At 70.4% G+C, this 55,922-nt stretch carries 40 protein-coding genes, 1 tRNA gene and 1 riboswitch; of the genes, 24 read left to right on the forward strand and 17 right to left on the reverse strand.

From position 1 onward, the window contains the following. Positions 1-47: 47 nt before the first annotated feature. Positions 48-1,406 (forward strand): radical SAM/SPASM domain-containing protein, encoded by a 1,359-nt coding sequence (locus A33M_RS00480; RefSeq protein WP_008382405.1) that lies wholly within the window; start codon positions 48-50, stop codon positions 1,404-1,406. Here the strand turns inward: A33M_RS00480 and A33M_RS00485 are convergent. Next, positions 1,400-2,125: an SDR family NAD(P)-dependent oxidoreductase gene (locus tag A33M_RS00485; RefSeq protein ID WP_008382408.1), complete on the reverse strand. Its 726-nt coding sequence runs from the start codon at positions 2,123-2,125 to the stop codon at positions 1,400-1,402. The two genes, A33M_RS00480 and A33M_RS00485, sit on opposite strands and share 7 nt — an antisense overlap. A gap of 203 nt (positions 2,126-2,328) precedes the next feature. On the opposite strand from A33M_RS00485, the gene A33M_RS00490 reads away from it, so the two are divergent. Beyond that, positions 2,329-2,757 carry a secondary thiamine-phosphate synthase enzyme YjbQ gene (locus A33M_RS00490; protein WP_008382409.1) on the forward strand — a complete coding sequence of 143 codons (429 nt, stop codon included), beginning with the start codon at positions 2,329-2,331 and terminating at the stop codon, positions 2,755-2,757. A 4-nt stretch (positions 2,758-2,761) separates the two neighbouring features. Beyond that, positions 2,762-4,060: a RuBisCO large subunit C-terminal-like domain-containing protein gene (locus A33M_RS00495; RefSeq protein WP_008382410.1), complete on the forward strand. Its 1,299-nt coding sequence runs from the start codon at positions 2,762-2,764 to the stop codon at positions 4,058-4,060. A gap of 149 nt (positions 4,061-4,209) precedes the next feature. Here the strand turns inward: A33M_RS00495 and A33M_RS00500 are convergent, their stop codons facing one another. Beyond that, positions 4,210-4,812 carry a hypothetical protein gene (locus tag A33M_RS00500; protein WP_008382411.1) on the reverse strand — a complete coding sequence of 201 codons (603 nt, stop codon included), beginning with the start codon at positions 4,810-4,812 and terminating at the stop codon, positions 4,210-4,212. 277 nt (positions 4,813-5,089) lie between these two features. On the opposite strand from A33M_RS00500, the gene A33M_RS21975 reads away from it, so the two are divergent. The 5 genes from A33M_RS21975 to A33M_RS00525 all read left to right on the forward strand — a co-directional run bounded on the left by A33M_RS21975 (position 5,090) and on the right by A33M_RS00525 (position 13,016). Further along, complete coding sequence (locus A33M_RS21975) at positions 5,090-5,644, forward strand: EF-hand domain-containing protein (protein WP_008382413.1); 555 nt, start codon at positions 5,090-5,092, stop codon at positions 5,642-5,644. 121 nt (positions 5,645-5,765) lie between these two features. Continuing rightward, positions 5,766-6,872, forward strand: coding sequence for an NADH:flavin oxidoreductase/NADH oxidase (locus A33M_RS00510; protein WP_008382414.1), 1,107 nt, complete (start codon positions 5,766-5,768; stop codon positions 6,870-6,872). 31 nt (positions 6,873-6,903) lie between these two features. Further along, positions 6,904-8,349 carry a TIGR03808 family TAT-translocated repetitive protein gene (locus A33M_RS00515; protein WP_008382416.1) on the forward strand — a complete coding sequence of 482 codons (1,446 nt, stop codon included), beginning with the start codon at positions 6,904-6,906 and terminating at the stop codon, positions 8,347-8,349. 373 nt (positions 8,350-8,722) lie between these two features. Continuing rightward, entirely contained in the window at positions 8,723-8,962 is a 240-nt protein-coding gene (locus A33M_RS00520) for a hypothetical protein (protein WP_040618725.1), read from the forward strand. Positions 8,963-9,614: 652 nt separating this feature from the next. Next, positions 9,615-13,016, forward strand: coding sequence for an acyl-[ACP]--phospholipid O-acyltransferase (locus A33M_RS00525; protein WP_040618726.1), 3,402 nt, complete (start codon positions 9,615-9,617; stop codon positions 13,014-13,016). Between the two features lie 175 nt (positions 13,017-13,191). Here the strand turns inward: A33M_RS00525 and A33M_RS00530 are convergent, their stop codons facing one another. Together A33M_RS00530 and cutA are read right to left on the reverse strand one after the other, a co-directional pair. Beyond that, complete coding sequence (locus tag A33M_RS00530) at positions 13,192-15,411, reverse strand: TonB-dependent receptor (protein ID WP_008382423.1); 2,220 nt, start codon at positions 15,409-15,411, stop codon at positions 13,192-13,194. A 220-nt stretch (positions 15,412-15,631) separates the two neighbouring features. Next, a riboswitch (cobalamin riboswitch) is annotated at positions 15,632-15,851 on the reverse strand. A 100-nt stretch (positions 15,852-15,951) separates the two neighbouring features. After that, positions 15,952-16,284, reverse strand: a complete 333-nt coding sequence (cutA, locus tag A33M_RS00535) for a divalent-cation tolerance protein CutA (protein WP_008382424.1) — start codon at positions 16,282-16,284, stop codon at positions 15,952-15,954. Between the two features lie 54 nt (positions 16,285-16,338). Here cutA and A33M_RS00540 point away from each other — a divergent pair, with 54 nt between their 5' ends. Continuing rightward, a complete protein-coding gene (locus A33M_RS00540; RefSeq protein WP_008382425.1) occupies positions 16,339-17,118 on the forward strand; it encodes an NAD kinase in 780 nt (259 codons plus the stop codon). A gap of 226 nt (positions 17,119-17,344) precedes the next feature. Here the strand turns inward: A33M_RS00540 and A33M_RS00545 are convergent, their stop codons facing one another. Continuing rightward, on the reverse strand, positions 17,345-17,830 hold the full coding sequence (locus A33M_RS00545; protein ID WP_008382426.1) for a DUF411 domain-containing protein: 486 nt from the start codon (positions 17,828-17,830) through the stop codon (positions 17,345-17,347). 167 nt (positions 17,831-17,997) lie between these two features. Between A33M_RS00545 and A33M_RS00550 the strand changes: the two genes are divergently transcribed. The 3 genes from A33M_RS00550 to A33M_RS00560 all read left to right on the forward strand — a co-directional run bounded on the left by A33M_RS00550 (position 17,998) and on the right by A33M_RS00560 (position 19,710). Further along, on the forward strand, positions 17,998-18,546 hold the full coding sequence (locus A33M_RS00550) for a response regulator (protein WP_008382427.1): 549 nt from the start codon (positions 17,998-18,000) through the stop codon (positions 18,544-18,546). Further along, positions 18,543-19,130: an Hpt domain-containing protein gene (locus A33M_RS00555; protein ID WP_157223272.1), complete on the forward strand. Its 588-nt coding sequence runs from the start codon at positions 18,543-18,545 to the stop codon at positions 19,128-19,130. The genes A33M_RS00550 and A33M_RS00555 overlap by 4 nt, the downstream gene beginning before the upstream one ends. Before the next feature lie 364 nt (positions 19,131-19,494). Further along, entirely contained in the window at positions 19,495-19,710 is a 216-nt protein-coding gene (locus A33M_RS00560; protein WP_008382429.1) for a GIY-YIG nuclease family protein, read from the forward strand. Positions 19,711-20,046: 336 nt separating this feature from the next. On the opposite strand, the gene A33M_RS00565 is transcribed toward A33M_RS00560, so the two are convergent. Beyond that, positions 20,047-21,222, reverse strand: coding sequence for a vWA domain-containing protein (locus A33M_RS00565; RefSeq protein ID WP_008382431.1), 1,176 nt, complete (start codon positions 21,220-21,222; stop codon positions 20,047-20,049). Between the two features lie 163 nt (positions 21,223-21,385). On the opposite strand from A33M_RS00565, the gene A33M_RS00570 reads away from it, so the two are divergent. The 6 genes from A33M_RS00570 to A33M_RS00595 all read left to right on the forward strand — a co-directional run bounded on the left by A33M_RS00570 (position 21,386) and on the right by A33M_RS00595 (position 29,944). Beyond that, entirely contained in the window at positions 21,386-22,480 is a 1,095-nt protein-coding gene (locus tag A33M_RS00570; RefSeq protein ID WP_008382433.1) for a YihY/virulence factor BrkB family protein, read from the forward strand. A gap of 197 nt (positions 22,481-22,677) precedes the next feature. Continuing rightward, positions 22,678-24,927 carry a hypothetical protein gene (locus A33M_RS00575; protein WP_008382434.1) on the forward strand — a complete coding sequence of 750 codons (2,250 nt, stop codon included), beginning with the start codon at positions 22,678-22,680 and terminating at the stop codon, positions 24,925-24,927. A 466-nt stretch (positions 24,928-25,393) separates the two neighbouring features. Continuing rightward, positions 25,394-27,391, forward strand: coding sequence for an FAD-dependent oxidoreductase (locus A33M_RS00580; RefSeq protein ID WP_008382436.1), 1,998 nt, complete (start codon positions 25,394-25,396; stop codon positions 27,389-27,391). 2 nt (positions 27,392-27,393) lie between these two features. After that, complete coding sequence (locus A33M_RS00585; protein ID WP_008382437.1) at positions 27,394-29,265, forward strand: [FeFe] hydrogenase, group A; 1,872 nt, start codon at positions 27,394-27,396, stop codon at positions 29,263-29,265. Positions 29,266-29,358: 93 nt separating this feature from the next. Further along, the gene (locus A33M_RS00590; protein ID WP_008382438.1) at positions 29,359-29,631 is read left to right on the forward strand and encodes a FitA-like ribbon-helix-helix domain-containing protein; all 273 of its coding nucleotides are present in this window, start codon (positions 29,359-29,361) and stop codon (positions 29,629-29,631) included. A 1-nt stretch (position 29,632) separates the two neighbouring features. After that, a complete protein-coding gene (locus A33M_RS00595) occupies positions 29,633-29,944 on the forward strand; it encodes a type II toxin-antitoxin system RelE/ParE family toxin (RefSeq protein ID WP_008382439.1) in 312 nt (103 codons plus the stop codon). Positions 29,945-30,002: 58 nt separating this feature from the next. Here A33M_RS00595 and A33M_RS00600 read toward each other — a convergent pair whose 3' ends face one another. The 3 genes from A33M_RS00600 to A33M_RS00610 form a co-directional block, all read right to left on the reverse strand. Further along, positions 30,003-30,323, reverse strand: a complete 321-nt coding sequence (locus A33M_RS00600; RefSeq protein ID WP_040618730.1) for a 2Fe-2S iron-sulfur cluster-binding protein — start codon at positions 30,321-30,323, stop codon at positions 30,003-30,005. A gap of 538 nt (positions 30,324-30,861) precedes the next feature. Beyond that, positions 30,862-31,158 (reverse strand): Hpt domain-containing protein, encoded by a 297-nt coding sequence (locus tag A33M_RS00605; protein ID WP_052026787.1) that lies wholly within the window; start codon positions 31,156-31,158, stop codon positions 30,862-30,864. A gap of 420 nt (positions 31,159-31,578) precedes the next feature. Next, positions 31,579-31,884, reverse strand: coding sequence for a hypothetical protein (locus tag A33M_RS00610; protein WP_008382443.1), 306 nt, complete (start codon positions 31,882-31,884; stop codon positions 31,579-31,581). 228 nt (positions 31,885-32,112) lie between these two features. Here A33M_RS00610 and A33M_RS00615 point away from each other — a divergent pair, with 228 nt between their 5' ends. From A33M_RS00615 to A33M_RS00630, 4 genes are all read left to right on the forward strand, one after another. Further along, positions 32,113-40,056 carry a hypothetical protein gene (locus A33M_RS00615; RefSeq protein WP_008382444.1) on the forward strand — a complete coding sequence of 2,648 codons (7,944 nt, stop codon included), beginning with the start codon at positions 32,113-32,115 and terminating at the stop codon, positions 40,054-40,056. Between the two features lie 254 nt (positions 40,057-40,310). After that, on the forward strand, positions 40,311-40,922 hold the full coding sequence (locus A33M_RS00620) for a D-sedoheptulose 7-phosphate isomerase (protein WP_008382445.1): 612 nt from the start codon (positions 40,311-40,313) through the stop codon (positions 40,920-40,922). After that, positions 40,919-42,283: an HAD-IIIA family hydrolase gene (locus A33M_RS00625; RefSeq protein WP_008382446.1), complete on the forward strand. Its 1,365-nt coding sequence runs from the start codon at positions 40,919-40,921 to the stop codon at positions 42,281-42,283. Before A33M_RS00620 ends, A33M_RS00625 begins: the two co-directional genes overlap by 4 nt. A 3-nt stretch (positions 42,284-42,286) precedes the next feature. Then, positions 42,287-42,904 carry a flavin reductase family protein gene (locus A33M_RS00630; protein ID WP_008382447.1) on the forward strand — a complete coding sequence of 206 codons (618 nt, stop codon included), beginning with the start codon at positions 42,287-42,289 and terminating at the stop codon, positions 42,902-42,904. A 4-nt stretch (positions 42,905-42,908) separates the two neighbouring features. Here the strand turns inward: A33M_RS00630 and A33M_RS00635 are convergent, their stop codons facing one another. From A33M_RS00635 to A33M_RS00645, 3 genes are read right to left on the reverse strand one after another with little or no spacing between them, the layout of a single operon-like run. Continuing rightward, positions 42,909-44,303, reverse strand: coding sequence for an ATP-binding protein (locus A33M_RS00635; RefSeq protein ID WP_008382449.1), 1,395 nt, complete (start codon positions 44,301-44,303; stop codon positions 42,909-42,911). After that, the gene (locus tag A33M_RS00640) at positions 44,300-45,043 is read right to left on the reverse strand and encodes a response regulator (protein ID WP_008382451.1); all 744 of its coding nucleotides are present in this window, start codon (positions 45,041-45,043) and stop codon (positions 44,300-44,302) included. The genes A33M_RS00635 and A33M_RS00640 overlap by 4 nt, the downstream gene beginning before the upstream one ends. A 14-nt stretch (positions 45,044-45,057) precedes the next feature. Beyond that, the gene (locus tag A33M_RS00645) at positions 45,058-45,792 is read right to left on the reverse strand and encodes a MarR family winged helix-turn-helix transcriptional regulator (RefSeq protein WP_008382452.1); all 735 of its coding nucleotides are present in this window, start codon (positions 45,790-45,792) and stop codon (positions 45,058-45,060) included. 246 nt (positions 45,793-46,038) lie between these two features. Between A33M_RS00645 and A33M_RS00650 the strand changes: the two genes are divergently transcribed. Both A33M_RS00650 and A33M_RS00655 read left to right on the forward strand, forming a co-directional pair. Then, positions 46,039-46,929, forward strand: a complete 891-nt coding sequence (locus A33M_RS00650) for a branched-chain amino acid aminotransferase (protein ID WP_008382453.1) — start codon at positions 46,039-46,041, stop codon at positions 46,927-46,929. 252 nt (positions 46,930-47,181) lie between these two features. Further along, positions 47,182-47,268 (forward strand) — tRNA-Leu (locus A33M_RS00655). Positions 47,269-47,398: 130 nt separating this feature from the next. Here the strand turns inward: A33M_RS00655 and A33M_RS00660 are convergent. From A33M_RS00660 to murJ, 5 genes are all read right to left on the reverse strand, one after another. Beyond that, positions 47,399-48,337, reverse strand: a complete 939-nt coding sequence (locus A33M_RS00660) for a c-type cytochrome (RefSeq protein WP_008382454.1) — start codon at positions 48,335-48,337, stop codon at positions 47,399-47,401. 180 nt (positions 48,338-48,517) lie between these two features. Continuing rightward, a complete protein-coding gene (locus tag A33M_RS00665) occupies positions 48,518-48,985 on the reverse strand; it encodes a c-type cytochrome (RefSeq protein ID WP_008382455.1) in 468 nt (155 codons plus the stop codon). A 376-nt stretch (positions 48,986-49,361) separates the two neighbouring features. After that, a complete protein-coding gene (locus tag A33M_RS00670; protein WP_008382458.1) occupies positions 49,362-52,547 on the reverse strand; it encodes an efflux RND transporter permease subunit in 3,186 nt (1,061 codons plus the stop codon). A 10-nt stretch (positions 52,548-52,557) separates the two neighbouring features. Further along, positions 52,558-53,778 carry an efflux RND transporter periplasmic adaptor subunit gene (locus tag A33M_RS00675; protein WP_008382460.1) on the reverse strand — a complete coding sequence of 407 codons (1,221 nt, stop codon included), beginning with the start codon at positions 53,776-53,778 and terminating at the stop codon, positions 52,558-52,560. A 396-nt stretch (positions 53,779-54,174) separates the two neighbouring features. Next, on the reverse strand, positions 54,175-55,800 hold the full coding sequence (gene murJ / locus A33M_RS00680) for a murein biosynthesis integral membrane protein MurJ (RefSeq protein WP_008382461.1): 1,626 nt from the start codon (positions 55,798-55,800) through the stop codon (positions 54,175-54,177). Between the last annotated feature and the right edge of the window lie 122 nt (positions 55,801-55,922).

A 55,922-nucleotide genomic window follows, 5' to 3' on the forward strand; every position in this document is an offset into this window, starting at 1 on the left:
ACTGGTGGCCAAAATCCATCACTCGGAACTGATCACCCGAATCCGGTATGATCAGCGCCGAGGCGTACGCCACCCTGCGCGACACCGCCGAAGGCCGGGCGCCGCTCGATGCCGCCGCCGCGACCCTGGTGGCGCTCACCGCCGGCGGCTTTCTGGTCGAAGACGGAGAGGACGAGCGGGAGGCGGTCGCCGAGACCCACCGTGCCGCCCGCGAAAACTGCGAGACGCTGCATCTCGTCCTGGTGCCGACGCTGTCGTGCAATCTCGCCTGCCCCTACTGCTTCGAGCCCGGCGTCACCCCGGTTGCGGGCCGCACGGCGATGACCGAGTTCGTGCGGGACGATCTGTGCAGCCTGGTTCGCGCTGCCGTCGCCGAGGGCACCCGCACGCTGCGCGTCACCTGGTACGGCGGTGAGCCTCTGGTCGGCTGGCAGAACCTGGTCGACACCAGCGAGCGGCTGATCGCCACCTGCGAGGCGGCCGGCTGCGGCTATTCGGCCGAGATCGTCACAAACGGCACGCTGCTGACCGCCGACCGCGCGCGCAAGCTCGCTGCGCTGAAGGTGACGCAGGCGCAGATCTCGCTCGACGGCCCGCCCGACATCCACGACCTCCGGCGGATCGGCCGCAACCGAAAGCCGACCTTTGCGGCGGTGGTGGAGGCGATCGCCGCGGCCGCGCCGTGCCTGCGGGTGGCGGTGCGGATCAATGTCTGCCGGCGGGTCGCCCCGCGGGTCGAGGAGGTGCTGGCCATCCTCGCCGCCCGCGGGCTGAACCGAAGCGTGAGCGTGCATCTCGCACCGCTGCGCCCGGCGCCCGGCGCGGCCGGCAGCGCGCCCCCCGCAGCAGCGGCCGGCACCGCGATCGACTGGCTCGACGACCGCGAGGTGGCGGCGCTGCGCGTCGCCTTCGACGACCTGTTGCGCCGCCACGGCTTTCCGGTCCATCCGACCGGGCTGCCGCAGCCGCGCGGCACCGCCTGCATCGCCGACCAGGACGCGAGTTTCGTGATCGAGCCGGACGGCACCGTGCAAAAATGCGACTGGACGGTCGGCATCGCCGGCGCCGCGGTCGGCCGGCTCGGCCCCGGCGGGATCGAGTTCGACGAGGACATCGCGCGGTGGCGTGACCTCGACGTGCCGGACGATCCCGAGTGCGCCGCCTGCCGTTTCCTGCCGCTGTGCCGCGGCGTCTGTCCGCTGCGCCGGCTCGCCGGGGAAAAGCCGTGCCTGCCGTTCCGCCACGTGTGGGCGCGGGTGCTCGCCCGCTCGGCCGGCTTTTCGCCGGACGAGGCGGAGGCGGTGGAGCCGGCGCTCGACGGGCCGGGCCTGCGCGGGGTCGGCCTCGCCGACATCGCCGCCCTCGCCGACCGGGCGGAGCGGGAGCCGCCGTGTGACCTTCAGTAGCTCGCCTGCCCGCCGGACAGGTCGAACACCGCCCCGGCGTTGAAGCTGCAGGCGTCCGACGCCAGCCAGGCGATCAGATCGGCCGCCTCGGCGGTGGTGCCGAGCCGCTTCATCGGGCTCCGGTCGATCATCGCCTCGATCACGGCGGGCTCCATCGCCCGCACCACCTCGGTGTCGATCGCCGCCGGCGCGACGCAGTTGACGCGGATGTCGGTCGCCGCCAGCTCCTTGCCGAGCGACTTGGTCAGCGCCACCACGCCGGCGCTCGCCGCCGAATAGGCCGCGAGCCCGCGCCGTCCCTCCTTCGCCGCCAGCGAGGCGACGGTGACGATACGGCCGCGGCCGATCCGCCGCATCTGCGGCAGCACCGCGCGCACCACCTGATAGACGCCGGTGAGGTTGACCGCGAGGACGGTGTTCCACTCCTCCTCCTCGAGCCGGTCGAGCGGACCACGCGGGCCGCCGAGGCCGACGCTGGTCACCAGAATGTCGATCCGGCCGGTGCCGGCGATCACCTCCTTCACCGCGGCGGCGACGTCGGCGGTGCGAGTGACGTCGACCGCGATCGAGCCGACGCCCTCGTGCGGCACCGGGTCGAGGTCCCAGGCGAAGACGTTCGCCCCACCCGCGCGAAACCGCTCGGCGGCGGCCCGGCCGATCCCCCTCGCCCCGCCGGTGACGACGGCGGTCTTTCCGGAAAAGTCGTAGCGCACGGTCATGAAGGCCTCTCCCCGCATCGGGCACGGAAGCGACCATCCTACACGCATTGCGTGACGATCCACCGCCCGCCCGCGACGGGTCGCGACCGGGCGGCACCGTTTGCGCCGACGACCGCCGCGCGCTACCGTCCGTCGGGTCGTTTCGCACCGTCGCCGGCTCCGCCGGCATCCATTTCCGCTTCCTCCCGTTGCCCCGTGCTCCCATGAAGATCTTTCGACACCGCCTCGATCTCGCCACCACCGCCCCGATCGAGATCGTCGACCTCACCGAGCGGGTGCGCGAATGGGTCGCCTCGACCGGCGTGACGGACGGGCTCGTCACGGTGATCACGCTGCACACCACGGCGCGCATCAACGTCAACGAGCGCGAGCCGCGGCTGCAGCAGGACATGGTCACGCATCTGAAGCGCGCGATCCCGAAGGACGGCGACTGGCTGCACAATCTCGACACCGTCGACGGGCGCGACAACGCCCATTCGCACCTGCTCGGCCTGTTCATGACGGCCTCCGAGACGATTCCGGTGAGCGGCGGCGCGCTGGTGCTCGGCGAGTGGCAGAGCATCTTCTTCATCGAGCTGGACGGCCCGCGCGAGCGCCGTGCGGTCGAGCTTCAGCTTCTCGGAACAGACTGATTCCATGACACCGGACGACATCGGCGGCTTTTTCGCAAAGCGAACGAGCCTGAACCTCGACGACTATCTCGAGCTCGACTTCACCTTCGAATGCGTCGGCGACCCGCGGGAAGCGGCCGCGCATCTGTGCAGCGAGCAATCGACCGCGCAGTGGCACCGTGTCGGGATCGACGAAGATTTTAGGCCGCGCTTCGCCGCCAAAGTGCTCGAGCTGGACGCGCAGCCGAGGCCCGGCTTCTCGATTCCGGTCGAGGGATTTGCCGCCGGAAAGCCGGTCCATGCCTGCCGGGTGACGATCGCCCATCCGCACGGCAATTTCGGCCCGAAAATCCCGAACCTCCTGTCGGCCGTGTGCGGCGAAGGCGTCTTCTTCGTGCCCGGCATTCCGCTGATCCGGCTCGAGGACATCCGCTTTCCGGCAAAATTTTTGGAGGCGTTCGAGGGGCCGCGGTTCGGCCTCGCCGGCCTGCGCGAGCGGCTGAAGGCGTACGATCGGCCGATCTTCTTCGGCGTCATCAAGCCGAACATCGGCCTGCCGCCCGAGCCGTTCGCAGAGCTCGCGCACCAGGCGTGGTGCGGCGGGCTCGACATCGCCAAGGACGACGAGATGCTGGCCGACGTGCCGTGGTGCCCGCTGGAAGCGCGCGCCCGGCTGCTCGGCGAGGCCCGGCACAAGGCCGAGCAGGAGACCGGCGTCCCGAAGATCTATCTCGCCAACATCACCGACGAGGTCGACCGCCTGGTGACGCTGCACGACCTCGCTGTGAAGAACGGCGCCAACGCGCTGCTCGTCAATGCGATGCCGGTCGGGCTGTCGGGCGTGCGGATGCTGCGCAGGCATGCGAGCGTGCCGCTGATCGCCCACTTTCCCTTCATCGCCTCGTTCGCGCGGCTTCCCGCCTACGGCATCCATTCGCGGGTGCTGACGCGGCTGCAACGGCTCGCCGGCTTCGACGCGGTGATCATGCCGGGCTTCGGCCCGCGGATGATGACGCCGGAGCACGAGGTGCTGGACTGCGTGCGGGCCTGCCTCGAGCCGATGGGATCGATAAAACCGTGCCTGCCGGTGCCGGGCGGCAGCGATTCCGCCGCCACCCTCGAGGGCGTGTACCGAAAGGTCGGCAGCAAAAATTTCGGGTTCGTGCCGGGCCGCGGCGTTTTTGGGCACCCGATGGGTCCGGCCGGCGGCGCCGCCAGCATCCGTCAGGCGTGGGACGCCATCGCCGCGGGGGTATCGGTCGCCGAGCACGCGAAGGCGCATCCGGCACTGGCGGCAGCCTTGGACGTTTTCGGGCGACGCTGACCGGCCCGCCACCGCTGGTCGGTAGGGTGCGCAAAGCGAAGCGTGCGCACCTCGGGAGTGCGCACCTTCGGGCACCTGCGTCGACGCCACGTGGGCACGGCGCGCAACCGCGCGCCTTCCGCCCACCCTAATCGGTCTGCTCCGTGCCGCTACGCCTTCTCGGCGGCGGCCGGGGCGTCGGCTGCAGGTGCCGGCCGGGGCGGCGGGCGGTCGGCGTCGATCTGGTCGGCCACCTCGTGCAGCAGGCGGGCGACCTGGCGCGCGCCCATTGTCTTGGTCATGCCGGTGGTCGCGGCGTCGAGCAGCACCAGCGCGCCGTCGCCGACGCCCTCGCGTTCCGCCTCGGCGGCCAGCCCGGCGAGGCCCTCACGCCAAAAAGTCTCGGTGCGCACCCGCTCGGCGTCGAGGATGCGGTCGATCGGCGCCAGCCGCTCCGACGACGAGCGGGCGGAGGTCGCAGACACCCGCGCCGCCGCCGCGCGGTCGGCCGCCGGCTCGGTGTAGCGGCGCTCGGCCGCCCGTGACGCGGTGGTCCCCGCGCCGGCCGCCTTCAGCGCCGCGGACCGGGTGCGCATCCGCCGCTTGTCGCTCCAGATCGACCAGCCGCCGAAGGCGAGCGCACAGGCGCCGGCGATCAGCAGCACCCAGTTCGGCGCGCCGTCGCGCAGGGCGTTCACGCCCTGGATCGCCACCAGGGCCGCACCGGCGGCCGCCAGGCCGACGGTCAAAAAGAACGAGACCAATCGTATCATCACGAAATCTTCCGAGCGGGATTTTTGCGTCCGAGCGTCGAAAAGCCGCCCGGCGTATCGGCCGGGGCGGCGAGCGGGATACCGATCCTCGCGCCCGTGGCGCCCGGTCTGTCAAGTCCGGGGGCTCCCGCATCCGCGCCCTCGCCCGCCCTCGCCCGCCCGTCGGTCCGCCGTACCCGTCGCGCCGCCCCCGGCTGCCGGCCGGCGGCGCGCGGACCGATGCCGCATTGGTGCCTTGTTGGCGGCGCTGATCGAGCGGCGAGGAAGGGGAGAACCGATGACCGCAGCACCTCGCAAACCCGCGCGATCGACCACCGTTCTCGGCACCCTGATGCTCGCCGCCGGCCTCGCCTGGAGCGGCGCCGCCGGCGCCCAGGAGGCCAACGGCCTGCCCGGCGTGCGCAGCTACGGCGGCCCGATGTTCGGCAGCTCCAAGCCGATCGGCGGCGGCGATCCGGTGCGCCAGGGCGCGCCCGCCTGGGACCTGAACCACGACGGCGTCTACACCTGCGAGGAATGGCAGATCTATGCCGGGCGGCTGTTCGACAAGGCCGACGCCAACCACGACGGCAAGCTGGACCGCAAGGAGTTCGCGACGCTCGGCAAGTACGATCCGCTGTTTCGCGACGCCGACATGGGCTATTTCGACGACGACCGCGACGGCCGGGTGTCGCGCGCCGAGTTCGTCGGCAAGAAGAGCATCCTGTTCGGCCGCTACGACCGCAACGGCGACTGCCGGGTGACGCCGGAAGAGCTGAGCGGCGGAGGCGAGCGAAAAACCTTTGCGCCGACACTTTCCCCGGGCGGGATCGGCGGAAAGATCCCGTTCTGACCGACGACCCCCCGCCCGACGGCGGCGCCGACGAGCCCATCGTTCGCGACGGACGCCCGCCACGCCCCGCCATCGCCGACGAATCCCCCCACCCCCGCAGAAAAATCCCCCGAGTGCCCTCATGCCCAGTGCCCTGTTCACGCCGGTCGAGATCGCCGGAAAGACCTTCGAGAACCGCATCGTGGTCGCGCCGATGTGCCAGTATGCCGCCAATGACGGCGTGGCGAGCGACTGGCACACGACCCATCTCGGCATGCTGGCGAACTCCGGCGCCGGCCTGGTGATCGTCGAGGCGACGCATGTCGAGCGGCGCGGCCGGATCACCCATGGCTGCCTCGGCCTCTACTCGGACGCGAACGAGGCGGCGCTCGCCCGCGTCGTCGCCCACTGCCACGCCATCGGCGCGGCAAAAATCGGCGTCCAGCTCGCCCATGCCGGCCGCAAGGCCTCCTCGCAGCGCCCGTGGGACGGCGGCAAGGCGCTCCGCCCCGACGAGGACCCGTGGCCGACCATCGCCCCCTCGGCGATCCCGTTCGGCGACAACTGGCACGTGCCGGCCGAGATGGACGAGGCCGAGATGGAGCGGGTGATCGCCGCCTTCGCGCAGGCCGCGGCGCGCGCGGTGCGGATCGGCTTCGACACCATCGAGCTGCACGCCGCGCACGGCTACCTGATCCACTCCTTCCTGTCGGCGGTCTCCAACCAGCGCGGCGATTCCTACGGCGGCTCGCGCGAAAACCGCATGCGCTTCCCGGTGGCGGTCGCCCAGGCGGTGCGCGCGGCGGTGCCGGCCGGGCTGCCGCTCGGCGCCCGCATCACCGGCGACGACTGGCTCGACGGCGGCATCGCGGTCGAGGAGGCGATCGTTTTTGCCCGCGCGCTGAAGGATCTCGGCTACGATTATGTCGACGTCTCCTCGGGCGGGCTGACGGCGGCCGCCCGCAACCCGACCGGGCTCGGCTACAACGTGCCGCTGGCCGAGGCGGTGCGGCAGGCGACCGGGCTCGTCACCCGCGCGGTCGGGCTGATCGTCGACCCGCATCAGGCCGAGAGCATCGTCGCCGAGGGCAAGGCCGATCAGGTTGCGCTCGCCCGCGCGATGCTCGACGATCCGCACTGGCCGTGGCACGCCGCCCGCGAGCTCGGCGGCGAGGTCTCCCGCCCGCCGCAATATCTGCGGGCCGGCCCGCATTTCTGGGCCGGGGCGGTGACGAAGCACGGCACCTGAGAGTTTTTTGTACGCTCGAGGAGGCGGCGCGATGATCCGGGACGGCGACGACGACGGCGGTCCCGACCACGACCGCCGGGCGATGCTCCTCGCCGCCGGGATCGGTGCCGGGCTCGGTGCCGGCCTCACGGCCACCGCCTTCGCGAGCCCGGCCGGGGCAGCGCCGCGCAAGACCAACGCGGCCGCCGGCCCGATCTCGGCCTACGGGATCGACGGCGGCACGCTCGGCCTCACCCCCGGCAGCCCGCTCGACCAGACGCAGCTCTTCCAGCGCGCGCTCGACCGCGCGGCGGCGGCCGGCAGCCCGCTGGCGCTGCCGCCCGGCGTCTACCGGGTCGGCGGCCTGCGGCTGCCCGACGGCACCCGGCTGGTCGCGGCGCCGGGCTCGGTCCGGCTCGAGCTCACCGAGGGCGCCTCGCTGCTCTCGGCCGCGAATTCCGCCCGGATCGCCCTCGACGGCCTCGTGCTCGACGGCCAGGGCAAGCCCTTGCCCGACGACCGCGGGCTGCTTCACTGCGAGAACGTCGAGCGGCTCGCCGTCACCGACTGCGATGTGGTCGGCGCCGGCGCCACCGGCATTCACGCGCTCGCCTGCGGCGGCGAGATTCTCGCCTGCCGCTTCACCGACACCGCCGACGTCGCGATCGTCACCCGCAACGCGCGCCACATGGTGATCGCCCGCAACACCATCGCCGGCGCCGGCAATGCCGGCATCCAGGTGCTGCGCTGGGAGGCCGGCGAGGACGGCACCCTGGTCGCCGACAACCACCTCACCCGGATCCGCAACCGGGACGGCGGCACCGGCCAGTTCGGCAACGCGATCAACATTTTTCGGGCGAACGGCGTAATCGTGCGCGGCAACCGGGTGCACGACTGCGCGTTTTCCGGCGTGCGCGGCAACTCGGCCTCGAACCTGCAGATCGTCGGCAACACCGTCACCAAGGTGGGCGAGACCGCGCTCTATTCGGAGTTCTCGTTCGAGGCGTCGATCGTCTCCGGCAACATCGTCGACGGCGCCCAGACCGGCGTCGCCATCGCCAATTTCGCCGACGGTGGCCGGATCGCCGTGGTCCAGGGCAACATCCTGCGCAATCTCGCGCCGGGCACGGTGAACCCCGACCCGGAGTTTCCGCTCGGCGTCGGGATCGGCATCGAGGCCGACTCGACCGCGGTCGGCAACGTGATCGAGCGGGCGACGGCGATCGGCATCGGCGTCGGCTGGGGGCGCTACGTGCGCGACGTCGCGCTGACCGGCAACGTGGTGCGCGACAGCGGCATCGGCATCGGCGTCACGGTGGCCGACGGCGCCGGGCCGGTGCTGATCTCGGGCAACCTGATCTCCGGCAGCCGGATCGGCGCGATCGTCGGGCTCGACCACAAGGTCCCCGTGACGGGCGACCTGTCGGCCGACAATACCGCCCGTTTTTCGCACCTGGCGATAATCGGCAACAAGACGGATCGTCGGGCACCACCGTAATATTGGACTATTCTGCACCGCACTACGGACGTTGCAGTGCGATTAATTCCTTTTTAACTGGAGTTCCTCGTCCAGCCGGCAAATTCGGCCCGCGACCCGAAATTAATACTGGCGAGCGGGGCACGTCCTGGTTTATACTAAAGTCGAAATCGGGAGGCGAGGTCGCCCCGGCCTGCAGTCCATCGACGAGGCTCGTTCGGGGGGTCGGGCCGGCTGCGCCAGCGGCCGCACGGCTCCGTCCGTGTTTGCACCGGGATCGGCCCTCGCCGGTTGCCGCGTCGCCCGTGCGAGCTTCGCGTCCCGACGACCGAGCACGACCGACCCGCACGCCCGGCGACGGCGAAGCGGGGGAGCGAGACGAGGGAGGAAGGCCATGGAGTGTGCCCCGGAGACCACCGCAGCACGCGGCATCCGCGTCCCGGTTGCCGGCCTGTTCGACCGGCAACTCTGCCCGTGCTGCCATGCCGAGTTGATCGCGCCCGACCAGTCGCGCCACGTCAGCGACGCCCTCATCCACCACGTGTGGACCTGCGACGAATGCGGCACCGCCTTCTCGACGCTGGTCCGTTTCGACCGATGGGCGACGCCGCCCTGCCGGGCCCAAGCGGCGTGAAGAGCGGCGTGACGAGCGGCGTGAAGAGCGGCTCGAGCGCCGCGTGGAGGGCCGCGTAGCCGGGTGCTTCTCCGACGGCGCGCCTTTCGGTGAACGGCCGCGACGAGGATCTCGGTGAACGGCCGCGACGAAGATCGAGGCCTGGAAGATCGAGGCCCGGACGACCGAGGCCCGGACGATCGGAACCCGGACGATCGGAACCCGGACGATCGGAGCCCGCCGGCGCGCGCCCGACCAAAACACCCCGACCCCGGCCGCACCCGTGCGGCCGGTTCCGTCTTCTCCCCTCCCTCGAGTCACACGACACCGGCACCTCACGCCCCCCGCGTCACACGACCGTCATCTCGACCGCTCCGCCACTCGGATCGCACCGCCACTCGGGTCGCACCGTCACATGCGTCGCATATCCGAGTACGCCGCAGCGCCCCGTGCGTCGCCCGGCCGGGTGGTCGCACCGCCGTGTGGGTCGCATGGCCGCACCGAGCGACGCGGCCCCCGCGAAACGCGCGAGGCGACGACGATGCTGCACCGCGAACCGCCCGTCCCGCTATTGCCCAAGCCCCGAAAACACGGCTAACTCCGGCCGGTCGTCGCCGACCACGGGGGCCGCCGTCCTCCTTCTCTGGACGCGCAACAGCAGGATCGCGAGCCGATGTTCTCCCACCTGATGATCACGCGGCGCTTCGCGCCGCTGTTCTGGTGCCAGTTCTTCAGTGCCTTCAACGACAACTTTCTGAAGAACGCGCTCGTCTTCCTGATTCTGTATCATCTTTCGGGATCGAGCTCGGAGGCGCTGATCACGCTCGCCGGCGCGACGCTGATCTTCCCGTTCTTCATCCTGTCCGCGCTCGGCGGCGAGATCGCCGACCGCTGGGACAAGGCGCTGGTGGCGCAGCGCCTGAAGCTCGCCGAGATTCCGGTGGCGCTGGTGGCGGTCGCCGGCTTCTGGTTCCATTCGATCGCGCTTCTGTTCGTCGCGCTGTTCATGGTCGGCGTGATCGCCGCGCTGTTCGGCCCGATCAAGTACGGCATTTTGCCCGATCATCTGAAGCGCTCCGAGCTGCCGGCCGGCAACGCGTTGGTGGAGGGCGCGACCTTCCTCGCCATCCTGCTCGGCACCGTGGTCGGCGGCCTCGCGGCAAAAGACGGCGGCGACCCGGCCGCCTTCGCCTGGCTGATGATCGTCGTCGCGCTCGCCTGCTGGGGCTCCTCGCTCCTGATCCCGCGCACCGGCGAGGGCGCGCCGCATCTGACGATCGACAAGAACATCTGGCGCTCGACCACCGGCCTTCTCGGCTATCTGCGACGCGAGCCGCGGCTGTGGTGGACCGCGCTGGTGGTGAGCTGGTTCTGGCTCACCGGCGTGATCGCCTTGTCGCTGATGCCGCCGCTGATCAAGTCCGCGCTGGGCGCCGCCGAGGAGGTGATCACCGCCTATATCGCGATCTTCTCGATCGGCATCGCCGCCGGCTCCGCGCTCGCCGCCTGGCTCGCCAGCGGGCGCATCGTGCTGCTGCCGACCGTGTTCGGCGCCGTGCTGCTCGGCCTGTTCTGCATCGATCTCGGCTTTTGGCTGTCGGGTGTCGCTTCGCCCGCGGTCGGGCGCGGCTTTTCGGAGGTGCTCGGCTCCGCCCGCGGCCTGCACGTCGCGATCGACCTGTTCGGCATGGCGGTCGCCGGCGGCCTGTTCATCGTGCCGGCCTTCTCCGCGCTGCAGGCGTGGTCGGCACCGGAGCACCGCGCCCGCGTGATCGCCGCCAACAACGTGCTCAACGCCGCCTTCATGGTGGCCGGCACGCTGTTCGTCGCGCTGCTGCAGCTCGCCGGCCTGTCGCCGCCCGCGCTCTTTCTGCTGCTCGGCGCCGCCAATCTCGCGATCGCCTGGGTGATCTTTCGGACGCTGCCGACCAACCCGGTGCGCGACTTCCTCGTCTCGATCTTTCGCGCCCTGTTTCGGGTCGAGGTGCACGGCCTCGAGAACGTGGAGAAGGCCGGCCCCAACGCCATCATCGCGCTCAACCATCTGAGCTTCCTCGATGCGCCGCTGGCCCTCTCGATCCTGCCGAAGGACCCGGTGTTCGCGATCGACGTCCACATCTCCCGGCGCTGGTGGGTGAAGCCCTTTCTGCGCTTCACCCGGGCGATGCCGATCGACCCGACCAATCCGTGGGGCACCCGCGAGCTGATCCGCGCGGTGCAGGGCGGCGAGAGCCTGATCATCTTCCCCGAGGGGCGGATCACCGTCACCGGCAGCCTGATGAAGATTTACGACGGCGCCGGGCTGATCGCCGAGAAGTCGGGCGCGATGGTGCTGCCGGTGCGCATCAAGGGGCTCGAGCAGACGCCGTTCTCCAGGCTCGAGCGCCACCAGGTGCGCCGCCGGCTGTTTCCGAAGGTCACCGTCGACATTCTCGAGCCGATCCGCCTGCACGTGCCGGACGAGCTGCGCGGCAAGAAGCGCCGCGTCGCCGCCGGCGCCGCGCTCTACCGGGTGATGTCGGACCTGATCTTCCGCACCACCTCGATGGACCGTACCATCCCGCAGGCGATGATCGAGGCCGCGCACGTGCACGGCATGAAGCGCATCGCCATCGAGGACCCGGTGACCGGCCCCCTCACCTACAAGAAGATGCTGATCGGCGCCGCCGTGCTCGGCCGCAAGCTGATGCCGCTCGCGGGCGAGGGCGAGATCGTCGGCGTGATGCTGCCGAACGCCAACGGCGCGGTCGTCACCCTGCTCGGGCTGATGTCGGCGGGGCGCGTGCCGGCGCTCCTCAACTTCTCCGCGGGACCGGCGAACGTGCGGGCCGCCTGCAAGGCCGCCGCGCTGAAGACGATCGTGACCTCGCGCGCCTTCGTGGAGAAGGGCCGGCTCGGCGCGCTGATCGAGGCGCTCGAAGGCGACCATCGCATCGTCTATCTCGAGGACGTACGCACGACCATCACCACTGCCGACAAGCTGCGCGGGCTCTACGAGTTCGGCAAGCCCTTGGTCGAGCGCAAGCCCGACGATCCGGCGGCGGTGCTGTTCACGTCCGGATCCGAGGGCGTGCCGAAGGGCGTGGTGCTGGCCCACCGAAACATCCTCGCCAATGCCGCCCAGGCCAAGGCGATCGTCGACTTCGGCTACGGCGACAAGGTGTTCAACGTCATGCCGGTGTTTCACGCCTTCGGCCTGACGGTGGCGTTCATCCTGCCGCTGGTGCACGGCGTGACGGTCTACATGTACCCCTCGCCGCTGCACTACCGGCTGGTGCCGGAGCTCGTCTACGCCACCAACTCGACCGTGCTGTTCGGCACCGACACCTTCCTCGCCGGCTATGCCCGCACCGCCAACGCCTACGATTTCCGCTCGCTGCGCTTCGTGATGGCGGGCGGCGAGCCGGTGCGCGAATCGACCCGGCGGGCCTGGATGGAGAAATTCGGGCACCGCATCCTGGAAGGCTACGGCGTCACCGAGGCCGCGCCGGTGATCTCGCTGAACACGCCGATGTTCAACAAGTTCGGCACGGTCGGCCGGCTGTTTCCGGGGCTCGAGGCGCGGCTCGAGCCGGTCGAGGGCGTCGACGAGGGCGGCCGGTTCTTCATCCGCGGCCCCAACATCATGATCGGCTATCTCCGGGTGGAGAAGCCCGGCGTGGTCGAGCGCCCGCCGGGGGGCTGGCACGACACCGGCGACATCGTCGACATCGACGCCGAGGGCTTCATCACCATCAAGGGCCGCGCCAAACGGTTCGCGAAGGTCGGCGGCGAGATGATCTCGCTGGCCGCGGTGGAGACGCTCGCCTTCGATCTGTGGCCGGACGGCCTGCACGCGGTCGCCACCATCCCCGACCCGCGCAAGGGCGAGAAGCTGATCATGATGACCACCTGGCCGAATGCGAACCGCGCCGAGTTCGCCCGCTTCGCCCGCTCGCGCGGCGCCTCGGAGATCTTCGTGCCGGGCGAGTTCGTGGTGGTCGAGGCGCTGCCGATGCTCGGCGGCGGCAAGATCGACAACCTCGCCGTCACGCGCCTGGTGCGCGAGCGCTACAATCTCGAGGGAGCGGCCTGACGCCGCTCTCCTTGTGGTGAGGAGCAGCCAAGGGCCGTATCTCGAACCACGAGGCCAGATCCGTCGCGGGCGACCGATAGGCCGAACGCCCCCTCACCCGGAGCACTCGCGTTTGCGCGGGCTCCAACCTCTCCCCGCATGCGGGGAGAGGTGAAGACGAGCAAGCAATCCATCCTCAGAACGTCGCGCCGGCGCGCACCAGAAACGTCCGGCCCGCCTGCGGATAGGCGTTGTAGGTGCCGAGCGACGAGGTGCTGGCGACCGCGTAGTCGAAATAGTCCTCGTCGAACAGATTCTGCACCGAGACCGACCAGAAATAGCGGTCGAGCTTGCCGGCCAGCTTCACGTCGACCAGCCCGACGGCCGGGATCAGCGGCTGCTGGTTGGCGGAATCGTTGTCCATCCGGCGCGAGCCGACGTAACGCACGTCGCCCGAGAACACGAGACGGGTGTCGATCACGTTCCACACCACACCGACGCGGGCGGTGTTGCGGGCGACCAGCGGCACGTCGTTGCCGGCGAAATCGCCCTCGCGAAACACCGCGCGGGTGTAGGCGACACTGCCCTCGAGCTCGACGTCGTCGGTCAGGCGGAAGCTCGCGCTCGCCTCGGTGCCGTAGCGCCGGGTCGGGTCGAGATTGACGTTGGTGAAGGTCGCCGGGCTGTAGAAAATCTCGTCGTCGAGATACATGTCGTAAATGCTCCACTGCAGCCACAGCGGACCGGAGACGACCCGGAACCCGCCCTCGTAATCGTGCGAGGTCTGGGTCTTCAGCGAAAAGTTCGACGGCGTGCCGTAGGGCGAGCTGCCGACCCGCTCGTCGAGATTGGGCACGCGGAAGCTCTGGGCGGTGCGGCCGAACAGCGTCACCACCGAGTTCAGCCGATGCTCGAGCCCGAGGTGGTAGGCGGTGTTGGTCTTGCCCTCGTCGAGCGGGTTCGCCTGGGTGTCGCCCGGGAAGCAGCCGTAGCCCGGATAGCAGGTCGGCCCCGAATAGCCCGGCGCATTGGGGTCGAGCGAATCGGTCGCGGTGATGTCGGTGCGCTGCACCCGCCCGCCGAACGACAGGTCGGTGGTCGAGAACAGCGTCACGGTGTTCATCGCGTAGGCGGCGAGCGAGGTCTGGTCGAGATCGTAGGAGTGGATCGCGGTGGCGCCGTCGAACAGGCTGCGCGGCGAGTCGTAGTCGGTGTGATAGAGGTCGACGCCGGCGGTCGCCTTCCACGGCACGCCGAACACGTTGGTGTCGACCCGCACGCGCGGCGTCACCGAGGAGGTGACCAGCGTCGAGTCGAAATAGCTCAGCGGCGACTGCGCGCAGCCTCCGACCGACGTGTTGGTGGCGAAGTCGAAGCACGACTGGAAGAAGCCGGCCTGCTGGGTGCGCGCCCGCACGCCGCCGTCGACGATCAGCTCGAGCCCCGGCATCAGATCGACCGTCACGCCGCCGGTTCCGCTCGCCTGCTGCTGGTTGCCGTAGTCGTAGGGCGTGTCGGTGCCGCGCGGGTCGGTCGCGACCTGATTCACCCGGTTCCACGGATCGACCCGGCGGCCGGCCGGATAGCCGAGATGCTGATCGCTCGCGGTGGCGTTGAGATAGACGCTGCCCCACTCCTGCGTATAGCGATAGTCGGCCACCGCGTTGGTCTGGTGATACTCGTTGTTGTCGCGATAGCCGTCGGCGCGCACCGCATTGGCGAACAGCGCCAGCGCGTGCGGCCCGCTGGTCACCGTCGCCGAGCCGCGGCCCTCCACCTGCCCATAGGAGCCGGCCGCGATCTCCGCCTTGGCGCCGGTCGGGGCGTTCACCGCGTTTTTCGTCACGATGTTGATCACGCCGCCGACCGCGCCGTCGCCGTAGAGCACCGCACCCGAGTTGCCGCGGGTGATCTCGACGCGCTCGATGCTCTCCAGCGGGATCGCCGCCCAGTCGATATTCTGCTGGTCCGGCACGTCGATGCGGCGGCCGTTGACCAGCACCAGCGTGTTGGACATCGCGGTGGCGCCGAAGCCGCGCAGATCGACCGTCGCCCGCGCCCCGTTGACGCCGCCATACATGTTGCTGACCTGCACGCCGGGCGCGCGTGCCAAGATGTCCGGCAGCGTCTGCGCGGGCGCGCGGGCGATCTCCTCGGACGTGATCACGGTGGTGGAGGCGCCGGTGACGCCGGCGTCGGTGCGGCTCGCGGTGACGAGAAGCTCGGGCAGCGTCACGCCGTCCTGCGCGTGTGCCTGCGGCACGGACACGAGGCCCGCGAGCACGGCGGTCGCGAGCGCGGTGGTGACGAGCGCGGTGGTCGTGCGCAGCAGGGCGGCGGACGAGGGCCGCGCCCGCGCGAAACACGGTGCGGAACCGGACGGCGCGCCGTCGGTGTGGATGGGTGCCGGTGTCATCTGGGACAAATCCTTCGCGTGTCCTGACGGAGCAGGAGAGACGTCCCGACGCGAAGACGCGCGCGTGGGCCGCGTGCCGCGATGCGGCGACGCGCCCCGCCGGGCGCATTCCGGCAATGGCGTGATCGAGGAAGCGAATCGAAAAACGGACATGGCGATCCCCGCGTCGGTGGTGATGTCACCGCTGCGAAGACCGCTCCGTATGGACGCCCCGCCCACCGGTTGGGTGACCGTGTCGGCAGGTCTCCTGGCTCGCGGGTCGTCGCTGCATCCGGCCTTCCCGGTTTCCCAGTGGCCCGTGGTGGATGCGGCTCGCCGCTCACAGTTGCGGGGGCAGCCACGGCTCCGGCTCCCGAGATCGCTCTCGTGGAAGACCGTCCCGTGTTCCCTCTTTCCTCCCCGCGGACGTCCCGCGGGGAACCGACACGGGCGGCACGATCCGAAACCGGCGGGGATGCGTCAAGCGCGTGTCACGACTGCGTGGCGGATCGGCCGGACGTGTTGCCCGCCGTCCACACTCCTCGCGCCGATCCGCGTAAATCAGGCCGGCGGCCGCTCGGCGGTCTCGTCGAGCAGCCAGCCGAGATAGGCCTGGTCGACGCTCTCGAGCGGCATCACCAGAATGGCCGGGGTGTCGTAGGGGTGGGTCTCGTGCACCACGGCCCGCACCGCCTCGGCGAGCGAGGCGCGGGTCTTGACGATCATCACCGCCTCCTCCGCCCGCTCGACCGTACCCCGCCACCGGTAGACGGAAATCATCCGCGGCAGGATGTTCACGCAGGCCGCCAGCCGGCGCTCGACCAGCTCGCGCCCGGCCGCCTCCGCCTCGACAAGCCCGGGCCAGGTCGTATAGACGAACACCGCACGCTCCATCGTCGGTCCCCTTCCGGCGCCCGGTGGCGCTGCCACCGACCGAGCCGCCTCGCCATGATGCTGCCTGCCGAGATCGAGCGGATCGCCTTCGTCGCCAGTCCGACGCCGGAGGCGAGCCAGGCCCTCGACACGCTGGTCCGCCGCTACGGCAGCGTCGCCCCCGAGGACGCCGACGTCATCGTCGCGCTCGGCGGTGACGGCCTGATGCTCAAGACCCTGCACAACTTCATGAGCACCGGCAAGCCGATCTACGGCATGCATCGCGGCACGGTCGGCTTTCTCATGAACGACTATCGCGAGGACGGCCTCAAGGAGCGGCTGCACAGCGCCGAGGCGACGGTGATCCACCCTCTGGTGATGCGCACGCTCGACGCCGACGGCAACGGCCACGAGCACCGCGCGATCAACGAGGTGTCGATCTTTCGGCAGACCTATCAGGCGGCCCGCCTGACGGTGATGATCGACGGCAAGACGCGGATGCGCGAGCTCACCGCCGATGGCATCATCGTCGCGACGCCGGCCGGCTCGACCGCCTACAACCTGTCGACCGGCGGCCCGATCATCCCGATCGGCTCGCCGCTGTTGGCGATGACGCCGATCAGCCCGTTCCGCCCGCGCCGCTGGCGCGGCGCGCTTTTGCCGGACACCGCGGTGGTGACGGTCGGGGTGATGGAGCCGATCAAGCGGCCGGTCGCCGCGGTCGCCGACCACGACGAGGTGCGTTCGGTGCACCATGTCGACATCCGCATGGACCACTCGATCGCCATGCTGATGCTGTTCGACCCCGGCCACAATCTCGACGAGCGAATTTTGCGCGAGCAGTTCAGCCACTGAACGGGGTGGCGGGCGCGTTCGGCCGACCTGGCCCGACACGCCGTCGGCGGCGGCTGGCCGATCGGGGTTCGGACGATGCCCCGAATGCGGCGCGCCTCCTTCTCCCCGCTTGCGGGGAGAGGTGAAACCAGCGCCGGACCGAGCGGCGAAAACCGAACGGAAAAATCGAAGGGGACTCGTCCCCGGGGACGAGTCCCCGGGACTAGTCCCCCCGGGACGAGTCCCGTCAGATCGCGGTGGTGCCCCGATAGCGCGCAAACGTGCGGCGGCCGGTCGGGCCGAACAGCACCACCTCGTACTCTTCCGGCTCGCCGCCTTCCATGCCGGGCGAGCCGCCGGGCATGCCGGCGACCGCGAGGCCGGTCGCCTGCGGCGCCTCGGCGAGCAGCCGGCGCACGCTGATGGCCGGCACGTGGCCCTCGACCACATAGCCGCCGATCTCCGCCGTGTGGCACGACTGCAGGTCGTCCGGCACGCCGAGCCTCGCCTTCACCCGCATCATGTCGTCCTGCTGGACCAGCGTGACCGAGAAGCCGTCCTGCTCGAGATGGCGGGCCCAGGCGGTGCAGCACCCGCACGAGGGGTCCTTGTGCACGGTGACGTGCGGCAGCGGCTTGGCGCCGAGCGCGCGGACCTGGAGGAGACTGGCGACGACGGCGGTCACGGCTCCGCCGATCAGGGCGGAGATCGCGCGGCGGGAGAGAATCGGCATGCAGGATCCTTCGCTTCCGGGCCGGTCGAATCGGACCGCCGGCCGCACGCTTGGACACGAGCAGCGCGGTTTTTTCTGGGCGCCATGTTCAACGTTTCGTTAAAATTTCTCGATCACTCTCGGCGGTGAGCCCACGGCGCGTCGGCGCCCTCCCGCGCAGGGAAACCATGGTCCGCATCGACTTCAACCGGCTGCGGTTTCTGTTGATCGACGACAACATGCACATGCGGCGGATCATCCGCACGCTGCTGCACGGGTTCGGCTCGCGCGAGGTGTACGAGGCGGAGGACGGCGCGGCCGGCCTGGAAGCCTTCACCCACAACATCCCCGACATCGTGATCACCGACTGGGCGATGCCGATCTTCGACGGGCTCGAGCTCACCCAGATGATCCGTCAGCCGGGCGCCAACGCCAATCCTTACGTGCCGATCATCATGCTGACCGGCCACTCCGAGAAGAAGCGGGTGATGGCCGCGCGCGACTGCGGCGTGACCGAGTTCCTGGCCAAGCCGATCTCGGCCAACGCGCTCTATCAGCGCATCATCACGGTGGTGGTGAACCCGCGGCCGTTCATCAAGACGAAGACCTATTTCGGGCCGGACCGCCGGCGGCTGGTGAACCCGAACTATGTCGGCGTCGAGCGCCGCAAGGGGTCCGGCAAGGCCGAGGTGATCCCGCAGCAGGCGCTGTTCGAGCGCGTGAAGGTGACCGAGTGAGCACGGGACGCCAGGGCGCCGGGGCGGGCGGAAAACCGCCGGCGTCGGTGGAGAAATTCGCCGACCACGAGGTGATCGTGCCGCGCAACGTGCTGCGCAAGGCATGGGCGCAGGGGCCGGCGAAGGCGGGCGCCGAGGACCCGGTCGCCGCCGCCGAGAAGGCGCTCGCGGCGCTGTCGGGCGAGTTCGCCGACTGGATGGCGAGCGAGAGCGAGCGGCTCGACACCGCCCGCCGGGCGATCGCCGCGCAGGGCTTCGATGCGGCGCGCCGGACCGAGCTGTTTCACGCCGCCCACGACATCAAGGGCCAGGCCGCGACTTTCGGCTTTCCGCTGGCGGCGGAGGCGGCCGCCGGCCTGTGCCGGCTGATCGAGCGGACGCCCGAGGGCAGCCGCATCCCGCTGGTGCTGGTCGACCAGCACGTCGACGCGGTGCGGGCGATCGTGCGCGAGCACGACGCGCCGGCCGCCGATGCCACCGCCCGCGCTCTGGTGACCCGGTTGCGCGAGGTCTCCGACGCCTTCTTGCGCGACATCGGCGCCCCCCTCGATGATGACGACGCCCCGCCCACCGCGCCGCGGTGAGACTTCTTGCAGGGTCTATTCGAGTAGCGTGCGCAAAGCGCAGCGTGCGCACGCCTCGTCAGGCACGGTGGGGCGTGCCCGCGGCGCAATGCGCCTTCGCGCACCCGACGCGCTCGGCACGCGAGCCAGCCGATCGGCCGTCATGGCCGGGCCAGCGAAAAGCCGTGACTCCACCACCCGTTCCACCGCCGTCATGGCCGGGCCGGCGCGCAGCGCCGTGACCCGGCCATCCATCCGGCAAAAAGTCTTTCTCGCGAAAACGATGGATGCGCGGGTCTTCGCCCGCGCATGACGGAAGAAATTGAGCTATTGTATTCAGGTACCATTGTTCTCGTGAGAATCGAAGAACACGGGTGGCCGCCCGATGGCCAGATCTTTCTGGGTCTACATCCTCGCAAGCCGGCCGGGCGGCACGCTCTATGTCGGCGTCACGAGCGATCTGATCCGGCGCGTTTACGAGCACCGCGAAGGGACGGTCGCCGGCTTCACCAGGCGGTACGCCGTGAAGTCGTTGGTCTATTTCGAGCGGTACGACACCGCGCCACCAGCGCTCCAGCGGGAGAAGAACATCAAGCACTAGCCGCGGGAGTGTAAGGTCGATTTGATCGTGTCGGCGAACCCCGATTGGCGCGACCTTTACGACGAGATTTGCGGTTGAGCGTCGTGGCGCCCGCCCCGACAGTTCACGCTGTCATGGCCGGGCCAGCGGAAAGCCGTGACCCCACCACCCGTTCCACCGCCGTCATGGCCGGGCCGGCGCGCAGCGCCGTGACCCGGCCATCCATCCGGCAAAAGTCTTTCTCTCGAAAACGATGGATGCGCGGGTCTTCGCCCGCGCATGACGGAGGAGATTCGGCAGATCGGGCAACGTCGATGGATTCACAAGCGTCCGATCACCGTATCTTCCCTCCCCCCATCACCTCACCAGCTCGCGCATCGCCCGGTCGAGGCCGTCGAGCGTGAGCGGATACATCCGGCCGCCCATCAGCTGGCGCACCATTTTGATCGACTGCGTGTACTCCCACTGGTCCTCGGGCGTCGGGTTGAGCCACACGCAGGCCGGATAGGTGCGCGTCAAGCGCTCGAGCCACACCTGCCCCGGCTCCTCGTTCATGTGCTCGACCGATCCGCCAGCCAGCAGGATCTCGTACGGGCTCATGGCCGCGTCGCCGACCACGATCACCTTGTAGTCGCTCGGAAACGTGTGCAGCACGTCGAAGGTGGGGGTGGCCTGCTCCCAGCGCCGGGCGTTCTCCTTCCACACCCGCTCGTAGAGGCAGTTGTGGAAGTAGAAATATTCGAGGTGCTTGAACTCGAGCCGCGCGGCGGAAAAAAGCTCCTCGGTCTGCGCGATGTGCCAGTCCATCGAGCCGCCGACGTCGAAGAAGGCCAACACCTTCACCGCGTTGTGGCGCTCGGGGCGCATGTGGATGTCGAGATAGCCCTTGTGCGCGGTGCCCTTGATGGTGCCGTCGAGATCGAGCTCCTCCGGCGCGCCGGTGCGGGCGAACTTGCGCAGGCGGCGCAGTGCCACCTTGATGTTGCGGGTGCCGAGCTCGACGGTGTCGTCGAGGTCCTTGAACTCGCGCTTGTCCCACACCTTCACCGCGCGAAAATTGCGGTTGCCCTCCTGGCCGATCCGCACGCCTTCCGGATTGTAGCCATAGGCGCCGAACGGCGAGGTGCCGCCGGTGCCGATCCATTTGTTGCCGCCGTGATGCGCCTCCTTCTGCTCGGCGAGCCGCTGCTTCAGCATCTCCATCAGCTTGTCGAAGCCGCCGAGCGCCGCGATCTCGGCCTTCTCTTCTTCGGTCAGGTATTTTTCCGCGAGCTTTCTCAGCCATTCGGCCGGGATCGCCGCCTCGAGCGCCTCGCCTGCCGTCTCCAACCCATTGAACACGCTCGCAAAAACACGGTCGAACTTGTCGAGATTGCGCTCGTCCTTCACCAGCACGGCGCGCGCGAGATAGTAGAAGCTCTCGATCCGCCGCTCGGCGAGGTCGGCGTCCATCGCCTCCATCAGCGACAGATACTCGCGCAGCGTCACCGGCACGCCGGCGCGCTTGAGGGCATGGAAGAAGCCGACGAACATGGTTTCGTCCTCTCCGAACGGGGCGCGCGGCGAGCGCATCGGTATCCGGCGCGAGTTTAGGGGGGCCGCGCGCGGCGGTCGAGCGGCCCGCGACGCACGATCCCGGAGGGAACCGGCGCGCCTCGGGCCCCGTTGAGCCGGTGCCGCGAGACGAACACGGATCATGCACGAGCCCGCCCCCGCCCACTCCCCCGCCCCGCTTTCTGGCCGCCGCGTCGGCCTGTCGCTGGTGATGCTGGCGGCCTCCGCCGCGCTGGTCGCCTTCGCCGCCCGCACCGACGCGCCGCCGCAAAAGCCGCCGGCCGAGGGCGACGGCATCGGCAACCGCGCCCGCGACGAGGGGGCCGAGCGGCTCGACCGCCCGGAATTCGCCGGCAAGACCGCGAAGGACGCGCCGGTGCGCGGCTGGTTCGAGGTCCTGAAGGGCGTGTTCGGCCGGATGAGCGAGGACCGGGTGACCTCGATCGCCGGCGGCGTGACCTTCTTCGCGCTTCTGGCGATCTTTCCGGCGATCGCCGCGCTGGTGTCGATCTACGGTCTGTTCACCGACCCGACCTCCCTCGCCGACCAGCTCGACGCCCTCTCGAACGTGCTGCCGGGCGGCGCCATGGAGGTGGTCGGCAGCCAGCTCCACCGGATCGCCGAGCACGGCCGCACCAGCCTCGGCGTCACCTTCCTGATCGGCATCGGCACCGCCCTGTGGAGCGCCAATGCCGGCATGAAGGCGCTGTTCGACGCCCTCAACATCGTCTACGGCGAGAAGGAGACGCGCGGCTTCTTCAAGCTCAATCTCGTCTCGCTCGGCTTCACGCTCGCCGCCATCCTGCTGATCCTCTGCGCGCTCGGCGCGGTGGTCGTGCTGCCGGTGGTGTTCGGCTATGTCGGGCTCGACGGTCAGGTCGAGCTGGCGCTGAAGCTCGGCCGTTGGCCGGCTCTCCTGGTGGTGCTCTCGCTCGCGCTCGCGGCGATCTACCGGTTCGGGCCGAGCCGCACCGTCGCCCGCTGGCGCTGGATCACCTGGGGCAGTGCCACCGCTTCGCTGCTGTGGCTCGCGGCGTCCGTGCTCTTTTCCTGGTACGCGGCGAATTTCGGCAGCTACGACAAGACCTACGGCACGCTCGGCGCGGCCGTCGGCTTCATGACGTGGATCTGGATCTCGGTGATCGTGGTGCTGCTCGGAGCAGAGGTCGACGACGAGCTGGAGTATCAGGACCCCTCGGTGCCGCGTCAAAAGCTCGGCGAACGGCTCGCCGCCTGAGCGAGCGTCGCGCCGCCGTCCCTCCGCCGTCTGCGAGGCCGCCTGTGAAAACGGATCGTCGGGAGACCATCGTTCTGCCCTGATCCTGCCTTCCCGACGTATAGAAGAGGCGCACCCGGCCGAACGCCGGCGGCGGCCGGGCGGCGCACGGGGCGTCGCGACGGGCCGGGATTGTTCCCGCCGACGGAGTGGCGACGATGGTGATGCGGAGATGGCGGCAGGCAGCCGGGCCGGTTCCGGTGCTTCTCGCGGGGCTCGCGCTCGTCGTCGCCTTGCCGGCAGCCGCCCAGATCGCCCCCGCTCCGCCTGCCGCGGTTTCGCCGGGCGACCAGTCCTATTCGCCGGCCCCCGACGCGCCGCGGCCGCCCGCCTCCGACCCCGCGGCGGCGCCCGCCCAGGGCGGCCCGCTGCCGCTCGAGCCGGCGGTCGGTGTGGCGATCGACTGGCAGGTGAAGAACCGCTTCCGCCTCTTCCGCGACGAGAAGGATTTCTTGCGCCACGTGTCCGCCGAGCGCGGCCGCACCGTGCTCGCCGCCGAACAAACGCTCGCCGCCGAGACCGGCGGACGCGGCTGGGCCCGCGACACCGTGGTGCGGCTGTGCACCGACACCGCCGGCCGGGTGACCGAGACCTGCGTGCGCGACGGCGTGCGCGAAAACTATCTCGACCCGGCCGATCACCGGATCGAGGCGCGGCTGATCGGCACGGTCGACCCCGCGGCGACCTGCAGCTGGACCTTCGAGGACGGCGACAGCCTGCCGCGCTCGGTCGCCGTGTCGTGCCGCGAGCCGGTCAATCTCCGGGTCGCCTATGGCCGCCCGACCGTCGCCACCGTCGACGTCACCGGAGCGGACGGCGTGCCGCGCCGCGCCACCACCGAAATCCTCGTTCACGACTACCTCGTCGCCGGGCTCGGCGACTCGATCGCCGCCGGCGAGGGCAATCCCGACCGGCCGGTGGTCCTCTCGGACGACGGCTTCTGCTTCCGCCGCTTCATCGGCACCGGCCGCTCGGAGTATTTCCGGCCCGGCCGCGCCGGCTACAAGGGCGACAAGGCGTGCGACAGCGGCCGCTCCGCCGCCGCGACCGACCGCTCGGCCTGGTCGAAGCTCGCCGCCCGCTGGATGAGCGCGCCGTGCCACCGCTCGCTCTACGGCTACCAGCTGCGCGCCGCGCTGGCGCTCGCGGTGGAGAACCCGCGCATCGCCGTCACCTTCCTGCCGCTCGCCTGCAGCGGCGCCACCATCGAGGCGGGCCTGTTCGGCAGCCAGGAGGCGCGCGAGCTGAATTGCGGCACCTCCGGCTCGCAGTCCTGCCCGTCGAGTGTGCCCGGCCAGCTCGGCCAGCTGCGCGAGCTCCTGAAGCGGGCGCGAAAAACCCATGCCGACCGCGACCTCGACCTCCTGTTCCTCACCGTCGGCGCCAACGACATCGACTTCTCCGGCCTGGTCGCCGACGTGATGATCCAGGCGCCGGCCGAGCGCACCCTGCTCGGGCGCGCCGGCATCATCGGCAGCGTCGAGGAGGCGCAGAACGGCATCGACGTCACCCTGCCGACCTCGTTCTACAAGCTGCGCGGCGCGCTGAAGCACTTGGTCGGCGGCGACTTGCGCCGCGTCGTCTACGTGTCCTACGGGCACCCGGCGCTCGACCCGAACGGCGGGGCGTGCCGCACCAGCCGCGACGGCTTCGACGTGCACCCCGCCTTCGGCCTCGACGGCGATCGCCTGGGGCCGATCTCGCGCTTCGTGCAGAACGGCTTCTTTCCGCGGCTCAAGGCGCTCGCCACCTGCTCCGGCGGCGTCGTCTGCAAGGACCCGGCGCACGAGCGCATGACCTTCGTCGACGCCCACCAGCCGGCCTTTGCCAGCCACGGCGTGTGCGCCCGCTCGATCGACGACCCGCCGTTCGACCGCAACTGCTTCTCGGAGACCGGCGACAGCTTCGAGACGAGCCCCGTGGAAGGCGCCACCGCCCCGCTGGTGTGCGGCGCCCGGCCGAGCGATTTTCGCCCCTACGCCTCGCGGGCGCGCTGGATCCGCACCGCCAACGACAGCTACTTCGCCGCGATGACCTTTCCCGAGGGCGTGTCGGCGACCCTGCAGCCGAGCGACCTGCACGACGCCACCTGGGGCATCCTGTCGGCCGTCTATGGCGGCGCGATCCACCCGACCGCCGAGGGCCACGCCGCGATGGCCGACGCCGCCGTCGCCGGTGCCCGCGCGGTGCTGAACATCCCGCAGCCGGACTACGACGCGGTGCTGGCCGCGCCGCTGCCCGCCCCCTTGCCCGCCCCCTTGCCGGCCCCCCTGCCCGCCCCCTCGTCCGCGCCGCTGCCGCCCGGCGCCGGCGGTGCCCTGCCGCCCGCAACGATGCCGTCCGGCCCGACCCCGCCCGGCGTGGTGCAGCCGGCGGTGCCGCCCCAAACCCTGCCGCCGCTGCGCTGACGGACTCGTCCGCGGGGACTCGTCCCGGCGGGACTAGTCCCGGAGGGACTCGCCCCGGCGGGGACTCGTCCCCGAGGCGACGCGTCGCCCCTCCCTCGTCCCTCTCCGGCCCGGCCACGCCTTCGCGCGAAAAGGCGCGAAACGAAACGTCCGGCGCGACCGCGGGAAAACGGTCTTCGGAATGCGGAGCCGCCTTGCGGAAATTCCGTATTGTCAGGTTCCGGGTTTCGGCGTCACAGCTCGTAACGCTGCTACGTCCGACGGACCGGCCACGCCGGTTCACCCAGCGAGAGCCGGAGCCCGCGATGCCGCTCTGCCACCGCTCATCGGTCGTCGAGACGGCCGTGTCGACGGCGGCCGGGCGTTTCGGATTCTGCACGTTCGTCCACGGGATCGGTCCGGCATTCGCCGGCCGCCCCGGCGACCGCGACCCCCGCCGGCGCCCTCCCCACACAGTGGACCCATCATGACCGAGGTCAGCTACGGCGCCTGGGACGGCGTCGTCTTCGACTATCGCGACGATACCTCGAGGAGCGCGCACAACGCCTTCCCGGTGCTGAAGAACTTCGACGAGTTCGACGACGGCAACCGGATCCGCGCGTTCTTCGGCGACCGCGGCTTCTTCATCTTCGACCCGACCGTCAGCCTGATCGACGCGCTGTGGCGGCAGATGGTGGAGGCGGCCGACCAGTCGTGCGGCAAGTGCACGCCGTGCCGGATGGGCACCGTGCTGGTGCGCGACGCGCTCGACGCGCTGCGCCGCGGCGAGACGCCCCCGCTCGGGCTCGACGGCATCGAGACGATCGCCGACCAGATGACCGCCACCTCGATGTGCGGCCTCGGCCAGACCTGCGCCAAGTCGCTGCTCACCGCGCTGCGCGATTTTCGCGACGTGATCGAGGCGGAGATCGAGCGCGGGCCCCAGCCCGAGCAGCACGGCCTCGCCTACATGACGGCGCCCTGCATCGAGGCCTGCCCCTCGCGCATCAACGTGCCGCGCTACATCGACTACATCCGCGACGGCAAGCCCGAGCACTCGCTCGGCGTCATCCTGCAGAAATACCCGATGGCCGCCACCTGCGGGCGCGTCTGCGTGCGGTTCTGCGAGATGGCGTGCCGGCGCAAGATGGTCGACGAGGCGGTCGGCATCAAGACGCTGAAGCGCTACGTCGCCGAGCAGCAGACCGGCGACAACGCCCTGCGGTTCGGCCGCGAGCTGATCGCCCAGCCGCTCGGCGCCGACATGCGCGTCGCGGTGGTGGGCGCCGGCCCCGCCGGCATCTCGTGCGCCTACCACCTGCTGCTGCACGGCTATCACGTCGACATCCTGGAGGCGATGCAGGAGCCCGGCGGCATGGCGGCGATGGGCATTCCGAGCTACCGCCTGCCCAAGAAGGTGCTGCACGCCGAGACCGACATCATCACCGAGCTCGGCGGCCGCTTCGTCTTCAACAAGGCGCTCGGCCGCGACTACGGCATCGACGACCTGTTTTCCCGCGGATACCGTGCCGTGTTCCTCGCGATCGGCTGCCAGCAGGGCACCCGGCTCGGCGTCGAGGGCGAGGACCCGCTGACCGCCGGCTACAAGTCCGGCATCGCCTTCCTGCTCGACGTGCACGACCACGTCGCCGGCACCCGCAAGGTGACGCTCTACGGCGACGTCGTGGTGGTCGGCGGCGGCAATGTCGCGATGGACTGCGCCCGCTCGGCGCTGCGGATGGGCGCCGCCAAGGTGCACCTCGTCTATCGCCGTACCCGCGAGGACATGCCGGCCGACCGCGAGGAGGTCGAGGCCGCCGAGAAGGAAGGCGTGATCTTCCACTTCCTCACCAACCCGGTGAAGATCGTCACCGACGACGACCGCATCACCGGCGTCGCGATCGGCGCGATGCGCCAAACCATCGCCGACGGCCGCGGCCGGCGCGGCGTCGAGCCGGTGCCGGACACCGAGCGCGTGCTCGCCTGCACCACGCTGATCGCCGCGATCGGCCAGCAGGTGCGCGCCGAGACGCTCAGGGCCGACGACCGGGTCGCGCTCGACCAGTGGAACTGCGTCAAGGTCGACCCGACCGACCTCGCTACCTCGCGCCCCGGCGTCTTTGCCGGCGGCGACTGCGCCTCCGGCCCCTCGACGCTCATTCACGCGATGGCCAACGGGCTGAAGGCGGCGCGCTCGATCGACGATTGGATCCGCAAGGGCCATGTCTGCTTCCAGCCGCGCTCGCGCATGCGCGACCTGCTCAACGACAACCAGATGCTCGCCGACGACGCCGTCGAGGTGCCCGTGAAGCCGCAATACCGCGTCCACCACCCCGAGCTCGATCCGGAAGTGCGCAAGCTGATGTTCGAGGAGGTGGAGCAGACCATCACGCCCGAGCAGGCCTACCGCGAGGCCAAGCGCTGCATGCGCTGCTACCGCACCTATTCGGTGATCACCGAGAACCCGATCGCGAACGGAGCCTGACGATGACCTCCTCCGACGTTTCGGCCGCCCCGGCCGGCGCCACCGCGACCGACACCACCGCGCGCGAGCTCTCGGCCACCATCAACGGCCAGCCGGTGACCGGCCGGGCGGGCGAGAGCATTCTCGAATGCGCCCGCCGCCACGGCGTCTACATCCCCACCCTGTGCGAGCTCGCCGACATCGACCACACGCCCGGCACCTGCCGCGTCTGCCTGGTCGAGATCAGGACCAAGGGCTCGAGCAAGACCCATCTCGTCACCTCCTGCACCACGCCGATGGAGGACGGGATCGAGATCAGGACCCGCACCGCGGCGCTGCGGGCGATGCAGCGGCTGCAGGTCGAGCTTCTGCTCGCCGACCACGACCAGGATTGCGCCACCTGCATCCGCCACGGAAAATGCGACCTGCAGGACGTCGCCCAGTTCGTCGGGCTGACGCAGAACCGCTTCTTCGATCCCGCCCGCGTCGCCGCCCGCCCGGTCGACGATTCCTCGCCGGCGCTGATCCGCAACATGCAGCGTTGCATCCGCTGCCAGCGCTGCATCGCCATCTGCCGCGACGGCCAGGGCGTCGACGCGCTGATCCAGACCGGCAGCGGGCTCGAGACCGCGGTCGGGCTGCGCTACGGGCTCACGCAGAAAAACTCCGCATGCGTCACCTGCGGCCAGTGCGTGCTGGTCTGCCCGACCGGCGCGCTCGGCGAGCGCGACGAGACCGACCGCGCGCTGGAGATGATGTACGACCCCGAGCTGATCACGGTGGTGCAGTTCGCCCCCGCCGTCCGGGTCGGGTTCGGCGAGGAGTTCGGGCTGCCGCCCGGCACCAATGTCGAGGGCCAGATCATCACCGCGCTGCGCATGCTCGGCGCCGACATCGTGCTCGACACCAATTGGGGCGCCGACCTCGTGATCATGGAGGAAGGCACCGAGCTCTTGCACCGGCTGAAGAAGAAGCAGCGGCCGACCTTCTCCTCGTGCTGCCCGGCCTGGATCAATTTCGTCGAGCGGCACTATCCCGACATCATCCCGATGCTGTCGTCGACCAAGTCGCCGCAGCAGTGCGTCGGCACGCTCGCCAAGACCTATCTGCCGGAGAAAATGGGGATCGACCCGAAAAAGATCCGGGTGATCTCGGTGATGCCGTGCATCGCCAAGAAGGACGAGATCGCCCGCCGCCAGCTGTCGCACGACGGCGTGCCGGAGGTCGACGTGGTGCTCTCCACGCGCGAGTTCGCCCGCCTCTTGCAGCGCGAGCACATCGACCTGAAGTCGCTCGAGCCGTCCGGCTTCGACAACCCGTACATGAGCGAGTATTCCGGCGCCGGCGCGATCTTCGGCACCACCGGCGGCGTGATGGAGGCGGCGATCCGCACAATGTATTTCGTCGTCAACGGGAAGGAGCTGGAGCACGTCGAGATCGAGGAGCTGCGCGGCTTCGAGGGCGTGCGCACGGCGACCGTCGCGCTCGGCGGCGAGATCGGCGACGTGAAGATCGCCATGTGCCACGGGCTGAAGCCGACCCGGCAGATCGTCGAGCTGGTGCGCTCCGGAAAGTCCGACCTCGACTTCATCGAGATCATGGCGTGTCCCGGCGGCTGCGTCGACGGCGGCGGCACGCTGCGCTCGAAGAAGGCGTATCTGCCACACGCACTCAAGCGCCGCGAAACCCTGTTCGGCATCGACCGCAAGAAGGCGGTGCGCCAGTCGCACAGGAACGAGCAGGTGCAGGCGCTCTATCGCGACTATCTCGGCGAGCCGGACTCCGAGAAGGCGCACCACCTGCTGCACACCTGGTACACCGACCGCAAGATCGAGATGACCCAGACGGTCCGCGAGGTGTGGGCCGACATCAAGATGGGCGGCAAGGTGTATTGAGGTGGCCTGCCACGACGCGTCCGCGCAGCATTGCCGCGCGGGGCGCGTGTGGTAGCGTTGGGGTCGATCCTCGCACAGGAGGGAGGTCGGCCCATGAAAGCGCTCACCGTCACCGATCTTCCGGACGCCGTGGTCGCCGTCATCGAGCGGCGGGCGGCCGATCGCGGCCTCACGGTCGAGGAGGAGGTGCGCCGGCTGCTGGAGACCGCCTATTCGGCCGACGCCGCCGCGCTGCACGACGCGCAACTCGCCCGGCTGCGGGCGACGCTCCAGGCATCGATCGAGCACGGCGGCACCGTCTCCGACGCGCAGCTCGACGCTGCGCTCGCGGCCAAGGCGGACGAGCTGGCAAAGCAAGGGTATTGACGTGCGCCGCGCGCGGTTCCTCGCCTCGGTCGAGCGGGACCTCGTCAATCTCCTCGAGCATCTTGCACGCGAGACCGGCAGCCTCCCCACGGCGCTCCGCTTCGTCACCGAGCTGCGCGCGAAATGTCACCATCTCGCCGGCCTTCCCGGGACGCTCGGGCGGTCACGGCCCGAGCTCGGCTATGCCATCCGCAGCTTCCCGTTCAAGGGCTACGTGATCTTCTTTCGCTATGTCGACGACGCGTTCGAGGTGATCGACATTCTGGAGGGTCATCGCGACCCGACCACGTGGTTCGGCACGGAACGGCACTGATCGTCGGGTGCCGGCGGCCCGGTCACGGCAGGGCCGTGCGGACGAAACCGAGAAGAGGTCAGGCCTGCCGCTCGGGGGTCTGCACCACCAGGCCGTCGAGCGCCTCGGTCACCTTGATCTGGCAGGACAGGCGCGAGCTCTGCCGCACCTCGTGGGCGAAGTCGAGCATGTCCTCCTCCATCGCCCCCGGCGCGCCGACCTTGTCGCGCCAAACCTCGTCGACATAGACGTGGCAGGTCGCGCAGGCGCAGGCGCCGCCGCACTCGGCGTCGATGCCGGGGATGCCGTTCTTCACCGCGGCTTCCATCACGGTGGCGCCGGGCTGGGCCTCGACCGTGCGGGCGGTTCCGGAAGAGTCGACGAAGGTGATCTTGGCCATGGCGTTCGAGATCATCGGGGAAGGACGGACGGGCGGGCGCCGGCGCGGCCGGCGGTGCCTTTTCTAATCGCTCCCCCGCCTCGATCAAGCCGCGTCCTGGTCCCGCGTCCCGGTCCCGCGTCCCGGTCCAAGGCCTCGGCTCGGCCGATCAGGCTCGCCGGGCACCACGGTCGGCCGGCCGCATCGGACGGTCGGCGACATCGTACCGCCGGCGACATCGTGGCGACATCGGACAGTCGGCGACGCCGGACCCGCCGACAGCGCTCCACGCCATGTCGGCTCGACATGGCGACGTCCGGCCATCGTGACGATCCCCAAAACGCCGAGACGGCCCGTGAATCAGATGGCCCCGGCTTTTGACCGGGGCCACTGTCCGCCGGACGATGTGAGGGGGGAGGGGGGGCTCGTCCAGCTTCACTTCGAAAGATAGGCCATCGGCGCCGAACCACAAGGTGCGCGCTCCGCTCGCTTCACTCTGCCGCATCGTGATGCCGCGCGCGGTTTTACGCCACCGCGGCGGCGGCATCGCCGACCGAGATCAGGACGCGGCGGCGCGCCGGAGAGTGGCGATCGCCGCCCGCACCGCATGCCCCGCGAGGGCCAGCCGGTGCAGCGGCTCGGCGGGGTCATCCCCTTGCGCCACCGCGCTTTCCACCGCCTCGGCAGCGCTCACCAGGGCCCACGCGCCGATCCCGCGGGCGGAGCCTTTGAGCGTGTGCGCGAGCGTCGCGACGGCGGCCGGCGGCGCGGTGTGCATGCGGTCGGTCAGAAGCACGATCTGCCGGTCGAACAGCTCCAAGACCTCGCGCTGGAGCGCGGCGTCGCCGAGCGTCATCCGGAACAAGTGTGCGTGATCGATGATCGCGGCCCGCGAAACGCTCTCGTCGGGTGCCGCTCCCCCTGCTCCCGCCCCTGCCCCTGCCCCTGCCCCTGCCCCTACCCCGGCCGCCGAGACCGAGGGCCGTGGCGCGGGCGGAGCCGCCGGGCGGCGGCCCTCCCGATATCGTTCCTGCATCTAACGCCCCTGCACGCTTTTCTTTGCCGGCGAGGATGCCACGGAGACTCTGTTCTTACGGTAAATGCCGGGGGATTTTTCTTCGTGGTAAAGGGATTCTCTGCCCGCGACGCGACCTCGCGCCGCCGGCTCGCCGGGCCGTCCCGCCTGTGGAAAAAAGGCGCCGCGGACCAAAAAGCAGGGGACGACTCGAACCGGCCGGCGCGGCCGGTCACGGCCCGTCGAGCCCCTGCCCCACCCTCACGCGCCGGGCGGAATCCGCCCGAGAATCCGGTACCCTGCGGGGGTGAGGCGGCACACCAGCCAGTCCGGCTTGAGCGGGTTGTCGAACCACGGCGTGGCCCAGCCGTGCGCCACGCAGGACTCCACCGTCTTGCGCGGCACCGAGCGGCCCTCGCCGTCGAACAGCGGCAGCTTGCCGCCGGGCTCTGTCAGGCCGCGCTCGAGGTAGCGGCGCTGCGGCTCGGACGGCCGCACCGGCGCCACATTGTCGCCCTCGGGATGGTGAGGTACCAGGGGAACGTCCTTGGCGAGCGGCTTCGGCATTGACACACCTTCCGCGTGACGCGCCGTTAACGATGATTAAAAAAGGGTTACCAACTCGGTTTCCCGGATGCTGCGCGCTGGGTAGGATAGCGTGACCACAGGGGGGAATCCCAGCGGCATATCGTTCCCACCTGGGGCCGGGTCGTGTCTGCGCGCGGTGGCGCGGCGGTCCGGGTCGTCCACAGGGCCTCAGTCCTGTTCAGCGTATTGTACGAGGCATCGATCGACATGGCGAACAATCCGAAGAAGGCTCAGGATCCGACCGAGGTCGCTCTGTCGGCGATCCAGGAGGCGTTGAACATGGGCGGCGAGCGCAAGGCCGCCCAGGACCCCGACGCCACCGGCCCGACCTCGGAGGAGCCGGCCGGTCCGCCGCCGGAGCCGCGCCGCGATCGCCTCGCCCTGCCCGACACCGCCGACGCCGATTTCGCCCCCCCGCCCCGCGCGGAGTACGACCGCCGGGCGGAGTACGACGACGCCGCCGACTTCGACCCGCGCCCCTTTCCCGAGCCGCCGCGCCGGGTCGCCGATGCCCTGACGCCCGCCGCCAACGACGACCGCGAGACGATCGGCCAGGTGCTGCAGACGCTGCAGCGGCGCCCCGCCCGCACGCCCTACATGGTGGCCGGCCTGTTCGCCGCCGCCTGGGCGATCGCCGCGATCGGCATCGTGCTCGGCTACTGGAGCGAGATCGGCGCCATGATCGCCGGCTCCGCCGCGGTGCCGCTCGCCTTCGGCATCGCCACCGCGCTCGGCGCGCCGATCGTGTTCTTCTTCGTGCTCGCCCACATGGTCGCCCGCTCGCAGGAGCTGCGCATCGTCGCCCAGGCGATGACGCGCGCCGCGATGCGCTTCGCCGAGCCGGAGACCGTCGCCTACGACTCCGTGGTGAGCGTCGGCCAGGCGATCCGCCGCGAGGTCGCCGCGATGGGCGACGGCGTCGAGCGCGCGATCGCCCGCGCAGTCGAGTTGGAAGCGCTCGTCAACAACGAGGTCGCCGCCCTCGAGCGCGCCTACAACGACAACGAGCTGCGCATCCGCACCCTGCTCGACGGCATCGCCCAGCAGCGCGAGACCCTGGTCGGCGAGGCCGAGCAGGTGCGCGACGCGCTCTCCAACGTCCATCTCGATCTGTCGAACGACATCTTCAACGTCTCGGAGATGGTCGGCGAGCGCTTCGACGAGGTCTCGCAGCGCATCACCAAGGCCTTGACCGACAAGGGCGACACCATCACCGCGGCGCTCGGCACCGCCGGCGAACGGATGATCACGACGCTCGGCGAGCGCGGCGGCGACCTCCTGGAGCGGCTCGAGCGCACCAGCGAGGAGGCGACCCGCGCCATCGAGACGGTCAGCGACCGCCTGACCGACGGCATCAACCTGAAGACCGGCCACCTCAACGACGCCATCGTCGAGATCGCCGACAACATGCAGGAGATGGTCGGCGGCCGGCTCGACCGGGTGGCCGACGACTTCGCCCAGAAGACCATCTCGCTGGTCGAGCTGATGGAGTCGCGCTCGCGCGAGATCACCGGCATGGTGATGGAGCAGTCCGACGCGATCGCCGGCACGCTGGTCGAGACCTCGACCCAGATCGCCGACACCATCGCCGAGCGGGTCGACGAGGTGAACGACACCCTCAAGGCGACCGGCGACTCGATCGTGCTCGACCTCAGCCTGCGCGGCAGCGACATCGTCTCCAAGCTCGAGGAGACCGGCGCGCGCGTCAGCGAAAGCCTCGACGAGCGCGGCGAGACCTTCACCCGCACCCTCACCGAGAGCGCCCAGGCGCTGGCCGACACCATCGGCGTGCGCGGCGACGAGGTGCGCGACCTGCTCGCCGAGCGGGTCGGCGCCTTCGAGGAGATCCTCTCGACCGGCACCGGCCGGCTGGCCGACCAGCTCGGCTCGCGCGGCGACGAGGTGCGCGACATGCTCGCCGAGCGGCTCGCCGCCTTCGAGGAGATGTTCAACACCGGCGGCCACGAGCTGGCCGAGCGGATCGGCCGCGACAGCGCGACGCTCGCCAGCCTGATCACCCGCCACCTCGCCGAGTTCGACCGCACCGTGAAGACCTATGGCGGCGAGATCGTCGAGCGGATCGGCGAGCGCACCCGCGACGTCGACGACAGCCTGAAGACCTATGTCGAGACCTTCGACGCGCGGGTGGCCACCCGCTCCACCGAGATCGCCGACGTCCTCGAGAGCCGCCTGGTCCGCTTCGAGGAGGCGCTCGACCAGCGCACCGTCTCGATCGGCGAGACCCTGACCGCGCGGGTCGCCGAGATCGGCAAGTCGATGGGCGACGGCAGCCGCGAGGTGGTCGCCGCGCTCGAGCGGCGGATCGACGAGATCACCGACACCATCGCCTCCGGCGGCGACCGGCTGGTCGAGGCGGTGGCGACCAAGATGACCGAGATCGACACCAATCTCGGCAGCCGCGCCGACGGCGTGACGGTCGCCCTCGACGACCGCATCGTCCGCCTCGAGGCGCTCCTGATCGGCCGCGCCGAGGCGCTGACCGGCGACATCGAGACGCGTAGCAAGGCCGCCGCCGACCTCCTGCTGGGCCGGGCGGAAACCCTCGCTGCCGACGTCGAGAGCCGCACCACCAGCGCCGCTGAGACGCTGCTCGGCCGCGCCGAGGCGCTCACCGCCGACATCGACGGCCGCACCCGCGCCGCCGCCGAAACCCTGCTCGACCGCACCGCCGCGGTCACCGCCGACGTCGAGACCCGCACCACCGCCGCCGCCGAGGCGATGCTCGGCCGCGCCGAGCAGGTCGCCGCCGACATCGAGAGCCGCAGCCGCAGCGCCGCCGACCTGTTCGCCGGCCGGCTCGGCGAGGCGACCACCGACGTCGAGACCCGCAGCCGCACCGCCGTCGAGGAGATGGTCGGCCGGATCGGCGGGATGGCGTCGGACATCGAGTTCCGCAGCCAGTCGGCGACCGACCGCCTGGTCGAGCGCGCCGGCACCATCGCCGGCGACATCGAGGGCCGCGTCCAGGCGGTCACCGACCGCCTGCTCGGCCGCGCCGAGACCGTGAGCGCCGACCTCGAGAGCCGCAGCGCCGCCGCCACCGACCGCGTGGTCGGCCGGATCGGCGAGGTCTCCGCCGAGATCGAGACGCGCACCCGCGCCGCCGCCGAGCTTCTGCGCGACAGCGCCGAGGGCGTCACCACCGAGGTGGAGGTGCGCGCCCGCAGCGCCGCCGACCAGCTCGTGCAGACGATCGGCGGGGCCACCGCCACCATCGACGAGCGCGCCCACACCGCCGCCGACCTGTTGCGCGACAGCGCCGAGGGCGTCACCGCCGACGTCGAGGCCCGCACCCGCGCGGCCGCCGAGCGGCTGGTCGACAGCATCGGCGGGGCCACCGGCGAGATCGACGCCCGCAGCCGCGCCGCCGCCGACCTCCTGCGCGGCAGCGTCGACGGCGTGGTCGGCGAGATCGAGATCCGCAGCCGCAGCGCCGCCGACCTGTTGCGCGAGAACGCCGAGGGCGTCACCACCGACGTCGAGGCCCGCACCCGCGCGGCCGCCGAGCGGCTGGTCGACAGCATCGGCGGGGCCACCGACGAGATCGACGCCCGCAGCCGCGCCGCCGCCGACCTCCTGCGCGGCAGCGTCGACGGCGTGGTCGGCGACATCGAGGTCCGCACCCGCAGCGCCGCCGACCTGTTGCGCGAGAACGCCGAGGGCGTCACCACAGACGTCGAGGCCCGCACCCGCGCGGCCGCCGAGCGGCTGGTCGACAGCATCGGCGGCGCCACCGCCGAGATCGACGCCCGCAGCCGAGCCGCCGCCGACCTCCTGCGCGGCAGCGCCGAAGGCGTGGCCGGCGACATCGAGATCCGCACCCGCGCCGCCACCGACCAGCTGGTCGAGCGCACCGGCACGCTGGTGCGCGAGGTCGAGCAGTCGACCGGCGCCAGTGCCGACGCCTTCGCCGCCCGCGTGCAGGCGCTGGCCACCGAGATCGAGAACCGCACCGGCACCGCCGCGACCGTCATCTACGATCGCTTCGAGGGTTTTGCCCGCGACATCGAGGTGCGCAGCAACACCGCCGCGACCTTCCTGTCCGAGCGCATCGACGGCTTCGGCACCGACCTCGAGGTGCGCACCGCCGCCGCGGTCGACCGTTTGGCCGAGCGCACCGAGGCGGTCGCCCACACCGTCGAGCAGCGCAGCGACACCGCCTCCGCCCTCCTGGTCGAGCGCGCCGAGCAGGCCGTCCGCACCGTCGAGGACCGCACCGGCACCGCGGTCGACCGCTTGGCCGAGCGCACCGAGACGGTCGCCCGGACCGTCGAGCAGCGCAGCGACACCGCCTCCGCCCTCCTGGTCGAACGCGCCGAGCAGGCCGTCCGCACCGTCGAGGACCGCACCGGCGCAGCGGTCGACCGCTTGGCCGAGCGCACCGAGACGGTCGCCCGGACCGTCGAGCAGTGCAGCGACACCGCCTCCGCCCTCCTGGTCGAACGCGCCGAGCAGGCCGTCCGCACCGTCGAGGACCGCACCGGCACCTCGACCGAGGCCTTGGCCGAGCGGATGGAGCGGCTCGCCGAGCTGATCCGCCAGGCCACCGGCGACGCCGAGCAGTCGCTCGGCCGGCTCGCCGAGAGCACCACCGGCCAGGTGCGCGGCAGCGCGGCCGAGGCCGAGGCCGCCCTGGTGCGCGCCGCCGACGGCTCGACCGAGCGGCTGCGGGCCGCGGTCGACGACCTGCGCGACACCCTCGCCTCGGTGTCCGCCTCGGTCGGCGGCAGCCTGAAGGAGGACGTGGTCGCCCTCGAGCGGCTGCTCACCGACACCGCGACCGGGGTCGGCGGGGCGCTGCGGCGCGACGCCACCGACATCGAGCAGCTGCTGCGCTCGGTCGGCGACGCGCTCGGCGGCACGCTGCGCCAGGACACCGCCGAGGTCGAGCGGGTGCTCACCGGCGTGGTGTCCGGCATCGGCGGCACACTGAAGACCGACGCGGCCGAGTTCGAGTACGCCCTCACCCGCGTCTCCAAGGAGATCGGCGGCCGCATCCGTCAGGACACCGCCGAGATCGAGACCGCCCTCACCGGCCTGTCGGCCGAGGTGAGCGGCACCCTCAAGCAGGACGCCGCCGAGATCGAGCGCACCCTGTCGACGCTGTCGGTCGAGGTCGGCGGCTCGCTGCGGCGCGACGCCGCCGAGGTCGAGCGCACCTTGTCGGGCGTCGGCAACGGCCTGAGCGAGACCATCCGCAACGACGTCGGCGAGGCCGAGCGGATGCTGACCTCGGTCACCGCGACCGTGACCGGCACCCTCTCGACCGTCTTCACCGAGGTGCGCGAGACGCTCGCCCGGGATTCCGCCGAGATCGAGCGCGCCCTGTCGGCGGTGTCGGCCGGCGTGCGCGACGTGATCCGCCAGGACACCGCCGAGATCGAGCAAACCCTCACCTCGGTCTCCTCCGGCGTGCGCGACATTCTCCGCCACGACGCCGGCGAGGTGGAGCGCAGCCTCACCGCGCTGTCGTCCAACGTCAGCAGCACGCTGCGCGGGGACGCTGCCGAGGTGGAGCGCGTGCTCACCACCGCGACCAGCGGCCTGTCCGGCACGCTGCGGACCGACGCCGGCGAGCTCGAGCGCACGCTCACCGGCCTGTCCGACACCGTCGGCGAGGCGCTGAAGCGCAATGCCGCCGAGGTCCGGGAAACCCTGCTCGGGGTCGGCACCGAGGTCGCCGACACCTTCGTCGGCAAGGCCGAGGAGATCGCCGGCGCGATCGAGACGCGCTCGGGCGAGCTGAACGCCGTGCTCGACGAGAAGAGCAGCGTCCTGATCGCGGCGATGACCGCCAAGGGCGGCGAGTTCACCGCCGGCATGACGCGGGTCACCGACAGCGCGGTGAAGTCGATCGAGGCCAAAGCCTTCGCCTTCACCCAGGCGATGATGGACAACTCCAACGAGCTCGCCCGGGTGATCACCGAGGCCAGCACCAAGGCCACCGACTCCGTCAACAAGAGCCTGAAGGACCTGCAGGACACCTCGCGCAACGCGGTCACCGACTCGGCCGCCACGCTCACCAAGCGGATGCAGGACTGGCAGGAGATCACCCGCACCACCGTCGCCCAGTCGGCCGCCGGGCTCACCCAGAAGCTGCAGGAGCTGCAGGAAACCACCCGCACCTCGGTCACACAGTCGACCACCGCCCTCACCCAGAAGGCGCACGAGCTGCAGGAGCTGACCAAGAGCGTGATCGGCCAGACCACCGCGGTGTTCACCGAGCGCACCAAGGAGCTGCAGGACACCACCAAGGCCGTGGTGAGCCAGTCGACCCTGGTGCTCACCGAGAAGACCCGCGAGCTGCAGGACACCACCCGCATGGTGGTCGGCCAGACCACCACGGTGTTCGCCCAGAAGGCGAACGAGCTGCAGCAGTCGACCCGCACCAGCGTCGAGGAATCGACCGCGATCGTGCTCGAGCAGGTCGAGACGCTGCAGAACGCCACCCGCAGCGCGGTCGAGCAGTCGAAGGAGACCGCGGTCGCCACCGTCTCCGAAATCCTCGAGACGCACGGCATGCTGCGCTCCGACACCACCGCGCTGTTCGAGCGGCTGCGTGACGCCAATGCGCTGATCCAGGAGGTCTTGGGCGGCGCCCAGGACAATCTCGGCGCGATCGAGCAGGGCCTGTCGTCGCGGGTGACCGACTTCGTCACCACCATGAACGAGCTCTTGGCCCGCACCAACGACACCACCGACCGGGTCAACGACCATATCGGCTCGTTCCAGGACATCAGCAGCAAGGTGCTCGGCGAGCTCGGCTCGATCGTCGAGCAGTTCGACAGCCACGGTCGCTCGCTGACCGAGATGGTCGACCTGATCGAGGGCTCGAACCGGCGCAGCGAGGAGGCCTTGTCCGACCGTCGCGGCGAGCTCGACGCGATCGTCGCCACCCTCGACGCCCGCACCGAGGACCTCGACATGCGGCTCAAGCGCTTCTCGGGCCTGCTCGAGGAATCGCTCGCCGCCGCCGAGGGCCGCGCCCGCGACATCGCCCGGGTCGTCGCCGAGGCGAGCTCGCAGAGCACGCGGGCGATCGCCGAGAACCACGAGCAGGTGCGGGTCACCGCCGAGGAGGAGCGCCAGCGCACCGCCGAGAGCCTGCGCGGAATCTACGAGCAGGCCTCGAACGAGGCGCACGCGCTGTTCCGCCAGACCTCGAACGAGGCCGAGGGCATGCTGCAGGCCGCCAACGAGCGGTTCGCGGAAGTGCTGCAGAACATGAAGCAGATGACCGCCGAGATGCAGCAGGAGCTCGACGGCACCCGCCAGGAGCTGCGGCGCGGCATCCTCGAGCTGCCGCAGGAGACCGCCGACAGCGCGGCCCAGATGCGGCGGGTGATCGTCGACCAGATCGAGGCCTTGGCCGAGCTGAACCGCATCGTCGCCCGCCACGGCCGCACGATCGACACCGCGGCGGCCGAGCAGCCGGCGCAGCAGGCCCGCCGGGCCTATCGCGAGGAGCCGGCGGCGCTGGTCGCGGTCGGCGGCGGCGGTCGCGCCGAGCCGGCCCGCCAGGCGATGCCGCCGATGCGGGAAGCCGCCTCGCCGCGCGCCGAGATGCCGATGGGTCCGCCCGTCTCACCGGTGCCGCAGCCGCCGCGTCGCGGCGAGCCGCCGATGCCGGCCCCCTCGGTCCAGCCGGCGGCGACCGCTGCCCGTGGTGGCGGCTGGCTGTCCGACCTGCTCACCCGCGCCTCGCGCGAGGACGAGGGCGAGGAGCGTGCGCCGGAGCGTGCCGGGCCCCGGCAGGAGAGCCGTCCGGACGACCGCTCGGCGCACTGGTCGATCGAGTCGCTCGACTCGCTGTCGGTCGACATCGCCCGGATGATGGACCACGACGCCGCCGCCGAGCTGTGGGACCGCTACAACCGCGGCGAGCGCAACGTCTTCACCCGCCGGCTCTACACCATGCAGGGCCAGAAGACGTTCGACGAGATCCGCAAGCGCTACCGGGCCGACCGGGAGTTCAAGCAGACCGTCGACCGCTACATCGACGAGTTCGAGCGGCTGCTCGAGGAGGTCTCCCGCAACGACCGCGGGCAGGTCGTCTCGCGCACCTACCTGACCTCGGAGACCGGCAAGGTCTACACCATGCTGGCGCACGCGGCGGGACGGTTCGAGTGAAACGCGATAGAGTGAGCTTCGAATAACAGGCGTCCGCAGAGAACGGGACCACCGGAGCGCGCCCACGGGCGCGCTCCTTCGCGTTTCTGGAGGTCTTTTCGGTGGACCGCGCGGCAGCGGCAAGGCCGCCTGCCCCGCCGCCTGCGCCACCTGGGCCGCCGCCCTGCCCCATCGGCTCGGAAAAGCCACGCTTTCTTGGTGACGCCGACGGCGGAACGTGGGATTGCGGGATCGCCGACACCGAGGAGCGAGCCATGGACGAGCGCGCGAGAAGCACCGCAGCGGACACCATCGCCGGGCACTTTCGCGCCTCCTGCGAGGCGCTCGACCGCGCCGCGAACGACCCCGCTCTGCTCGCCTCGGTGCAGGCGATCGCCGACGCGGTGACCTTGGCCTACCGCGCCGGCGGCAAGCTCCTGGTCGCCGGCAATGGCGGCAGCGCCGCCGACGCCCAGCACATCGCCGCGGAATTCCTCTCGCGCATGAACTTCGACCGCGCGCCGCTGCCGGCGGTGGCGCTGACCACCGACACCTCGGTGCTGACCGCGGTCGGCAACGATTTCGGCTTCGACCTCCTGTTCGAGCGCCAAGTGCGGGCGCTCGGCCGGCCGGGCGACGTGTTTCTGGCGATCTCCACCTCGGGAAAATCGCCCAATGTGCTGGCGGCGCTGCGGGCGGCAAAGGAGATCGGCGTCACCACCGTGGGCTTCACCGGCAATCGCGACAGCGAGATGACCGCGCTGTGCGACCATCTGCTCGCCGCCCCCACCCCGGCGACCCCGCTGATCCAGCAGATCCACATCGTCGCCGCGCACGCGATCTGCACGCTGGTCGAGGACGCTTTGTTCGGGCCCGCCGCCCCGTGACGGCCGCCGCGGCCGCACCGGAAGCCGCCGTCCCGGCGATCCTGCTCGCCGATGCGCGCTCGGTGTCGCTGTCGCTCGGAGGCGTGCCGCTGCTCGCCCGGCAGATCGCCGCCTTGCCCGCAGACGTCGTGACACGCATTGCCGTCGTCGCACCGGATCGCGCGGCGGCAAAAATCCGGGCGATCGTCGCCACGTCCGTGCCCAATGCGCCGTTCGAGGTTTTTGCGACCTTGTCCGAGGCGGCCGGATGGGCCGCGGCGGGGGATGCCGGAACGCCGGTACTGCTGATCGACGGCCCGGTGCTTTTCGACCTTTCCCTCGGCCCCGTCCTGCAGACGCATGCCGCGCAGACCGCCGCTCTCACGGTTGTCGCGCAGCCGACGCTCCACCCCCGCGAAAGCGACCTGATCGCCGAGCGCGACGGGGTCGTGACACAAATCTTCCCGGCCGACCGGCCGGAGAAGCAGGACCAGCGCAATCTTTCCCCCGCCGGCATTTTCGTCGTCGCGCCGCGTGCCCTCCCGGCCGTCGTCGAGACCGGCGGCCCGCTGGCCGCGCTGCAAACGCTGCTGGCACGACACGCAAGCATCGCCTGCCACCCGACACCGGAATACGTCTCCCGCCTGGACACCCCCGCGGCCGCCGAGGCGGCGGCCCACGACATCGCGTCGCACATCCCCGCGGCGCGGCGGCTGGCAAAGCTCCGACCGGCCCTGATGGTCGATGTCGACGGCGTGCTCAACGAGGACGCCGGCAGCCGCGGCGTGCTGTCGCCCGACGCCATCGTGCCGATCCCCGGCGCCGGCCGGGCGCTCGCCCGCGCACGTGCAGCGGGCTTTCTCACCGTGGCGGTCACCAACCGGGCGCAGATCGCCCGCGGCGACATCACCTTCGCGATGCTCGACCGCATCCTCGGCCGGCTCGAGGCCCACCTCGCCGCCGAAGGCGGGCTTCTCGACCGCATCTATGTCTGCCCGCACCATCCGGGCCCCGTCCCGCACGGCGGGGTGCCGGCTTTGGTGGGTCCCTGCGAGTGCCGAAAGCCCGGCACGCTCTCGTTTCGCCGCGCCTTTACCGAGCTGCCGATCGACGTCTCCCGCACCTGCATGATCGGCGACAATCTCTCCGACATCGCCGCGGCCAAGGCCGTCGGAATTCCCGGCTACGGCGTGCGCACCGGTCATGGCTGCCGCCCCGGCAAGCGACGCCCGGCCGGCACCGAGCACGCGCCCGACCAAATGTTCGACGACATTTGCGCGGCGGTGGATTTCGTTCTGGCGAACCGCCCGAGCCCGACGAAAGCGCCGGCCACAGCGACCCCCGACGACCGCGCGCCACCCTGCTGCGAAGGAGCCCCCTGAACCATGAGCGAGACCCATTTCTACGAGCCGTCGGCGGGCCACCGCCTGTCGCACGACCCCTTCAAGGCGATCGTCGCGCCGCGCCCGATCGGCTGGATCTCGACGCTCGACGCGAACGGCGTCGCCAATCTCGCGCCCTACAGCTTCTTCAATGCGGTGTGCGACAACCCGCCGATGATCGCCTTCTCCTCGAACACCCGGAAGCACAGCCTGACGAACGCCGAGGCGACCGGCGAGTTCGTGTGGAATCTGGCGACGCGCCCGCTCGCCGAGGCGATGAACCTGTCGTCGGCGCCGGTGCCGGCGGAGGTCGACGAGTTCGCGCTCACCGGGCTCAAGACCGCACCATGCCGGCTGGTGCGCCCGCCGCGGGTCGCCGCCAGCCCCGCCGCGCTCGAATGCCGGCTCCTCCAGGTGGTCGAGCTGATCGGCCGCAGCGGCCGCTCGGCCGACCACTGGCTGGTGATCGGCGAGGTGATCGGCGTCCATATCCGCCCGGAATTCCTGCGCGACGGCACCTACGACACCGGCGCTGCGCACCCGATCATGCGGGCCGGCTATCGCGACGAGTATGTCGAGGCGACGCCGGAGACGTTTTTTCGGATGTCGCGGCCGAAATAGCGCGTCACACCGGGATCCGCACGGTCGCCCTCAGCCCGCCGAGCGGGGAATCGCCGAGCGAGATGTCGCCGCCGTGCGAGCGGGTGATGTCGCGGGCGATCGACAGGCCGAGGCCGGTGCCGCCCTCGTCCTGGTTGCGGGCGTCGTCGAGCCGCAGGAACGGCTTGAACACGTCCTCGCGCAGATGGGCCGGGATGCCGGGACCGTCGTCGTCGACGGTGACGGTGAGCCAGCGGTGGTCGCGGTGGCCGGTGATGGCGATCTCGGTCGCGTAGCGGGCGGCGTTGGAGACGAGGTTCGACAGGCAGCGGCGAAACGCATCGGGCCGCACCGTCACCACCGGGTGACCGTGGAAGGCGACGGACGTGTGGTGGCCGTGCCGCTCGGCGTCGTAGGCCAGCTCGTCGAGGAAGGCCGCCATGTCGGTCGGCTCGGCCTGCTCGCCGGAATCGCCGCGGGCGAAGGCGAGATAGGCCTCGACCATGCGCGCCATCTCGTCGACGTCCTTCTTCAGCGCGTCGACCTCCGGCCCCTCGTCGAGCAGCGCCAGCTCGAGCTTGAAGCGCGTCAGCACCGTGCGCAAATCGTGCGACACGCCGGCGAGCATCGTCGTGCGCTGGTCGATCGCGCGCTCGACGCGGCGCTTCATCTCGATGAAGGCTAGCGCGGCGCGCCGCACCTCCTGCGCCCCGCGCGGGCCGAAATTGGCGACCTCCCGCCCCTTGCCGAAATTCTCCACCGCCTCGGTGAGCTTGAGGATCGGCCGGATCTGATTGCGCAGAAACAGGATGGCGACGACGATCAGCACCAGCGAGGTGCCGACCATCCACAGAAGGAAGATCTCCGAGTTCGACGCATAGGCCGCATTGCGGCGCGCAAAGGTGCGGATCACCGCATTGTCGAGCTGGATGCGGATCTCGACCAGCGACGAGCGCCCGACCGTGTCGACCCAGAACGGCCGGCCGATCTGCTTCCTGATCTCTTCCGACAGGGCCTGGTCGAGCAGCGAGAAGAACGGCTTCGGGCCGACCGGCGGCAGCTCGGTGCCGGGCAAAAAATCGACCACCAGGCCGAGCCGCTGCTGGGCGATCCGCCGCAGCGTCGCGTGCTCGGGGTCCTGCGGGTAGGAGTTGTAGATGTCGATCAGCGCGGCGATGTCCTGGGTGACGGCGGCCGAGAGGCGCCGCGTCACCGTGTTCCAGTGCCGCTCCATGAAGACGAAGGCGACCACCGATTGCAGGATCACCATCGGCGCGATGATGATCAGGAGCGTGCGGGCATAGAGCCTGGTCGGCAGCACGCCCTTGAGGAGCCGGCCGAGCCGGTGCCACACCGCGGCGACGCCGCCGGCCGCCGTGCGCAGGCGGGCGAGGCCGACGCCGAGGTCGAGGCTCGTCACGTCGTCACCACCAGCCGGTAGCCGATCCCGCGCACGGTCTGCAACAGGAGCGGGTTCGCCGGATTGGTCTCGATCTTGCGCCGCAGGCGATTGACCTGCACGTCGACCGCGCGCTCGCCCGCCGCCGAATTGGTGCCGGCCAGCGTTTCGCGGGTCACCGTCTCGCCGGGCGCGGCGGCGAGCATCCGCATCATCTCGCGCTCGCGATCGGTGAGATGGACAATCTCCTCGCCCTTGCGCAGCTCGACGCGGGCGAGGTCGAACACGAACGGCCCGAACCGCACCTGCTCGGGCGGGTGCGCCGCGGCCGGCTGGATGCGCCGCAGGATGCTGCCGACCCGCAGCGACAGCTCGCGCGGCTCGAACGGCTTGCTGACGTAATCGTCGGCGCCGATCTCGAGGCCGGTGATGCGGTCGTCTTTCTCGGAGCGGGCGGTGAGCATCAGGATCGGCACGCTGGACGTCTTGCGGATCGAGCGGGCGAGCTCGAAGCCGGTCTCGCCCGGCATCATCACGTCGAGAATCAGCAGGTCGAAGGCGATGCCGCCGAGTTTTGCCCGCGCATCGGCGGCGTTCTCCGCGGTCGTCACGCGATAGCCCTCCGCCGCGAGGTAGCGCGACAGCAGTGTGCGGATGCGGCGATCGTCGTCGACCACCAGAAGGTGCGGCGCATCGTCCGGCAGGCCCGACGGCACCGGCTCGGGTGCGGCCGCCGGAGGAACCTCGGGTGTCTCGGCCATCGCCGCCTCCGTGATCAGAAGCGCCGGCCGCGCGTGCGCGGCACGCCGGTCGCGCCGTCGACCAGATCGAGCACGTCGTCGCGGCCGCGCACGTCGATCATGCCGACCAGGAAGCGCCGCACCTCGTCGTGCGCGTCGGGGCCGATCTCGGCGAGCGCGCGGTCGATCCGCCGCGTCTGCAGCATCGCGAGCCGCACCGACAGGGCCTCGCCCTTGGGGGTGGCGAACAGGCGGCGCTGGCGGCGGTCGGTCTCGCCCTCGCGCTGCTCGATGAAGCCCTCGTCGACCAGCTGCTTCAGAACCCGCCCGAGCGACTGCTTGGTGATGCGCAGAAGGTCGAGCAGCTCGGCGACCTTCATGCCGGGATTGCGAAAGACGAAATGCAGCACGCGGTGGTGCGCCCGGCCGAAGCCGAAGCCGACGAGCACGCTGTCGGGGTCGCTCACGAAGTCGCGATAGGCGAAGTACAGAAGCTCGATGATGTCCCAGATCGGCTCGGGCGAGCCCTGCCCCGAGCCGGCACCCGGCGCCGCGGGCGCCGCCGGCCCCGGCGAGGCCGAGGCCGAACCGGCCGAGACCGAACCGGCCGAGAGCGAGCCGGTCGAGACCGGACCTGACGCGAGCGTCCCCGGCGCGAGCGCCCCTGCCCCGCGCGGCGCGCCGGCTCCGGCGCTGCCGATCACGCAACCCGGCCCCGCATCCATGCTGGTCGGGCGGGCCGGCATTGCCGGGAATTTTATGTCAGCCATGTTGACATATTTCGGTTTGATTGTTACTCAGAGTGCGGGGTTTGCGAAACGATCGTGCTCGCACCCCGCTTGCGTCGCCTGCCGAAGCGCGGTCTCATGACGGCGCCGACCATATCGGGACTTCCGGCGCGACGCAAAAGCCGGAGGCACGATCGTTTTCAGGCAAGGTCGCGTGCCGTATGGTCGCGTCCCGCCCCGCACGCCCCGTCGCGCTCGGCTCGCCTGCATTGTTTCAGGAGGATTGCCATGGGCATCCCATTCGACAAGTTCGACGGCGTCATCTGGTACGACGGCAAGCTCGTGCCGTGGACCGACGCCACCCTGCACGTTCTGTCGCACGGCCTGCATTACGCGAGCGCGGTGTTCGAGGGCGAGCGCGCCTATGGCGGCCAGATCTTCAAGTGCACGCAGCACTCGGAGCGGCTGAAACGCTCCGCCAACGTGCTCGACTTCGAGATCCCCTACTCGGTCGCCGAGATCGACGCCGCCAAGCGCCTGGTGCTCGAGAAGAACAACTTCACCGACGCCTATGTCCGGCCGATCGCCTGGCGCGGCTCGGAGATGATGGGCGTGTCGGCGCAGACCAACACCATCCACCTCGCGATCGCCTCGTGGCAATGGCCGAGCTACTTCAAGCCCGAGGAGCGCCTCAAGGGCATCCGGCTCGACCTCGCGGAATATCGCCGGCCCGACCCGAAGACCGCCCCCTCGCTCGCCAAGGCGGCCGGCCTCTACATGATCTGCACCATCTCCAAACATCGCGCCGAGCGGCGCGGCTTCGCCGACGCGATGATGCTCGACTGGCAGGGCCGGGTCGCCGAGTGCACCGGCGCCAACATCTTCTTCGTCAAGGACGGGGTGATCAACACGCCGATCGCCGACTGCTTCCTCAACGGCATCACCCGCCAGACCGTGATCGAGCTCGCCCGCCGGCGCGGCATCGAGGTGGTCGAGCGGCGCATCCAGCCGGAGGAGCTGTCGGGCTTCTCGGAGTGCTTCATCACCGGCAGCGCCGCCGAGGTGACCGCGGTCGCCCAGATCGCCGACTGGCACTTCACGCCGGGCGCGATCACCAAGCAGCTGATGGACGACTACACCGCCGAGACGCAGCCGAAGGGCAGCGCCGCCGCGGCCTGATCCCGGCCCCTCCGGTCCGACGACGCGGCGGCTACGGCCGCCGCGTTTTTTTCCTTCGCTCATGGGTCGGCGTCCAGTGTCTCACCGGAACCGGGTCGAGCCGCGAGGGTCGGCGAACGAGACCCCGATCGAGATCCCGGATCCGGCCGCATCGTCGAGACCGGATCGAAATCCGGGGGTCTGGACCCCGGATCGAGATCCCGGCAAAATCCGTTTCCCTCCCCTCGCGAAGCCATTTATAAGGGCCACGGAGCCCCTGTGGCGGAATTGGTAGACGCGCCTGACTCAAAATCAGGTGGTGGAAACATCGTGCTGGTTCGAGTCCGGCCAGGGGCACCAATTCCCGACGATTTCCTTCCCGCCGATTTCTCTCCCGGCGATTTCTCTCCTGCCGGTCCCTCCCGGGCGAACTCTGTCCCGAATCCCTCTCCCGCCGATCGTCCCCCCTCCGAGGGGCGGGCGCGCAGCCTCACGACTTCGCCGCGCCTCCCGCCCCGGCCGGCGCAGCCGGCCTAGCCGGCCCGTCGACCGCCGGCAGCGACTTCAGATAGACGGCGATCGCCCGGCGATCCTCGGCCGAGAGCTGCTTCGTGTTGCGGATCACGTCGGCCATCGAGCCGCCGACCGTGTCGAAGCCGGGCGTCATGCCGGTCTCGAGCAGATAGGCGATGTCGTCGGCCGACCAGTCCTTCAGCCCCTTCTGGGTGATGTTGGGCACCCAGCCCTTGCCCTCCGGGTCCGGCCCGCCGGCGAGCCGCATGCTCTCCTTCTTGCCGCCGAGCGCGTCGCGCGGGGTGTGGCACTCGCCGCAATGGCCGGGGCCGTTCACCAGATAGGCGCCGCGGTTCCACTCCTCCGACTGCTGCGGGTCCGGCCGAAAGACCGCGCCGTCGAGATAGAGGAGCTTCCACAATCCGACCGCGCGGCGAATGTCGTAAGGAAACGGCAGCGCGTGCGGCAGCGCCTTGCCGGCGACCGGCGGCAGCGTCTTCAGATAGGCGAACAGGTCTCGCACGTCGTCGATCGTCATGCGCTGATAGGACGGGTACGGAAAGGCCGGATAGAGGTGGCTGCCGTCCGGCGCCGTGCCGTCGTGCATCGCCGAGACGAAGTCGGCCTCGCTCCAGCGGCCGATGCCGTCGGTCGGGTCGGGCGAGATGTTGGGGCCGTAGAAGGTGCCGAACGGCGTGGTCAGCTTCACCCCGCCGCCGAGCTTTTCGCGCTCGTCCTTGGACGCGGCGTGGCAGGAGGCGCAGCCGCCGATCGAAAACAGCGTCTCGCCATTGGCGAGATTTGCCGTGTGCGGCGGCAGCGCGTCGGCAGAAACGCGCTTCGGCGCGGTGAGGACCCACAGCACGACGGCCGCGACCACCAGGAGCAGCACCACCCCGCCGACCAGCTTCTTCATGTCCCCGCCTCCCCGGCCCTCGCGGCCCTCGCGGCTCGTGTTCGCATCGCCCGTGTTCGCATCGCCTGCCCCGAGGGGCGGCCGGCCCGGCGTCCCGCATCGACGGATCGCCGGACCGGCATCACTCGCCTGCGGCGCGGCAGGAGAAGCACCGCGCCGCGAAACGATCGTGCGCCCGGATCAGCTCTTCTTCACGCGAAAATCCTCGTGGCAGCCGCCGCACGCCTTGCCGATCGCCATCACCGCGGGCTTCAGCGTGTCGAGATCCTTCACCTTGCCGGCATTGGCGGCGATCGCCTTCTGGAGATCGTCGAAATGCTGGTCGAACTCGGCCTTGTTCTCCCACACCTTGTCGGAGGCGTAGTAGTCGGCATCGGGCGCGCGGCCCTTGGCATCGGCTGTGTAGAGCGCCGGCAGCTTCGCCGACGTGTCCTTCAGCGTCGTGAACGCCGCGTCGACCGCCGCCTGATCGTAGGAGGCCTGGCCGCGCACCATCTTGCCGATGGTGCCGAGCGCCCGGCCCTGCTGGTCCATCAGCTTCACCCGCTGGATCACCTTGTCGGACACGCCCGACTGGGCGGCGAGCGAGCCGATGCCGATTCCCGTGCCGATCGCGAGCACGGCGGCGGCGAGCACGATTCGTTTCATCACGTCTCTCCTCTGGTGGTTTCCGGTCGTTGCCGGTCGGTGATCAGGTCCCCGTCCTCACGGAGCCGGGAGACCGTTTCGGGCCTGTTTCCGCTATCCGTCGCGGCATCCGGTTTCTGATCCGGCGCCGAGCGCCGGATCACGCACTCGACCACGTCAACGCGATGGTAGTGAGATAGGCACGGCGACCAAGTGGCGCACCCGAGCGAGCTCGTCGGCCGATTCCGACATTCGCATCCGCCGCCGCGAACCCCGTCGCGGGACTCGAATGTCGAATCCGCTCCACGCGCACGCCGGGCAGGATACATTCCGACCCGCGAATGCAAAAGCGGGCGCTCTCGCGCCCGCTTCCGAACTCGTGTGCGCCGCGAACGATCTACTCGGCGGGCTCGGCCGCGGGCGGCGACCCGGCGGCCTCCCGTTTCTCGCGGCGGCGCCGGCCGAGACCGGCGAGCCAGCTCGTCACCACATAGAAGGCCGGGGTGAAGATCAGGCCGAACACGGTGACGCCGATCATGCCGGAGAACACCGCGGTGCCGAGCGCCTGCCTGAGCTCGGCGCCGGCCCCGACCGCCCACACCAGCGGCACCACGCCGAGGATGAAGGCGAGCGACGTCATCAGGATCGGGCGCAGCCGCAGCCGGGCCGCCTCGACGGCCGCAGCGAAGCGGTCGCGTCCCTGGTCCTCGAGCTGGCGGGCGAACTCGACGATCAGGATCGCGTTCTTCGCCGCGAGGCCGATCAGCACCACGAAGCCGACCTGGGTGAGGATGTTGTTGTCCATCCCGCGCAGGATCACCCCGGTGATCGCCGCCACCAGGCACATCGGCACGATCATGATCACCGCGAGCGGCAGCGTCAGGCTCTCGTACTGCGCCGCCAGCACCAGGAAGACGAACACCACGCCGAGCACGAAGGCGAAGGTCGCGGTGTCGCCCGCCTTGATCTGCTGATAGGCGAGGCCGGTCCATTCGTAGCCGATGCCGGGCGGCAGCGTCTCCGCGGCGAGCTTCTCCATGATGGCGATCGCCTGCCCCTGCGAGGTACCGGGCGCCGAATCGCCGTCGAGCTCGGCGGCGGGATAGAGGTTGTAGCGCGGCACCCGGTAGGGCCCGGAGATGTCGCGCACGGTGGTGAAGGCGCCGAGCGGCACCGTCTGGCCCTGTGCGTTCCGCACCCGCAGCTTCAGCACGTCGCCGGGCTCCAGCCGGTGGTCGGCATCCGCCTGGGCCTGGACCCGGAAGGTGCGGCCGAACAGGTTGAAGTCGTTGACGTAGGACGAGCCGATATAGACCTGCAGCGCGCCGAACACGCTGGTCATGTCGACGCCGAGCAGCTGCGCCTTGGTGCGGTCGATGTCGAGGAACACCTGAGGCGTCGAGGTCTCGAACAGCGAGTAGACCTGCTTGAGGCCCGGCGTCTGGGCGGCCCGGCCCATCATCGCATAGACCGCCCCGAGCAGCGCCTGCGAGCCGACGCCGTCGCGATCCTGCACCATCATCCGGTAGCCGCCGGCATTGCCGATGCCCTGCACCGGCGGCGGCAGCACCACCACCAGGAACGCCTCCTGGATGGCGGCGAGCTTGCGGAACAGCGCCCCCTGGATCGCCAGCGCGGTCTCCGCCGGATTGCCGGCGCGCTTGTCGAAGTCGTCGAGGATGACGAACATCGCGCCGGCGTTCGGGGCGTTGGTGAAGGTGGCGCCCGAGAAGCCGACGATGTTGACGACGTGGCCGACGCCGGGCGTGTCGAGCACCAGGTCGGCGGCGCGCTTCATCACCGTGTCGGTGCGGGCGAGCGCGGCGCCGGGCGGCAGCTGGGCGGCGACGATCAGGTAGCCGCCGTCCTGCTGCGGGATGAAGCCGCGCGGCGTGCTGCGGAACTCGTTGAGGCCGAAGCCGATGACCACCAGATAGGCGGCCAGCGTCACCAGCGTGAGCCGCACCACCTTGCCGGCGAGCCAGCCATAGCCGGCGGCCACCGCGTCGAAGCCGCGGTTGAACAGCCGGAAGAAGCCGTGCACCGGCCGCTCGATCCACGAGTCGCGGTGGCGCGGATCGTGGGCTTTCAGCAGCAGCGCGCACATCGCCGGCGACAGCGTCAAAGACATGATCAGCGAGATCAGCGTCGAGCCGGCGATGGTGAGGGCGAACTGGCGGTAGAACTGGCCGGAGATGCCGGTGATGAACGCGGTCGGCACGAACACCGCCGACAGCACCAGCGCGATCGCCACCAGCGCGCCGCCCACCTCGTCCATCGTCTTGTGCGCCGCCTCGCGCGGACTGAGCCCGGAGGCGATGTTGCGCTCGACGTTCTCCACCACGACGATCGCGTCGTCGACCACGATGCCGATGGCGAGCACCAGGCCGAACAGCGACAGGTTGTTCAGCGAGAAGCCGAACAGGCTCATCATGAAGAAGGCGCCGATCAGCGAGATCGGAATCGCCAGGATCGGGATGACCGCCGCCCGCCAGGTCTGCAGGAACAGGATCACCACCAAAACGACCAGGATCACCGCCTCGAAGATGGTTTCGACGACCGCCTCGACCGACTGCTGGATGTACTTGGTCGGATTGTAGAGGATCCCGTACTTCACCCCTTGCGGGAAATCCTTGGAGAGCTGCTCCATGGTGGTGAGCACGGACTCGCCGGTGGTCAGCGCGTTGGAGCCCGGCCGCTGAAACACGCCGAGCGCGACCGAGGGCTGCCGGTCGAGATAGGAGTTCGACGAATAGTCCTGCGCGGCGAGCTCGACGCGACCGATGTCCTTCAGCCGCACCACCGCCGTCTGGGTCTTCTTGACGACGACCTCGGCGAACTCGGCCGGATCGCTGAGGCGGCCGAGCGTGCGCACCGCCACCTGGAAGGCGAGCTGGTTCGGCACCGGCGGCTGGTTGAGCACGCCGGAGGCGACCTGGATGTTCTGCGCCTGCAGCGCCGCGGTGACGTCGGCGGCGGTGAGATCCAGCGTCTGCATGCGATCGGGATCGAGCCAGATCTGCATCGCGTAGTCGCGGCTGCCGAACACCGTGATCGAGCCGACGCCGTCGACGCGCGACAGCACGTCCTTGATGCGGATGTTGGCGTAGTTGGAGATGAACAGCTCGTTGCGGGACGAATCCGGCGAGAACAGGTTCACCACCATCAGGATGTCGGGCGACGACTTGTTGACGGTCACGCCGATCTGCTGGACCTGGCTCGGCAGGCGCGGCGTCGCCACGGCGACGCGGTTCTGCACCTGCACCTGGGCGATGTCGAGATCGACGCCCAGATTGAAGGTCACGGCGATCGAGAAGCGGCCGTCGGCGGTCGAGTTGGAGGAGATGTACATCATCCCCTCGACGCCGTTGATCTGCTGCTCGATCGGCGCCACCACCGTCTCGGCGACGGTGTCGGCGCTGGCGCCCGGGAACTGGCCCGAGACGTTGATGGTGGGCGGCGCGATCTCCGGATACTGCGCGACCGGCAGGCTCAGATAGGAGACCACGCCGAGGATCACGATCACGATCGAGATCACCGACGCGAAGATCGGCCGCTCGATGAAGAAGTGGGAGAGCTTCATCGGGTCGTGCTCACTCGGCCTTGGCGCGCTGCGCGCCGTCGCCGGCGGACGCCTGCGGGCCGCCCGCGGCGCCGTTGGCGGGCGCGGCGCCCTCCTCCTTCGGCGTCACCGTCTGGCCCGGCCGCACCCGGGCGAGGCCGTTGACGATCACCCGGTCGTCCGGCACGAGGCCGCTCTTCACCACCCGCAGCTTGCCGTCGACCACCCGGCCGAGCTCGACGAACTTCTGGGTCGCCTTGTGGTCCTGGCCGACCACCAGCACGTATTTGCGGACCTGCTCGGAGCCGATCGCGGCGTCCGGCACCAGCAGCGCCGTCGCCGGCTCGGAGGCCTGCACCCGCACCCGCGCGAACATGCCGGGGGTGAACAGGTCGTCCGGATTGTCGAGCACCGCGCGGCCGCGGATGGTGCCGGTGCCGCGGTCGATCACGTTGTCGATGAAGTCCATCCGGCCCTTGTGGGGGAAGTCCTTCTCGTCGATCAGCTGGAGCGACACCTCGGCGCCGCCGGAGCGGCTGGCGGGGCCGTCCTTGGCGAGCCGCTGGTAGCGCAGATAGGCGGCCTCGTCGAAGGTGAACTCGAAGCGGATCGGGTCGTAGCTGACGATCGTCGCGAGCGGCGTGGTCGAGCCGGTCGAGCCGCCGCTGATCAGGTTGCCGGGCGACACCCGGCGATCGCCGATGCGGCCGTCGATCGGCGCCCGCAGCTCGGTGAATTCGAGATCGAGCGCGGCCGACCGCACCGCCGCCTCCTGGGCGGCGACCGAGGCCTGGGCGACCCGCTTGGCCTGGGTGCGCTGGTCGAACGCCTGCTCGGTGATGGTGTGGTCGCGCACCAGCTGCTGGGCGCGCTGCAGGTCGGTCTCGGCGAAGGCGAGATTGGCGCGCGCCTGCTCGAGATTGGCCTTGGCCTGGTCGAGCGTGGTCTGGAACGGCCGCTTGTCGATGGTGAACAGCAGGTCGCCCGCCTTCACCATCTGGCCGTCCTTGAAATTGACCTGGTCGAGATAGCCGGAGACGCGCGCACGCACCTCGACCGAGTCGATCGGCACGAAGCGGCCGACATACTCGTCGTAGTCCGCCACGGGCTGCTGCACGGGCTTGGCGACCGTCACCGCGGGCGGCGGCGGACCGCCGGCGGCCTGCTTGCCGTCGCCGCCGCATCCGGCCACGAGGCCCGCCAGAAGAACAGCCAAGCCTGCGGCGGCAAGGCGCGCCGGTTTCACGGTCATAGGAGCTCCGTCGGAGTTGGTCCGGGAGGACATTGCGCAACATTCGGCCGACAACAAGGCCGGTTCCGCCACGCCTCGGCGACCCTGCGGCCGCGGTTCCCGTACCTCGGCATCGATCGCCAGCCCCCCCATATAGCGGCCGGCCCTTGCAAGTCCATTGCCAAAAAGCCACAGAGGCGCCGGTTTCTCGGCCACAGACGCGCATTTTCTCGCCGCTCTCTCGCCGTCGCGGCGGAGCGCGCGGCGGCCGGGCGGCCGGCCGGCGCGCGGTCGCCGACCACCGGTGGTGTCGCCCGCCGCACGCAATAAATTCGTTTGTATTCGACGATAGTATACTTAAGATTGCATCGACTCGCCCGCATCCAGGCTCGCCTGCCCGGCCGATTGATTACCGGATCAGCCCGGCTCGGACGACCCGTCGGCCGCCGGCGCACCCGGCGGCACGGCCGCCGTGGCCGCCGAGGTGGGCGCGGGCGCGGGCGTGAGCGCCCCTCGGCGGCGGCGCAGCCCCGCGAGGATTTGCCGGCCGAACAAGAGCGCCACCGCCGCGCCATAGGCGACGGCGCCGATCAGCGCGAGCGACAGCAGCGTCAGCTCGTGCCGCCACGTGCGCAGGCCGGCGAGCAGCGTGTCCAGCACCTGCTCACCGAAGAACAGCGCCGCGGCGAGCACCAGCCCGGCGACCGTGAGCCGGACGACCGCGTTGCGCATCCGGCGATCGATCGCAAAGAAGCCGGCGCGCCGGGCGAACCACACGACCAGCAGGAAATTCACCCACGCCCCGATCGAGGTGGCGAGCGCGAGCCCGACCTGCGCGAGTGGCCCCATCAGAAAAATCTTGAAGCCGACATTGACCACCACCGCCGCGAGCAGTGCCTTGACCGGTGTCGCCGTGTCGCCGCGGGCGAGAAAGGTGGCAGTGAGGCTGCGGATCAGCACGAAGGGCAGAAGCCCGATCGTGTAGGCGCGCAGCGTCGCTCCCGCCGCCGCCGCATCTGCCGCGGTGAAGGCGCCGCGGGAGAACAGCGCCAGCATGATCAGGTCCGGCACCAGCAGGAAGGCGACCAGGCACGGCACCGAGAGCACCAGCGTCAGCTCGATCGCCCGGCTTTGCGCGTCGCGCGCACCCGCGGTGTCGCCGGCGGCGAGCCGGTTCGCCATCTCCGGCAGGATCACGGTGCCGACCGCGATGCCGATCACGCCGATCGGGAGCTGATTGAGCCGATCGGCATAATAGAGCGCCGACAAGGCGCCGGCGGCGAGGAAGCTCGCGATGATGGTGTCGGCAAAAAGCGCGATCTGCATGCCGGCCGACCCGATGGTGGCCGGCCCGAGCGCCTTGAAGAACTTTTTCACGTCCTCGTCGAACGAGAAGCGGGCGAAGCGCGGCAGCCCGGTGCGCCGCGCGGTGTCGGCGCCGACCAAAAGCACTTCGAGAATGCCGGCGATGAAGACGCCCCAGGCGGCCGCGTGCCCGGCGCTCGGAAAGAACACCGCGAGCGACAGCGTCGCCATCATCGAGAGGTTCAGGAGGATCGGCGCCGCCGCCGGCGAGGCGAAGCGCTGCACCGCGTTGAGCATGCCGCCATAGAGCGTGACGAGGCTGACCAGGAGGAGATACGGGAAGGTGATGCGGGTGAGATCGACGGCGAGCGCGAAGCGGCCGGGATCGTCGGCAAAGCCCGGTGCGAGCAGGCGGATCACCGTCGGGGTGAACACCAGCGCCAGCACCAGCAGCACGGCTTCCGCCGCCACCAGCATGGTGAACACACGATCCGCGAACAGTCTTGCCGGGTCCGGCCCGCCCTGCTGGCGCACCCTCGCGTAAGCCGGAACGAAGGCGGCGTTGAACGCCCCCTCGGCAAAGATCGCGCGGAAATGGTTCGGCAAGCGCAGCGCGACGAAGAAGGCATCGGCGATCGGGCCGGCGCCGAGCACCGCCGCCAGCATGATGTCACGCAAGAAGCCGGTGACGCGCGACAGCAGCGTCAGTCCGCCGACCGTGAAAATGCGCCCGAGCATGAACGACCCACCCACATGCGCAACGGCGCGCCGGCGAACGACCCTCGACCGCCCGCAAACCAACGGCGACAGAGCCCGACCTCGTCCCGAGGAGCACTCCGCAGGAGTGCGTCTCGAAGGGC

The organism is Rhodovulum sp. PH10 (assembly GCF_000293785.1).
Classification (GTDB): Bacteria; Pseudomonadota; Alphaproteobacteria; order Rhizobiales; family Xanthobacteraceae; genus Rhodoplanes.

Bases quoted from the DNA above. Each gene is read 5' to 3' on its own strand.
- A33M_RS00480 (WP_008382405.1), top strand. From the start codon at position 48: ATGATCAGCGCCGAGGCGTACGCCACCCTGCGCGACACCGCCGAAGGC.
- A33M_RS00485 (WP_008382408.1), bottom strand. From the start codon at position 2,125: ATGACCGTGCGCTACGACTTTTCCGGAAAGACCGCCGTCGTCACCGGC.
- A33M_RS00490 (WP_008382409.1), top strand. From the start codon at position 2,329: ATGAAGATCTTTCGACACCGCCTCGATCTCGCCACCACCGCCCCGATC.
- A33M_RS00495 (WP_008382410.1), top strand. From the start codon at position 2,762: ATGACACCGGACGACATCGGCGGCTTTTTCGCAAAGCGAACGAGCCTG.
- A33M_RS00500 (WP_008382411.1), bottom strand. From the start codon at position 4,812: ATGATACGATTGGTCTCGTTCTTTTTGACCGTCGGCCTGGCGGCCGCC.
- A33M_RS21975 (WP_008382413.1), top strand. From the start codon at position 5,090: ATGACCGCAGCACCTCGCAAACCCGCGCGATCGACCACCGTTCTCGGC.
- A33M_RS00510 (WP_008382414.1), top strand. From the start codon at position 5,766: ATGCCCAGTGCCCTGTTCACGCCGGTCGAGATCGCCGGAAAGACCTTC.
- A33M_RS00515 (WP_008382416.1), top strand. From the start codon at position 6,904: ATGATCCGGGACGGCGACGACGACGGCGGTCCCGACCACGACCGCCGG.
- A33M_RS00520 (WP_040618725.1), top strand. From the start codon at position 8,723: ATGGAGTGTGCCCCGGAGACCACCGCAGCACGCGGCATCCGCGTCCCG.
- A33M_RS00525 (WP_040618726.1), top strand. From the start codon at position 9,615: ATGTTCTCCCACCTGATGATCACGCGGCGCTTCGCGCCGCTGTTCTGG.
- A33M_RS00530 (WP_008382423.1), bottom strand. From the start codon at position 15,411: ATGACACCGGCACCCATCCACACCGACGGCGCGCCGTCCGGTTCCGCA.
- cutA (WP_008382424.1), bottom strand. From the start codon at position 16,284: ATGGAGCGTGCGGTGTTCGTCTATACGACCTGGCCCGGGCTTGTCGAG.
- A33M_RS00540 (WP_008382425.1), top strand. From the start codon at position 16,339: ATGATGCTGCCTGCCGAGATCGAGCGGATCGCCTTCGTCGCCAGTCCG.
- A33M_RS00545 (WP_008382426.1), bottom strand. From the start codon at position 17,830: ATGCCGATTCTCTCCCGCCGCGCGATCTCCGCCCTGATCGGCGGAGCC.
- A33M_RS00550 (WP_008382427.1), top strand. From the start codon at position 17,998: ATGGTCCGCATCGACTTCAACCGGCTGCGGTTTCTGTTGATCGACGAC.
- A33M_RS00560 (WP_008382429.1), top strand. From the start codon at position 19,495: ATGGCCAGATCTTTCTGGGTCTACATCCTCGCAAGCCGGCCGGGCGGC.
- A33M_RS00565 (WP_008382431.1), bottom strand. From the start codon at position 21,222: ATGTTCGTCGGCTTCTTCCATGCCCTCAAGCGCGCCGGCGTGCCGGTG.
- A33M_RS00570 (WP_008382433.1), top strand. From the start codon at position 21,386: ATGCACGAGCCCGCCCCCGCCCACTCCCCCGCCCCGCTTTCTGGCCGC.
- A33M_RS00575 (WP_008382434.1), top strand. From the start codon at position 22,678: ATGGTGATGCGGAGATGGCGGCAGGCAGCCGGGCCGGTTCCGGTGCTT.
- A33M_RS00580 (WP_008382436.1), top strand. From the start codon at position 25,394: ATGACCGAGGTCAGCTACGGCGCCTGGGACGGCGTCGTCTTCGACTAT.
- A33M_RS00585 (WP_008382437.1), top strand. From the start codon at position 27,394: ATGACCTCCTCCGACGTTTCGGCCGCCCCGGCCGGCGCCACCGCGACC.
- A33M_RS00590 (WP_008382438.1), top strand. From the start codon at position 29,359: ATGAAAGCGCTCACCGTCACCGATCTTCCGGACGCCGTGGTCGCCGTC.
- A33M_RS00600 (WP_040618730.1), bottom strand. From the start codon at position 30,323: ATGGCCAAGATCACCTTCGTCGACTCTTCCGGAACCGCCCGCACGGTC.
- A33M_RS00605 (WP_052026787.1), bottom strand. From the start codon at position 31,158: ATGACGCTCGGCGACGCCGCGCTCCAGCGCGAGGTCTTGGAGCTGTTC.
- A33M_RS00610 (WP_008382443.1), bottom strand. From the start codon at position 31,884: ATGCCGAAGCCGCTCGCCAAGGACGTTCCCCTGGTACCTCACCATCCC.
- A33M_RS00615 (WP_008382444.1), top strand. From the start codon at position 32,113: ATGGCGAACAATCCGAAGAAGGCTCAGGATCCGACCGAGGTCGCTCTG.
- A33M_RS00620 (WP_008382445.1), top strand. From the start codon at position 40,311: ATGGACGAGCGCGCGAGAAGCACCGCAGCGGACACCATCGCCGGGCAC.
- A33M_RS00630 (WP_008382447.1), top strand. From the start codon at position 42,287: ATGAGCGAGACCCATTTCTACGAGCCGTCGGCGGGCCACCGCCTGTCG.
- A33M_RS00640 (WP_008382451.1), bottom strand. From the start codon at position 45,043: ATGGCCGAGACACCCGAGGTTCCTCCGGCGGCCGCACCCGAGCCGGTG.
- A33M_RS00645 (WP_008382452.1), bottom strand. From the start codon at position 45,792: ATGGCTGACATAAAATTCCCGGCAATGCCGGCCCGCCCGACCAGCATG.
- A33M_RS00650 (WP_008382453.1), top strand. From the start codon at position 46,039: ATGGGCATCCCATTCGACAAGTTCGACGGCGTCATCTGGTACGACGGC.
- A33M_RS00660 (WP_008382454.1), bottom strand. From the start codon at position 48,337: ATGAAGAAGCTGGTCGGCGGGGTGGTGCTGCTCCTGGTGGTCGCGGCC.
- A33M_RS00665 (WP_008382455.1), bottom strand. From the start codon at position 48,985: ATGAAACGAATCGTGCTCGCCGCCGCCGTGCTCGCGATCGGCACGGGA.
- A33M_RS00670 (WP_008382458.1), bottom strand. From the start codon at position 52,547: ATGAAGCTCTCCCACTTCTTCATCGAGCGGCCGATCTTCGCGTCGGTG.
- A33M_RS00675 (WP_008382460.1), bottom strand. From the start codon at position 53,778: ATGACCGTGAAACCGGCGCGCCTTGCCGCCGCAGGCTTGGCTGTTCTT.
- murJ (WP_008382461.1), bottom strand. From the start codon at position 55,800: ATGCTCGGGCGCATTTTCACGGTCGGCGGACTGACGCTGCTGTCGCGC.